Origin of the sequence: Limnothrix sp. PR1529 (genome assembly GCF_002742025.1) — a bacterium.
Classification (GTDB): Bacteria; Cyanobacteriota; Cyanobacteriia; order CACIAM-69d; family CACIAM-69d; genus CACIAM-69d.
Genome location: NZ_LIRO01000036.1, coordinates 56894 through 114564 on the forward strand (window position 1 = coordinate 56894; position 57671 = coordinate 114564).

Genomic DNA, 57671 nt, shown 5'->3' on the forward strand with positions numbered 1-57671 from the left:
TCAGTTTGCACAGGGGCGGAATTCGAAACAACAAGCGCCCAAACAACTTCACGTCCCGAGCGAAGGGGCATTGGCTGGGGATGAGGCGATAGATCAAAAGGGCCATTTCCCGATCGCGGATTTCAATGCGATCGATGCTGTCACGAAGGAATTGGAGAAGTTGGAACATCTGGAAAGTTGAAGAAAGCTAACAAGTGACGCTGAAGCGTCGTGATTGCAGAGGGGGCACACCGAGTTTGGATGCCGCAGCCACCGACCACAATTGATGAATGGGGGTAGCCGTTTTGGAAAAACCGTTCAAGTCAGGTTGAGCAATGCTTCAGAGACTCAGATGATGTCTCAACAGGTACAGCGGACAAGCTGCAAACCAAGATCCTGTTTGGCTGGGCACAAAAACAACCGATTTGTTGCGAAAACCGATGAAGCTTTGGGGTAATTTCGCTTCGTGCGATCGAGATTTGACGTGAGAGCAGGCCATACTTCAAGGCTCATTGCAAGATACACTCCCCTTGCCTCGATTTCAGCTTAAAAAGTCTAAGCCAGACCCAGTTAAAGAAACGTATAAAATTTGCCGTTTTTGCGTAAAGACTTGGTGAAGTGGGGGTCTAAAAGCGTGACTTTTGGGGGGTTGCCCTGGAACTTGTTAAGGGCAACTTCATATTAGCATTATTTCTGAAATGTTTCGTAATAGTCCCGATCATGGCTCAAATGACCATCGGCCGCCCGATCGGGGCTGAGCCGCAAATTCAGGGGATCACGTCGTAGGAGCATCCCCTCGATCGATCATGGCCAAACGCGCAATATTTGGCCGCTTAGGGCTGGCTCCGCAGGCACATTTGGGCAAATCAGCGCCAGACTCTGGGGGAGTTACTGCCAAATTGCCGCTTCATTGAACGCGAATTTGTGCCAAATTTTTCACCGGTTTTGCTAACTCGAACTCGATATGAATTTTAGTGGTGAATGATCATTGTGAATTTTGAGCGTCCGTGACCGCCGTGAATCGTGCCGCTGCGTTAGGTCAATGGGGAATGGCTGCGCGTGATTGCAGTGACGATCGGCAAGGGCGATCGACAGTAACGATCGAGAATCAGCGCCAGTCTAGGGCGCAGAAATGCTGTCGGGAACTGCTTAAAAATTAGGGCTAGTGAGAATGAAAATAAGCAATCTTGGATCAAGCCATTGAATATTTCGATGAACGATCGGTGATTATAACGACCCTTTCAATTGACGAATGGGGTGAATTGTCATTAGATAGATTTCATTACAACTCTTAACAAACCTAAGGGCGAGCCAAGGCAATCAGTTTGCAAATTGATTGCGAAATTCGCTTGTCCATCATCAGGTCACTAGTAGCATATGAGACTGATTACGGATTTCGACGGCCCGATCGCGGATGTTTCAGAACGGTATTACCAGGTCTATCAATACTGTTTGCGGGAAATCGCTCGATCGGGTCAGGAAATCCACCGTTTGTCCAAGCGGGAATTTTGGAACCTGAAACGGGCCCAAGTCAAAGAGGCTGAAATTGGTGTGCGATCGGGCTTGGATGGAACCCAAGCGGATCAATTTGCCCAACTGCGGCGGGACACGGTTCACCGCATGGAATATATGTCGCTGGATCAACCGGTTCCCGGTGCAATCCAAGCACTGGAGCGGGCCCAAGACATGGGCTGGGAGCTGGTGGTAATGACGATGCGCCGAGTGCGGGAATTGGATGAAGCGCTGGAGCGGTGTGGATTGGCTCGGTTCTTCACACCCGATCGCCGCTATTGCCTGCCGAATGACTATGTGAAAACCCGCGACGTGGAAGACAAGCCCAAACTCATGGCCAAAGCCATGGGCGAGTTGCCGCCCGCAGCCCTGACCTGGATGGTGGGAGATACGGAGGCGGATATTGCGGCGGCTCGATCGGCTCAAATCCCGATCGTGGGTGTGCTCAGCGGAATTCGCGATCGGGATCGCCTGGAAGGGTATGAACCCGACGCGATCGCCCCGAATCTGGCCGGAGCGATCGACTACATGATTGCGAAAACGAACCGAGCCACCAAAACAACGCTGCCGCGCGAAGGTAGCCTGCCGAGAACTGGCTCCTAGGGGCTAGGGTCGCGGGTGATGGGACAGGCTAGCCCTAATCCTGCTGGGCGTTTTTGATGGCCCCAAAGAAACTGGCGATCGTGACAGGGATGCTCAAGCCCAGAATGGTTCCTGTGGTGACGGTTCCCAACTCCGGTTCGCCGGACGTGAGTTCAAACACACAACCCACCGCTGCGATCGCGGCAACGCAGGCGATCGCCAAAAATAAGCCACTCTTAGGAGTCAGCATGGGTTTTGATTTGCTCCGAATTTTTGCTGAATTTTTGCTGAAAAATCTGGGCCGGCATTGGCCTGAACTGGCTTGAGATCGCCTTCTTGAAATGGCTTTCTTGAAACTGCTTTCTTGAAATGGCCTGGCTGATATCCTCTCGATCCCGCAGGTTTGGGGATTCCGGCCCTAGCCCAGCAACTTCGGTTCCTGGGCTAGGCCACGGTGTGAAAGCGGTTGGCGCAGCTCCTCCGCATTAGCGCACAGGACGCACATCGCCATAGACAAAGCCTTTTTCCTTGAGGGCTGTGGTCAAGGCCAGCTCGTTTTCGACCCGATCGACAAACATCACCCCATTCAGGTGATCCATTTCGTGCTGAATGGCGCGGGCCAAAAGTCCATCGGCCTTGAGGGTGCGCGGGCGGCCCGTTTCGTCTTTGTAGGCCACTTCAATTTGGGTGGGGCGCTCCACATCCAAATAGACTCCCGGGATGCTGAGGCAACCTTCTTGGTCGCATTCCAGGGGGCCGCCTGCGGACTTCACCACGGGGTTGATCAAAATTAGGGGTTCCACATCGGCCTTGTCTGGCTCGATGTCAATCACAATAATTTGCTTGTCGATCGCCACTTGGGGAGCTGCGAGGCCAATGCCGTCAGCGCTGTACATGGTTTTCAGCATGTCTTCAGCGATTTTGCGCACTTCAGCATCCACTTTGGCCACGCGCTTGGCCGGACGACGCAGCACCCGATCGCCCAGGGTGTGGATCTCAAGGGGCGGATTCTTTAGCTTTTTCTTCTCAACCAATACTTTCGCGGTCATGGGTGGGGCGGTCTTTGGCGGTTACCTTTCTGCCTTCCCATCCTATCGAAAGATTGGTTTTTTCCGTGGACTGGTGCTCAGGGTTGCGGCTGGCTGGCAGCAACGCCCGAGTCGCAACCCATTCATACCCAAGCAGCCACCTAAGCAGCGGCCGGCGGATCAAAGCGGCCGCGACCACAACAGGGTTCAATGCCCATCCGATCGAGCAGTAGCTCACTCACCGCATTGGCGATCGCAAATTCACTGAAAAAGCTCTTGGAAAAGTCAAACCCCTGCATTTCCGTCAAAATCGCGATCGCAATGCCATCAATATCATCCTCGCCTTCCATGCGTTGACGGATATAGGCATTGGCGGCTACGCGGGCAATTTGGCTGTTCACGGCCTCGGGAATATATTCCGAGTCGAGGAGGTTTGCGAGGGACTGCTCCAGCCATTGGCGTTCGCGGTCTAGATCTTCAACGGGGGCCAAAATGACGGGCGGAACGGGTTGGGCCATGCCGATCGCTCTCCTGGTGAAAGAGTCCAATGCTTCTGTAGGCCACCATCTTAGCCAAATTGCGTTGATGGTCGATCCTGGGGGCAATCCCAGTGGTGGTCACTGCCCGATCGCCCCAGGTCTTGAGGCCGGTTTGAACCTGTGCCATGGGCTAGGAGATGAGGATCTAGGAGCGGCGAGCCGTGAATCGACTGACCAAACTGCCCAGACCTTCCCGCACTTGGTCGATCGCCCCTTGCAGTGGACCAGGCAACACCGATGTGGGTTGAACCGCAAGGGTAATCGGATCGTCCTTGTAGGCCTTAATCCGATAGCCATATTCCAAGTTGCCTTGCTGTTTTTTCAGGCGCGGAAAAAGACGGAACGCCCCTTGGCGCAGGTCATTTTCATTGGCAAAGATGGCCTGGTTAATTTGATTACTGCGGTTCACCGCCAAGGCCCCAACCGGGTACCAGGGTTTCTGGTCTTTGACCCGCACGTAAACTTCAAATTCCGGCATTCCCTTCGATCGCATCTCATCAAGCTGACTGGCGGCGGCGGCGCGGCGATCGTTCGATTTTGCTTTGGGTTGGGCTTTGGGCTTGCCGAATCCGGTGGGGGTTGCCAAGGGTGGGGCCTCCAGGGGAAAACTCAGATTTGAAATGTTTTGTTACGAACCTGCCATCGAGTTTACCCTGCGCTGGGGGCGGGCCACACCTCGCCGAGGGGTACGGATTGCCGTGCTCCTGTGGCGGCGGGCAGGTTGCCGGGGCGATCGAGCAGTCGCCAGTAGCCCAAAACCGCAAAGGCGATCGCCTCCTTGCTGCTGGCACAGAGTCCCCATTGATCCGTGGTTTCCAGCGGGATTGATCCCAAATGCTGTTGCAAACGGGCCCAGAGGGTGCGATTGCGGCTGCCGCCCCCACAGACCAAGACCCGATCGGGCAGTTGGGGCAAGTGGTTGCGGTAACTGTCGGCAATGGAACGGGCCGTCAGCTCCGTGAGGCTGGCTAACCAATCGGCATCGGACAGACCCAGGGCGATCGCCGCTTGGCGACTGCGGGCCAACCAGTCCGGGCCAAAGTGCTCGCGTCCCGTGGACTTGGGCGGCTCCTGACTAAAGAAGGGATCCGCCAGCCACTGGGCCACCAGGGGATCTGAAATTTGCCCTTGGGCCGCCCAGGCTCCATCGCGATCGAAGGTTTGGGCCCCGTCCGTCAGGTGTTGCACCGCCAAATCCACCAACACGTTGCCCGGCCCCGTGTCCCAACCCCAAACGGCCCCCTCCCACGCCGTCAAATTGGCAAACCCCCGCCGAGCCGGGAGATAGGTCACATTGCCAATGCCACCAATATTTTGCACACAGCGACATTCCTGCTCATCCCCCAACAGGTAAGCATCCACCCGAGGCACTAACGGCGCACCCTGGCCCCCCATGGCCAAGTCGCCCACCCGAAAGTTGCTGACGGTGGTGATGCCGCTCCAGTGGGCGATCGCGCTGCCGCGACCCAACTGCAAGCTGTAGCCCAAGGGTTGTTCGTCGGCCATTTGGGGTGGGCGATGGAACACCGTTTGTCCGTGGGAACCGATGAAGCGAATGGGTTGTGAGTCCGGTTGGGCCGTTTGGATTGTTTTGGCGGCCGCCGCAAATTCCCGGGCGATCGCGTCGTCCAACTGAGCCATGGCCGCCATGGACAGGGATTCACCGGCACAAACCGCCAAAATTTGCGATCGCAAGGCCGCTGGATAGTCAAAGGTTTCGGAACGGAGCAACTTCACCTCCAAGTCCGTTTCCGTCCCCGACAGTTCCACCAATGCCGCATCGATTCCATCAACGGAGGTGCCGCTCATTAACCCGATCGCTCGCATTCCCATGGCCATTTTGGAGGTCTTAAAATTGAAGCTATGCCTTAAATCTAAGCAAATCTAACCGAAATTAAGCATCGGCTCCCAATTCTTTTTAGTCTATAGATTCTGCGGTAGATCCTGTGATAGATCCTGCGGTCAAAAATTCCCAGTTTTTCTGAAGCCCTCTGAAGCCAAATGTCCTATCGACTCTCACCGGCCAAATTAACCACCTACCAAACCTGTCCCGCTCGATATCAATTTCGCTATGAATATAAAATTCCGACGGCGGGTTTTGGAGGCGCGGCCCTGGGGCGATCGCTCCATGGAGCACTCACGCGAATTTACCGCGATTGGGACTATAGCTATCCCCAAAAACCAGGACTCAGTTGGATTGATGCTTGCTGGACTCAGGAAACCGCTGGCCTCACGGAGCGCCAAATTGCTGAGGGCTACGATATTTTGGTGCGCTATTTCCATCACTGGATTGAACCGAGCGATCGCTTCCTCAAACCCCTGGCCACGGAAGCAAAAATTCAAGGTCGATTACAAATCAATGATTTAGAATTTGCCCTCACGGGTCGGCTCGATCGCCTCGATTGGTTTGATTTAGATTCCCTTGAGCTAATTGAGTACAAAACCTCGCGGCAATTTGTGGAGCCAGATTTCGATCAGCTCACAATGCAAGTGGGCCTCTACGCGATCGCCATTAATCAACAATGGGAACGAGAGTTGAAATACATCAACATCATTTTTTTGCGGCCCGGAGAATCGGTGCGAATTCCCGTCACCGAAGAACGGCTAATTGCAGCCCAGGCGGTGATTGCAGACTTGGCCCAGCGATTACGAACCGATCGCGCCTGGGAACCCAATCCCGGAACCCATTGCGATCAGTGTCATTACAAACAATATTGCCCAGCCCAAACCACCAGCCCCGAGCCAATTCCAACACCGAATCATCCCGCTTCAATTCTGCAACTGTCGCTGAATTTGAAACCTTAATGATGGGAATGTTGATGATGAGCGTGATCATGGGAATGGCCATGATGATGGCTATGGTTGCCACCATGATCATGACTGTGATTGTCTCCATGATCATGACCGTGATCATGACTGTGATCATGGCTATGGCTTTGGTGGTGATGATGCTCGGAATCGAGGCTGGAGCGATCGAACCCAGCGAAATGAATCACAGCGCTGGTTTCTGCCAATAACTCCGTAATTAGAGGATCAACCCAATCCGCTGCCATGGTCAAAAACTCAGGGTGATCATTCACGCAGGGTAATTGTTGATAAACCACCTCAGGATATTGACGCTGGAGCGCTAGGAAAATATGGTCCACATCCAGCAATGTTTCATGGTTTTCGGTGGCAAACCCGATCGGGGCCATCAAAATTGCCTTGGCTCCCAGTTCAATTAAATTGCGAGCAGCCAATTGAGCATTGGGCTGTGTCCAATCGATCATGGGCGTATCGTGATTGAGCCAGCCGATCGAAATCAGGGGATAGCGAGTGATCAGCTCCCGACGCACCGATTCATACAGGGCTTGGCTTTCGGCAATTCCTGACACAAATCCCTTGGCTTCATGGGGACAACCATGATTCAGCAGCACAATCCCAATTTGCGATGGCAAAAAGTGCGATCGCCAGTCCCGATCAATTTTTTCGCTCACCAACTTTGCCAGCAGTTGAATATAGCTAGCCTGGTCATAAAACGATGGGAGATAGCGCATCGATCGCACCCAATGGGTGTCGCCATCGGTTAACTGACTCAAGGCCCGGTTCACCTGCTCAATGGCAATCCCACTGGTGAAAATAGAGTCCACCACCAGTAAGGGATAAATCAGTAACTTGCTAAATCCCCGATCGCGAATTTCTGCCAAAACTTGCTCGGGCAAATGGGGACGACAAAAGTTAAATGCCTTAAACACTGAGACTCGATCGCCCCAACGTTGTTGGAGTGCTTGCTCAATACCCGATCGTTGGCGCTCAAAAATTGCATTGTGGGGAGAAATAAATTGACCATGTTGGTGACTCCACTCATGCAAATCAAAGGCCGCCAATAATTTCGCCAGGGGTGGATAAACCCACTGGGGAACCGGTGCAAACTTGGCAGTCAACAGGTTCAAAGCCTGTTCGTTGTAATTGGCAAAATCCGCATAGGATTCCACTTCGCCATAGCCCATCAGCAAAACGGCTACCCGATCGTCGCCGGGCCCGATTTCGACTTCTGATGGGTCGATCGCGCTGATTTGGGTTGCCATCAGGGGGGATTGACCTTCAGCCTTTTGGGAAGACGCAGCCACAACAAATGCCTCGTGGGGGGATTCATTTCTATTATGAAAGCGGAATCAGATTTCAGTTGGTCAATCGGAACCAGTTGAGGGGAATTCTTGAGAAGAAGACAAGTTTCTTTGGAGATCTTGAACAGATTTCTTGTCTTTTTGTAATGCTTGATCATTAAACGCAAACATTAATGGGAAATGGGATAACAATCTCCATGAAAAATTCAAATAAGTATGCAAATGCTTGGAGCGCTGGCAATTGTTGCAATGGAATCGGCCAAGCCCCTGATTTTCAACTCCATGGCCCTCAAAATGACGCTCCACTGACTTGCGAGGCTCAAGCGTCCAGACCTCAGCCCCAACGCACCCAGGCCGCCATGCCGATTTGTTGCATTTGTCCCGGCTTTGCGGATCGATCGGCGACGGAACAGTTTTTAGCAGCCACCTGGAAATCCGCCTGGCCCCAGCCCTTGGTGATTTGGGAGGCCACCTATCAGGGCGATCGGGTGCTGGAGGCGCTGCGGGCGATCGATCCCCAACGGGCGATCGGGCTAATTGGCTTCAGTGCGGGCGTGGTGGCAGCCTTGGGAGCCGCCCAGGCTTGGCAGCGGCGCGGTGGGCGAGTGCGGGCGGTGTTTGCCTGGGATGGTTGGGGGGTGGCGCTGCCGGGGGGACTGCCAATTTATCGGTTCAGCCACGATCAATGGACGCACCGCAGTTCCGCTTGGTTGGGGCCCGGGCGGGCGCAGTTTTGGGCTGATCCCCCCTTGGCCCATCAGGCTTTTTGGCGATCGCCCGATCGCGCCTGGGGGTGGTGGTCTGTGCCCGATCGGGCCCCCAGCCGCACGACGGCCGCCACCATGCTGCAAACCTATCTCCAAGGTTGGTATGGTCTGGGCGAGGATGGCACAGCTTAAGGGATTAATGTCCTTTAAGGCTTGAAACGACTAAGACAGTCAGCCAATGGTTAGGAGTTGAGGCGCGGACGATTGACCACGTCTCGGATCCGCTCCCGTTGATTGGGGCGATCGAACTGCTTCTGGAGCTGCAGCCAGTTTTCCCAGGCTCGATCGCGCTGTTGTTCCAGCAAGCCAGCCCAAACGGGCGCATCAGTGGCCCACTGAATCCCGATCGTTTTCACCAAAAAGTTTTCCAGCACAGCGATATCTTGCAAATCGCCCAACACGGTTTGGATATCGCCAATGGTGTCGAGCAATTGCTCGTAGTCACTGCCATAGAAATCGGTAAAAAGGGCCATTTGGTAGCGCACCCGCTTGGCTACCTTGCGCAGGTCATGGATCACCGCCCACTCCAACAGCGAAAGATCCGTGACCGATCGCCCTTCGGTTTGCACCAACCAGCCGGGATGCATTAACCAGTGGGACAAAATGGGCAACAGCAGGTCGGGAACCACCACCACGGCGGGCCAATCGGCGGCGGGTCGCAAGCGCGGTTGGGCAATCCAACGCCCCAGCGCTGTGTTGATGGCGGGCCATTCGCGTTTTTGCAGGGTTTTGCTGACGCGACCGAAGGCTTTTTGGCGTTGGCCGGCCAGCTCTTCGCGAACCGTTTGCAAAAGGGGCTGTTCTTCTGGGGGCAGGTTTTGCAGGTAGCGATCGCGCAAGGCTTCGTCCATTACGTCCAAATCGCGCAGTTCTCCCAAAATTCTGGCCACTTGTCCCACGGCCCGCTCGCTGGCTCGTTTGGGCAGGTCAATGGCCACGGCAAAACCCACAATGGCCGATCGCAGCCGTCGCAGGGCCACGCGCATTTGGTGTAGCTCTTCGGGATCCTGGTCTTTGAGGACGGCGGCTTCGTGGCGACCGGCCTTGGCCCAATGCTTTTCGATCGCGGCTTGGGCCGTGGCCCCAAGGCTGCGGGAGTTGGGGTTGGCGGGCGAGTTTAGGGGCTGATCGGGCTGATCGCCGGCCACCCGATCGCGATCGCCAGCAGGGCCGCCAGCAGGGTTTGCAGACCGTTCACGACTTCGTTTGTTAACCACGGTTGCTGCTCCTGCCAAGTCGCGCCCACAATACTTTCCACTGTTGTAGCCAGGAATGCGGCGATCGCGCATCCCAAAATTCCGAAGGGAGAAATTAAGCCCACACCCCAGGCCACAAGGGCTTGGGCGATCGAGGCGGCAAAACCGGCCAGGGTTCCTTCCAAGCTGACGGCTCCTTCGGTTCCCGGCGGCACGGGCTGAAAGGAAATCACCGAAAAGGTGCGCCGGCCATAAGCTTTGCCAATTTCGCTGGCGCAGGTGTCGGAGAGTTTGGCGCTGAAGCTGGCGGCATAGGCCAAACTGAGAAGGGGGATCCAGGTTTGGGCGATCGCCTGGTCAGCGGCTAAGGACAACAGCCCGATCGCCCCGGCACAGAGGGCCCCGCCCAGGGCCGATCCCCAAACGTTTTCCGGGCCCCTTGCGCCCGATCGTTTCTCGGCAATGCCAGCAGCTTCCTTGCGGGCCAAACCCACCCGAGTGACGGCCGACCCCGCCAAAAAGTAGAACCCCACCACGGCATAGCCCGGCCAGCCCATGCAACCCCACACCAACACACCCAAAATCCAAGCATGGACAATGCCGGCCGGCGTGAGCAGTTTTTTGGGGGCGATCGCCACTAGGGTGAGCAGCAGTGTGTTCAGCACCGCGGCCGTGAGCCAAGGGTGTTGGGTCGCTTGCTGGGTAATGGGCGTTGCGATCGCGCTGAAATCCACGGCAGCCTTTTCCTTCAGACTTCTTCTGCCATGCTATCAGGTGGATGGTGGCTCCCTCTGACTTTGGCAATTTCTCTAAACCGTTCTCATCATGATCACTTCAACAGCGATAACTTCAGCAACCGGGGCTTCAGCAACCGGGGCTGTAGCTACTCCCGCAAATCTGGAAGTAACTCCCACGGGTCAACCCTTCGGTTCCGAAAATTCCCGGGCGATCGCCCTGTTTCACTTAGCCTTTCCGGTGGCCGACCTGGCCCAAACCAAAGCCTTTTATATTGACGGGCTGGGTTGCACCGCTGGACGCGAGGGGCCCAACTCGCTGATTTTGAATTGCTATGGCAACCAAATTGTGGCCCACGTGAGTCCTGGGGCCTGCCAACCGCAAAAGGGAATCTATCCGCGCCATTTTGGGTTGGTGTTTGCGGCCTTGGCCGACTGGCAAGCCTTAATCGATCGAGCCGAGGCCAAACAACTCACCTTTGAACAGCCCCCGCGCCGTCGGTTTCCTGGGGAGCAACTGGAGCATTACACGGCATTTTTAGCCGATCCGTTCCACAATTTGCTGGAATTTAAGCACTATGTCCATCCTGAGGCGATTTTTGGGGCCGTTGATGACCAACGGGTGGGCGATCGCTAAAAGCCTGGGGATTGCGAACGCTTGCCCCGATCGAACACTTGCGCCGATCAAAAGCTTGCCCCGATCGAAGATTGCCCCGATCCGCCGATCAAACGCCGATCAGACACCGATCAAACACTGACCCAGAGATCGAACCGGGCTGTGCAAACCGCCAAGGGCCTAGACGGAGCAAGCTAGACTAGAAACAGTCCACACCGCCAGCAGCTTTCAGCATGATGCGCTTTTTTGGAATGGGATCTCCCTCGGAATCATCGCACCACACCGCCAACCGATCGCAGGCCGATCGAACCGGTGGGGGGCATCCCGGTTCATGGATCCTACCCACCCGATCGCGCCATCGTCGGCGACGGGCGATCGCCTCGGCCCTGCTGCTGTTTAACCTGTTGACGGTGACCGCGCCCGCCTTAGCCCAAGGTCAACTGGCCCAAGGCCAACATAACGATCGCTCTTCTTCGGAAGCGACTTCCACGGCTGGCCAATCCGGCAGCTCATCCGCCAGCCAACCTGCCAACCAGCGCCGCGGCCGCACCCTCACCTACGGCGATCTGATGGAAAAGTTGGAGGCGGGTCAGGTCAAGCGGATTGATCTGTTTCCCGCAGAACAACTGGCCCGGGTCTTTTTGGATCAAAATGGTCGCGCCAGCTCGCCCTACGAAGTGACCCTGTTTGAGCGCAACCCGGAATTGATCGAAATTGCCCGGGCGAAGGGGGTGGAACTTTCGGTGCAAGAGTCGGTCGATCGCACCGCAGCCCTCAGTCTCATTGCCAATTTGCTGTTTGTGGGGTTGGTGATTGCCCTACTGGTGAACATTGTGCGCCGCACGGCCAACGCTTCGGGCCAGGCCATGAACTTTGGCAAATCCCGCGCCAAGTTTCAGATGGAGGCCAAAACCGGCGTGACCTTTGATGACGTGGCCGGGGTGGAGGAAGCCAAGGAGGAGCTACAGGAAGTGGTGACTTTCCTGAAGCAGCCGGAACGCTTTACGGCCGTGGGGGCCAAGATTCCGCGCGGGGTGTTGTTGGTGGGGCCGCCGGGAACGGGCAAAACCCTTTTGGCCAAGGCGATCGCCGGGGAAGCGGGCGTGCCCTTTTTCAGCATGTCCGGTTCGGAATTTGTGGAAATGTTCGTAGGGGTGGGTGCGTCTCGGGTGCGGGACTTGTTCCGCAAGGCAAAGGAGAGCGCCCCTTGCATTGTATTTATTGATGAAATTGATGCGGTGGGTCGCCAACGAGGCGCGGGCATTGGCGGCGGCAACGATGAACGGGAACAGACCCTCAACCAACTGCTGACCGAGATGGATGGGTTTGAGGGCAACTCGGGGGTGATTATTATTGCCGCCACGAACCGCCCCGATGTGCTGGACTCGGCCCTGATGCGACCGGGCCGGTTCGATCGCCAAATTACCGTTGATTTGCCCAGTTACACGGGACGGCTGGCGATTTTGCAAGTCCATGCCCGCACCAAAAAGGTTGAAGAAGGGGTTTCGATCGAGGCGATCGCCCGGCGCACTCCCGGTTTTGCGGGGGCCGATTTGGCGAATTTGCTCAACGAGGCGGCGATTTTGACGGCCCGGCGACGGAAGCCGGCCATCAGCCTGGAAGAAATTGACGACGCGATCGACCGGATCACCATTGGCCTGAAGTTGGCTCCCCTGTTGGATAGCAAGAAAAAACGCTTGATTGCCTATCACGAGGTGGGCCACGCCCTGTTGATGACGCTGCTGAAGCATTCTGACCCGTTGAATAAGGTAACGATCGTTCCCCGATCGGGCGGCATTGGTGGGTTTGCCCAACAGGTTTTCAATGAAGAAATGGTGGATAGCGGTCTCTATACCCGTGCTTGGATTCTCGATCGAATTGTGATGACCCTGGGGGGACGGGCGGCCGAGCAGGAAGTGTTTGGCGATTCCGAAATCACCGTCGGAGCCAGCAACGATCTGAAGGTGGTCAGCACCTTGGCCCGCGAAATGGTCACGCGCTATGGCATGTCTGATCTGGGTACGTTGGCCCTGGAAAGCCAATCGGGCGAGGTGTTTTTGGGACGAGGTTGGATGTCGCAGCCGGAATATTCCGAAGAGGTGGCCGCCAAAATCGATCGCGCCGTGCGGGAAATTGCCGTCAACTGCTACGAAAAGGCCTGTCAGATCCTCCGTGAGCATCGAGAACTGGTCGATCGATTGGTTGATCAACTGCTCGACGAAGAAATGATCGAAGGGGATGAATTCCGCAAAATTGTTCGTTCCTACGTCCCAATTCCCGACAAGGATTACCCGGAGGATCGACAAATGCGTCAAGCCAGCAATGTCGGCAACCCGGCTGCGGCCAGGGTTTAGGGCCGCGATCGCCCGATCTCTCTGGATCGATCGCCCTGAATTGATCTGGATTGCTTTGGGTCGATCGCGTTGGCTTGATTGCTCTAAATCGGTTAATCAAAATCGATTGCTTTGGGTCGATCGCGTTGGGTTGATCTCAATTAATCGTCCCGACTTGCTTAGTTTGCTTGGCCTGAATGGATTGATTGAAATCCAATGAGATCGATTGAGATCGCTGCCCAAGCCGATCGCCTCCCATTGCCTCCCAATTCCCCGTTGTCTGGAACCATGACGATCGAACAGCCCGCCCCGTCCTCGCAAACGTCCGTGCAAATTGGCCCCTACCAAGCCATCACCCAGCCGGGAGGGTTTCAACTGCAATCTTTTTCCACCGATCAGGTCTATCGGTTTGCCGGAGCGGGAATGCCCACCAGCAGCATCAGTGAACCGATGGTGGATTTAGTGACCAGCTACATTGCCGAATGGGAACATCTGGTGTCGCCCAACGAGCGATCGGGAGCCATGTCATTTCGGGAAGTGTGGCAAGAGGCCGCAGACTACTTTGAGGCGATCGAGGGCATCGCAGAAGGGCGGCGCGGCTAAAGGCTCACCATTTGAAGCGATCGAGGGCATCGCAGAAGGGCGGCGCGGCTAAAGGCTCACCATTTGTTGAGGGAAACACTCAATGGGTTTCCCCTGAGCGCCGCCGATCAGGGGGCGCAGGCGGTGGCGGAGGAGCGGTGTTTTGCTCCAGTCCCAACAGAATTTCCGCCCATAGCGCGTTTGAGTCTGCCAGATCGGGTGTTTCGGCCGCTGGTTCCATCCCTTGATCCAAGGGGCGATCGGGGTTGCTTGCCTCACCCTGTACCGCCTTGGAATTTTCAGAGCTTGCAGAATTCTCGGAATTTTCGGGATCTTCAGGATTTACGGGAGCCTGGGGGTCTTCGTCCTGTGGGTACTGGCTGCCCATATAGCGCTCAATGTCCTCGATCGCTGCTTCCAAGTCCTCCAGGGTAATTTCCTGGTTGGCGGGAGGTGCGGTTTCGGTTGCGGCCTGGGGGCTGGGGGCTGCTTCGGGTTCCACCGTGTCAAGGGCGGCCGCATCTTCAGGATCGGTCAGATTTTCCCGTAGGCGTTCGAGGGCCTCTAAGAAGGCCTGTTGGGCCGCCTGCCTGGCCCCATGATGCCGCTCCATCATTGTTAATTACGCTCCTAGTGGCTGTGCGATCGCGAATCCCCGCGCCCTGACCCTGGTGATTGAACTGGGCTGCCGCTGAGACGTTCCCGATCGATCGGCTGCCAAAACCAGTACCTCAGCCTTCGCTAGGACTGTCTCGGTTTCAGTTCAACAGGCTGAATACTTCAATCCTATGCAATTCAGGTCTGTGGTTGTTGGATTCATCAACAACTCAGGAAATTCGCCCGTTGATTTATGTATCCCGCGATGTGTCCCGTGATGTGTCCCGCGACTTATCCCGCAATGCGTCCCGCGACTTATCCCGCAATGCGTCCCGAGATCTATCCCGAGATATATCCGGCGATCCATTCCGAGATCGATCGGGGTACTTTACAAGATTGAATACGAACAAAAAATAAGTAGAAGCAATTAGCAAAAGCAATTAGCAAAAGCAATCAGCAAAAGCAATCAGCAAAAGCAATCAGCAAAAGCAATCAGCAAAAGCAATCAACAAAAAAAGAGACCCGGAGACCGCGCCTATCTCAAGCATCCCTTAGTGCTGCTGCCTTCCGGCTCTGACACGGTTCGGGCGTTGGGATTGCGCGGGTCCAGGTCGCAATAACCATACCATGAAGGGCCCCCGTTAACGCAAGGGCGAGAAACTCGGCGGTTTCTGAACCCAATTGATGGATGGAGGGTTAGGGGCGCTTCCAGGTGGCGATGTTCCAGGTGTCGCTGTCCCAAGGGGTGAGATCCACGCCCTGCAATCGATCGCTGACGGCTCCCACTTTGGCCCGGGCAATGAGGGGAATCAGGGCCACATCCTGAATCAGTTGGTCATTGAGGGCAATCATAGCCGCCTGCCGTTTGATCGGATCCAATTCCTGGTCGGCTTTGGCCCAAGCTTGGTCATAGGCTGAGTTGCAATAGCGGGTGTAGTTATTGCGGTTCCAGTCGTTGGCTTTGCTGGCAATTTCGGCGCAAGTCCACCATTTCAGGTGTGCGCTGGGATCCGGGGAGGTGTTGCCGGTGGTGTAGAGCTGCAAATCGGCTTGGAAGCGGTTTACGGTGTCGGCGTTGGCCGGGTCGCCGGAGAAGAAGGCTCCGGCATCCACGGATTTCAGTTCCACGCCAATCCCGATCGACTCCCAAGCTTGCTTCACAATCTCCTGGGTTTTCTGGCGCAGGGGATTCACCGAAGTGACAAACAGCACCCGCATTTCCACGCCGTTTTTGTCGCGAATTTGGTTGCCGTTGGTGTCTTTCCAACCCGCTTGATCCAACAGTTGGGCTGCTTTTTGCAGGTTGAATTCCACTTGGTTGTTGGGTGAGGCAAACTGCTGGGGAGCGATGATCAGATTGGCTGTGGGATTGCCGGTGGGGCCATAGAGCTGCTGGGCGATGGTGGCGCGATCGACCGCGAGGGCAAAGGCCTGGCGCACGGTTTTATCTGTGAAGAAGGGGTGGGGAAACTGCACGCTCGATCGCTCCCCGTCGGCAGTGGCCCGGTTTGGGTCAGTGAAGTTAAAGTGAATCCGCTCCGATTGGGCCCCGGTCACGGCCAGCAGTTTGCCCTTGCCGCCGCTTTCCAGTTGTCTCAAAATCGGCGCTTCCACCTGCGGATTGTAGGCATAGTCGGCATCGCCGGTTTGCAGCACGGCCCGGGCGGCCGAGGTGGCATCGCCGCCGCCTTTGATTTCCACCTGCTCGAAGGCGAGGCTGGCCCGATCGCGGTAGTTGGGGTTCGGTTTGTAGACGATCGAATCACCTGGCTTAAAGGACTCCACTTGATAGGGGCCCGTCCCGATCGGCTTCAGGTTGGCCGGTGCTTCCTTGGCCCTGGCTCCCAAATAGTCCTGAAAAATGTGTTTGGGCAAAATCATGCCGTTGTAGCCAGTGAAGGGCTGAGACCAACTGGCCGTGGGCGCTGTGAATTCAATCCGCACCGTTTGCGGATCGATCGCCCGCACCGACTTCACCATGGCGTAGTCCGTGAGGGTGGCCGCGCCGGTTTTAGGATCGCTCAAAAACTCATAGGTGAAGACCACATCCTCAGCGGTGAAGGGTTTGCCATCGGCCCACTTCACGCCGGATTTCAGTTTCCAAGTGACCGATCGCCCGTCCTTGGCCACACCACCGTTGGCCAGGGTGGGTTCTTCTGCCGCCAAAAACAAAACCAATTTGCCCGTTTTGTCGTAGCTGGCGAGGGGTTCATAGACCACGCGCGCCCCGTCAAAATCCTTATTTCCTGTGGCCAGGTGGGGATTCAAAATGGTGGGGGCTTGCCAATAGAGCAACTTCAGGGTTTTATCCGCCGGGCCGCTGGCGCTGGGACGGTTGGCGGAGTTGGTGGATGCGCCGCCGCCACAGCCCCCCACCAGCAAGCTGGCCACCAGCCCGATCGCCCCCAACGACTGACGCAACTGGGGCGATCGAGCCGGAGCGATCGCCCTTGTCCATTTCCGAGGCCAAAACAGGTTAGGCATGAATCGCCACCAGACACCACAACATCAATCGAAAACCACAATAACAGCCAACAATAATCCGTCTGCCTTGGTCTGTCTCGTGCGATCGATCAACGTTCCCGCAACATTCCCACCACGCTCTCACAATGCTCCCGCAACGCCCCACAATTCTCCTGTAATGCTCCCATCGCTCCCATCGCTCCGTGGCTGGTAGCCGCCGCCGACCCAATCATTTCCTGAAATCACTTCTAGAATGAGATTAGGGAAATAAAATTCAGCAAAAATCAATCCTAATCAACAGCATTTGAATCGGGTGAATCGCGAAATTTTTTAACCAAGCTCTTGATCACCATGGACTGACCCGGAACAATGAAGGATTCGGGATCCACCAGGGATCGACCTTGAACGCTGTTTGTCGTTGCAGGGTGCGGCGGAAAACACCATGAATGCCCAGTCATCCGAGAGGGTGTCTGAAGATTCAACGGCGCTGTTGAATGGTTCTGAATGTTTGGCCGGATGGCAAACCACAAACCAATCAGAGGACGAGTCAGATCCTGAAGCTTGGAGGCTTATGGAAAATCAAGCGAGTCCAGGGTTATTGCCGGTGACCCTGGAGTTGTATGAACGGGCGATGGCTTCGGCCAGTTGTGGCATTGCGATCGCCGATATGAGCCGGCCCGATCGCCCCCTGATCTATTGCAACGAAGCCTTCGAGACCATGACAGGCTACCGCCGGGAAGAGGTGCTGGGGCGTAACTGTCGGTTTATGCAGGGGCCTGACACGGATCCGGTGGCGGTGGAGCAACTCAGCCAGGCCATTCGCCGGGGCGAGGCCTGTGAGGTGGTGTTGCTCAATTACCGTAAGGATGGCCGGCCCTTTTGGAATCGCCTTTCGATCGGCCCCGTGCATGATGCGGCGGGCCATTTGACCCACTACATCGGCGTGCAAACGGATGTGACCGAAGCGGTGGAAGCCCGCAAGCGCCAAAATCGGCAATTGCAAGAGGAACAACTCCTGAGCGGCGTGACCCAACGCATTCGCCAAGACCTGGACTTGACGGCGGTGTTGAGCACGGCGGTGAATGAGGTGCGCCAACTGCTGCAGACCGATCGGGTGGTGGTCTATCGCTTTAACCCCGACTGGAGCGGCATTGTGGTGGCCGAATCCGTGGGCGAGGGTTGGGATGTGTCGCTGGACGTGACGATCGAGGACACCTGTTTTCAGGTCAGCCGCGCCCAGGATTACCAACAGGGACGCATTAGCGCCATCAGCGACATTGAAACGGCTCCCCTGAGCGAGTGCCATCGCAATTTGCTGCGTCGGTTCCAAGTGCGGGCTAATTTGGTGTTGCCCATCTCTGACCATGGCCGGCTCTGGGGTCTGTTAATCGCTCACCACTGCCACAGTCCGCGCCAGTGGCATCCGAACGAAATTCATTTGTTGGAGCGGTTGTCCCATCAGTTGGCCGTGGCCGTGTTGCAGGCGGAACTGTATGAACAGGCCCAAGCGGAAATTCGGCGGCGACAGGCAGCGGAGGACAAGCTCGCGGATAAGGCGGCTCAGTTGGAGGCGGCATTGCAGGCCCTGAAGTGGCAGCAGGCCCAGTTGGTGCAGGCGGAACGGTTGGCAGGGCTGGAACAGTTGGTGGCGGGGGTGGCCCATGAGGTGAACAATCCGGTGGCCTTCATTGCGGGCAATTTGGCCCACGCGGGGCACTATATCCAGGATTTGTTGAATTTGGTGAATGTCTACCAAGCGGAGTGGGCGCGATCGGGGATGGCTCCTGCGGCCGAGGTGGAAGCGTTGGTGGAAGAGGTGGATCCTGCTTACATTGCTGAGGATTGGCCACGAATGTTGCAATCGATGCGATCGGGCGTGGAGCGAATCCAAAAGATTGTTCGATCGCTGCGGGCTTTCTCGCGGTTGGATGAGGCGATTGTCAAGAGCATTAACCTCAACGAGAGTTTGGATAGTGCCTTGGTGTTGTTTCAAGGGCGGCTGAATGCTTTGCGCAGCGGTGATCAACTCCACTCAATTCAGCTCATTCATGAGTGGGGAGCACTGCCGGCCATCACTTGCTATCCGGGCCCGCTGAATCAGGCGTTGGCGGCGCTGATTGAAAATGCGATCGATGCTTTGACGGTGGCGATCGAGTCGCCCTCATGGTTAGCCAAGGAGGAACGCCCCACCATTTGGCTGGTCACGGCCCTGGATCCGGCCAGCGGGCGGGCGGTGATTCGGATTCGAGACAATGCCCTCGGCATTCCGGAAGCGGTGCACGATCGCATTTTGGATCCTTTCTTTAGTACGAAGCCGATCGGGCAGGGGACGGGGTTGGGCCTGTCGATCGCCTACCAAACCATTGTGGAGCAGCATGGGGGGCGGCTTTGGTTTGAGTCGGAACCCAATCAGGGCACGACCTTTGTGGTGGAGTTGCCCCCTGCGCCGCCTGCGTTGGAGGAGGCAGAATCGGCGGCGGATTTGCCCGATCGATTTCTGATTCGGGGCAATTTGGGCGATCGACCCATACCGCCCATGCTGCCCAATGGTGGCGGGCGATCGATGCCGTCTCTGTTGCTGTCTAGCTAGGGGCTGGCTCCTGGACTGACGGGCGTTTCAGTCCAGGAGCCAGACTTGAGGCTGACTTTTGAACCCGCTAAGCACCAGTGATCAGCGCGCAAATTTGGTCGGGATCCGTGGGCAAATCGGCCGTGAGCACCTCCGGCCCCGTCGCCGTGACCAACACGTCATCCTCAATCCGAATACCGCGCACATCGGCAAATTGGGCCAACCGTTCCCAATCAACACAGTCGTCATAGCGATCGCGCCGAGCGGGGTCTTGCAGCAGGCCCGGCACTTGATAAAAACCGGGTTCGATCGTCACCACCATGCCCACCTCCAAGGGGCGATCGAGCCGCAGGAAACACCAGCCAAACCGCTCACTGCGTTGGCGATCGGGTGCATAACCCGCGCGATCGCCCAGATCCTCCATGTCATGCACATCCAGCCCCAACAGGTGACCCACACCATGGGGAAAAAACAGCGTATGGGCATTCCGATCGACCAACTGCGCCGGTTGTCCTCGCAAAATGCCCAAGTCCACCAGGCCTTCCACCAACACCCAAGCCGCCTTGTGGTGGATGTCGCGGTATTCCACCCCCGGCCGCACCGCCGCCACCGCCGCATCATGGGCCGCCAGCACCACCTCATAAATTGCCCGCTGCGTGGCGGAAAACTGCCCCGATACGGGCCAGGTGCGGGTAATGTCGGAAGCCCAGCCGCTGGCCACCTCAGCCCCCGCATCCACCAACAACAAATCTCCCGGCGTGAGGGGGTGGTGGTAGCGCTCATTGTGGAGCACTTCTCCCCGGGTAGTGACAATGCTGTTGTAGGCGGGGCAAGCCTCCTGGGCGATCAAAGTGGCTTCGATCGCCGCCCGCACGGCCGCTTCCGTGGGGGCTTGGCGAGTGGCCGCGAGGCCGGCCCGGTGGGCAGCCACCGCGATCGCCGCCGATCGCCGCAACTCCCCTAGGGCCACCGGATCCTGAGTCGATCGCACCGCCACGATCGCATCCACCAGGGCCCCATCGGGGCCGTTCGCCTGGGCCGGTTGGGGGAGCGATCGCCCCAGCAATGTTTCCTGATCGGCCCGAGCCGCAGGCGACTGCACCGCAATGGTGGCTACCTCCGCCACCCGATCACCCAAATAGCTCGCCAGCTCCGCCAGGGGATAGGCATCCTCCACCCCCATTTGGGCCGCCAATTCCGCCCGCGAGGGTTCCGGCCCGTGCCACAACGCATCATCAACCGTGGGCTGATCCCAAAACAGAATGGAGCGCCCGTCCAGGATCAGCAGCACGGCCCGCTCAAGGGACAGACCCGCAAAATATAGAAAATGACTACTGGCCCGAAAAGGATAGCGATTGGCGGGAAAATTTCGCGCCGCCCCTTGCCCAGACCACAGGGCCACCGGAAACGACACCTGATTGCTTAACCGGCGACGGCGATCGCGCAACCCATCAACAAAACTGTAATCACTCATGTTCTGATCTCTGTTGCTGATCTCTGTTTCTGATTTTTGCTCGCTGATCGGCATTGAATTTCAGGCTATGGGGCCTAGGTTATTAATTTCGGATTATTGGTTCCAGGTTATTGGTTCTAGGCTATTAGCTCTAGGTTATTAATTTCAGGCAGTCTGTGATCGAAATCTCCAACCGTTCCGCAAGCTGCTCAAGATCCGTGAATGGGCAAACTCATCAGAAACTGCGACCCCTGGCCCAACTCCGATCGCACCATTAAGCTACCGCCATGTTTTTCCACCACAATTTGGCGAGCGATCGCCAAGCCCAACCCTGTGCCTTTGCCAACGGCCTTGGTAGTGAAAGTGGGATCAAAAATCTTGGCTTGTAATTCCTCGTTCATGCCCTTGCCATTGTCTTGAATGGTCACTTGCACGTGATCATCCACCCGTCGAGTGCCAATCGTAATGGTTTGTGGATGGGCCGCTAGCGCCTCGAATGATTGCCCTTGCGCTAGCTCATCGAACATGTCGATCGCGTTGGCCAAAAGATTCATAAACACTTGATTAAGCTGTCCCGGAAAGCAATCGATTGCCGGAATGTCCCCATAGTCTTGAATGACTTCAATGGCGGGGCGATGCTCATTGGCTTTTAGTCGATATTTCAGAATTAATAATGTGCTGTCGATTCCTTCATGTAAATTGGCCTGAATTTTATATTCAGTATCTGCCCGTGAAAAGGTTCGCAGACTATTGCTAATACCTTTGATGCGATCGGTTGCCAATTGCATCGATTTCAACAAGGTTGGCAAATCTTCACTCAGGAAGTCTAAATCAATCTCTTCTGCATTTTCTGTGATGCTGGGTTCAGGGTTGGGATAATGTTGTTGATAGAGTTTTAAATGACCAATGAGATCCTGAAAAGAATCTTGTAAATTTTGAATGCTGCCATTTAAAAAGCCGATCGGGTTATTGATTTCATGGGCAACTCCCGCCACCAAGTTTCCCAAAGATGCCATTTTTTCGCTTTGAACAATTTGTAGTTGAGATTGTTCAAGCTGTTGAGCATAGGTGCGTGCTTGCTGATAGAGCCGAGCATTTTCCAGTGAAATCGCTGCTTGGGCACAAAGAAAATTCAGAACCAAGAGCCGATCGCTTGTAAATACATTTTTCGCAGCTTGGTTACTGAGATACAAAATGCCTACCAATTGCGCTTGGTTGAGGATTGGTAAGCACAACACGCTTTGGGGCATCGGGCGATCAAGAAAAGCGTCCCCGATCGGCAAATGGGTTTGACCTTCATTGATCACCACCGATTCTCTGGTATTTTTCACCCATTGAATTAGGGGTAAAGGCAGGGAGTTTTCATGCTGAAGGGGAATGGTGCAAAGCCTGGTCGTTTCCGTGGAGGCGATCGCCCGCACTAACCATTCACCATCATGATCAGGAACCATCAAAATGCATTGGTCACCGCCGGAATATTGCAAAATAATTTGCGTTAATTGTTGCAGTAGCTCCTCTAGTTGAATGGTGCTAGCGATACTTTGAGATGCTCGAATGATAGTTGCCAAATCGAGCATGACATTGAGATTATTACTGCTGGAATTTTGTGTGGCAGTGGAGCTATAGGTTGCTGTCGCAATAGAAACAAATGTTTCCAGAGGATTCAATTTCTCGGAAGTTGACTCAAGAATAGGAGCCAGCAATTTGGGATAACGCTGTTCGATTTCACTGACCTTCGCCTTTGCACCCCATCGGGCATAGCAGTAATAGGCTTCTTGCATATAGCTGGCAGCGAATTTTTCCTTGTTCCAATCTAAATAGAACTTGGCAGCCAGTTCATTCGCTAAAGCTTCTTCCTGTAAAAATCCCTGTGCCTTGGCTCCATCAATGGCGCGATCGTACAAAATACCGGCTTCGTAAAACTTTTCCAGCACGCGGCACTTTTCTGCTTCTAACAAATCCACCTTATGTTGATGATTAATTGGCGATTGATTGGCCCAAGTGGCTAAGGTAGCTTGCTGCTGTTCTCCAAGAGATAAGGCCCGCGATCGCCCTAAGCTGGACTGAGTAGTGGCAACCCGAAAGTAAGTTAACCCTGCATAGAAATAGAAAACTGAAATATGAATATGTCCCGTGATGATATACATGCAAGGGGAGCCTGCATTGATGTAATCAATGGCTCGCTCATAATGATCAAAAAGGTAAGCCAAAATCAATTTATAAATATAAGCAAATGCCAAGCCGGACGATTCATTTTTTTGTACATACTGGGGGAACATCACAGTTTCATCATAGCTCTCACCAATTAACCGATCGGGGTAATCAGTATTGGTCACAAAGCCTTGAAAAGCCTGCTGCTGCATGCGCAGATAACTTACAGGGTTTTCTCGCTTCATTTGGCTCAAAATGATGCAATATTGCTCCATCTCCGGTTCTATGTCAGTTAGACAAAAGCCAGAGAAAAATTGATTAAAAAAGTAATTATTAATGCTATAGACTGCGTAGAGTAAATTGCCGGTTTCCATTCCCAACAGATAGCTTTCCTTGAGCATGGGAATGGTTGATCGCAAAGAATTATGGCGATGCTGAATAAAAATACTAAATAGAAAAAGGGTCATGGCCCGATATTCAGGAGCACTGAAGCGATCGAGCAACTCTAAGGACACCTTGCCAAACTGATATCCCTTTTCAAACTCATTGTAAGAATTGGTCAAAATTAGGCCATAGCCACTGTAGCCAATCATGGAAACAGAGCTGTTGCCAAATTCCAAAGATAAGCTCACCATCCGCGCACAAACCAATGGAAAGAGTTCTATCTTCACCATGTAGATCGGTGCAAAAAGTGCCGCCATTAACTTCATAGCTGCCATGATCCGAGGATTGGTCATGGGAGCAAGATGCCCCAGATCCTCAATGACATAATCTTTAAGTTGCTGAGCTAATGCTTCAAGCACTTGATGACTCATGGTTGAGTCGGCTTGGGTGGGCAAGGCCACACCCAGCTCCGAAAGTGCATTGGCCCCGACTGCGATCGCCTCTAACATTTGGTTGCGAGTGGCGAGAGCATTAATTTGAATTTTGTAGATTTCTACTTTGTCTAATGGATTTTGGGCTGCCGTTAAAACCTGTTGACAATGATTGTCCATCTCGGCAATGTCGCCCATGAGGCATGCCACCTCGGCCGCTAAGATATGTAGCTCCAAACTCAGGTGGTATTGTTTCTGCCAACGATCATTGGATAGGAGCGATAACCCCGTGTTAACAAAGTTGCTGGCAGCCGCATAGGCCGTTGCCATTTTGGCTTTTTGGGCAGCTTCCAAATTACTTTGAGCCAAGGAAAACCGTTCTGCATCGGTGGTGAGTAAGTCTTGGCCTAAATTTAGGTGGTTAATAATATCAAATCGTCGATTTTCTAACTCTGAACCAGAGAGCTGAGTCTGCAAAAGTTGACCAATCATCAGATGGGTCATGGGTTTCTGAGCCGGATCAATCAGGGAATAGGCGGCCTGTTGGACGCGATCGTGTAAAAAACGATAGGTTGGATTAACCTGCGGTTCCTGCACCTCCCGATCGGCTGGGGTTAGTACCTCCGGCTGGAAAAATTTATAGACCTGACTGTTGGGTAAAACCAAGCCCTCTTGCAACGACTTCCAAAGGGCATTGGCTGTTTCTGCGGCAGATTGTTGAGCAATAATCGAGAGGGTTGTTAAGTCAAATTGGTTACCCAAACAAGCCGCTAGCTTTAAGACCGATCGCGTGGATTCAGGCAGCTTTTGAAGCCGCGCCGCCATAAACTCCACCACATCATCAGTCGTGGTTAGGGTGTAGATGCTGGAAATATCACATTCCCAATAGCAGGCTTCTCGGTTGAATGTAATCCAGCCTTCCTCGTGGAGCGACTTTAGAAATTGTGTTGTGAAAAAAGGGTTTCCCTGGGTTTTCCGATTAATTGATTCAGTTAGGGGTAAGGCTCGATCGGGCGGGCAACGCAACGTATCAGCCACTAAATCATTGGTATGTTCTAGACTCAGTGGATCTAGGGTAATGGTGTTAACAATCGCTTTTTCTTTGATCAATTCCTCCAGGGTAACCATGAGGGGGTGAATGGGCGAAACCTCATTATCGCGATAGGCTCCCAACATGAGTAAGTGGGCACTATCCCCCATCAAAACCTTCAAAAGTTGCAAAGAAGCTAAATCTGCCCACTGTAAGTCATCTAAAAAAATGACCAAGGGATGATCGGGCCTTGTGAAAACCTGAATAAATTTCTGAAACAGAAAATTAAATCGATTTTGGGCGGCTGTTCCTGATAGTTCGGGCACGGCTGGTTGAGACCCAATGATGGTCTCCAGCTCGGGAATGACTTCAACCAAAACTTGTCCACTTTCTCCCAAGGCTTGCAAAATTTTGGTTCGCCATTGGTTTAATTGACTATCTGGCTCAGAAAGCAAATAGCTCATTAAATCGCGAAAAGCTTGCACAAAAGCCGAGAGAGGAACATTGCGATTGAATTGATCAAATTTCCCCTTAATGAAATAGCCTTTTTGGCGAGTGATAGGCTTGTGAATTTCATGAATGACGGCGGTTTTGCCAATTCCGGAAAATCCCGCCACCAGCATCAATTCTGTACTTCCTTGGGCAACGCGTTCAAAGGCTGCCAATAAACAAGTAACTTCCCGATCGCGCCCGTAGAGTTTGTCAGAAATCAGGAATCGATCGCTTAAATCTCGAGTTCCCAACTCAAAAGGCTGAATTTGTTGAGTGGCCTCCCACTGTGTCCAACATTCCTCCAGGTCATGCTTTAACCCTTTCGCGGTTTGATAGCGATGTTCTGCATTTTTTGCCATTAATTTAGAGACAATGGCTGCCACCATGGAAGGAATCACGGGATTCACCTGGTCAAGCGCTGTGGGTGTTTTGGCAATGTGACAGTGAATGAGTTTGAGGGGATCCGCTGCTTCAAAGGGGAGCCGACCACTCAGTAATTGATAAAAGGTGACTCCAAGGGCATAAAAGTCCGTGCGATAATCGATGCCGCGATTCATGCGGCCGGTTTGTTCAGGGGCTAAATAGGCAATGGTTCCCTCAAGAAGATTAGGGTTCTGAATTTCCTGAGTTTCCTTGGGCAGCACGGAAGCAATACTAAAGTCAATAATCTTGATTGCTTTGGTGCTGGGTTGAATCAAAATATTGGCGGGCTTGATATCTCGATGAATAACGCGGCTTTGGTGTAAGTCGTGGAGAATTTCGGATACCTGTAAGGCAATCAACAGAAAATCAGTTAATGAAATTGAATATTGTTTTCGGTAATTTTCTAGGGAGATAGCACTGAAATCTTCCATCACTAGGGCATAACTGTTGCCATAGGCTTCTAAACTATAGGGATGTACAATACCCGTAATGTTCAAAGACTTAGCGATGCTATATTGATTGCGAAATTGTGTCAGCTCGTTAAAGCTGGGATACTCATGGCAAAGAATTTTGATGACGACCGATCGCCCTGTATCCGTCTGAATTGCCCGGTAAACGGCTGTGCGAGATCCTGAGTAAAGTTGCTCAGTAATTTCGTAACCATCAAGGTTGGGCCACAAAGTGGGCGAAGTTTGTTGCAGTGGGCTAGTCATGGGCCACGGTCATGCAGTTGAGGGGTGGATTCAGCGCCTTAGTCCTGACCCAAGCCTTGATCGAGGCTGATTGGGCCACGGTCTTGATTGTGGTTTGAAGAGTTTTGGGGCTTAACTTGACGACTACTTGAGATCACGTTAGCTCGGCTCTGATCATAGCAATTGCAATCACAAGTTGCTAGATTAATGGGCAAAAAATTGAGTTAAGTTCAGCAATAATCAAGCAGAGCTATGTTAGAAGAATGCTCTAGAGTGAATCATTGAATATTTTATAACTAAATAGTTATTTTGAGAATTATTGAATATTGTGCTTTGGAATTGACTTAAAAACGCGATTAAAAATTTATTGAGAAATTAATTTCAAAAAGTCTCAGCAGAAATTATACTGAAAATCCATAATAAGAATAGCATTTTCAAGAAATTTTGTTCCGAAACCATAACCAAAGAGTGATTGTAGTGATTACAAAAATTCATCAATCGCCTAAGCTAAAAATTAAGGCCCATTTGGTGTGTTGGTTGATGAAACAAGTTGAACATTGACCTTGATGCTGAAAATACTCCCTGAATCAATATCGAGAATCAAATGAATAGACAGATGGACATAGAATCAGTTGTTGAAATTTTGAAAGCAGACTATCAAAAATTTCCTAAGGATCAAACATTTGAAATTTACGATCGGGAGGTTTATTTCAAAGATCCAACGAGCGAATTTCGAGGAGTTGATCGCTACCGAAAAACGATCACCTTTATTGATCAATGGTTTCAGGATCCTTGCCTCAGGCTGCATGAAATTGCCGTGACAGCCGATCGCACGATCCGCACAGACTGGACTCTAACTTGGACGACACCAATCCCCTGGAAACCACGAATTTCGATCACCGGTTGGAGCGAGCTGGGGCTGAATTCCCAGGGTTTAATCAACTCCCACATTGACTATTGGCAATGTTCCATCTGGGATGTGTTGAAACAGCATTTTGCTCGCGCAAACGGTTGACAGATCGTGCAACCTACCTGAGACAGGCTTCAAAAAGCTTTACAAAAAACGCCATAATGGAGGCGCACTGGGCGATCGTCTCCTCCGAAACAAAGGCAATTCCATCATGCGCGTAATTTTGATGACCGGCAAAGGCGGAGTCGGTAAAACCTCCGTCGCCGCAGCCACCGGCCTGCGCTGTGCCGAGCTGGGCTACAAAACCCTCGTCCTCAGTACCGATCCGGCCCATTCCCTAGCCGATAGCCTGGATTTAGAGTTGGGTCACGACCCGATCGCGGTGCGACCGAACCTGTGGGCGGCGGAGTTGGATGCCCTGGCAGAATTAGAAGGAAATTGGGGCGCAGTGAAGCGCTACATCACGCAAGTTCTGCAAGCGCGTGGCCTAGAAGGTGTGCAAGCGGAAGAATTGGCGATTTTGCCGGGAATGGACGAAATTTTCGCCCTGGTGCGCATGAAGCGACACTACGACGAGGGTGAATACGAAGTCTTGATCATTGACTCAGCCCCCACGGGCACGGCCTTGCGGCTTTTGAGCCTGCCGGAGGTGGGCGGTTGGTACATGCGCCGCTTCTATAAGCCGCTGCAAAGCATGTCTGTCGCCCTGCGGCCATTGGTGGAACCGATCTTCCGCCCGATCGCTGGTTTTTCATTGCCGGATAAGGAAGTGATGGACGCGCCCTACGAGTTCTATGAACAAATTGAGGCGTTGGAAAAGGTCTTAACCGACAGTTCCCAAACTTCGGTGCGGCTGGTGACCAATCCAGAAAAAATGGTGATCAAGGAATCGCTGCGGGCCCATGCTTACCTGAGTTTATATAACGTGGCAACCGATATGGTGGTGGCCAATCGGGTGATTCCGGCGGAGGTGAGCGATCCCTTTTTCGATCGCTGGAAAGCCGATCAGCAGAAATATAAGGATGAAATTCATGAGAATTTCCGCCCCTTGCCGGTGAAAGAAGTACCGCTTTTTTCTGAAGAATTGTGCGGATTGGCAGCGCTCGATCGCCTGAAGGAAACCCTTTACCCCAACAACGAAGATCCTGCTCAGGTTTATTACAAAGAAACGACCTTGCGTGTGGTGCAGGTGGACAACACCTACAGCCTGGAAATGTACTTGCCGGGCATTCCTAAGAGCCAGATTGAACTGAGCAAAACCGGTGATGAACTGAATGTTCGGATCGGTAACCATCGCCGTAACTTGGTGTTGCCCCAAGCCCTGGCGGCTCTGCAACCAACGGGCGCTAAAATGGAAGAAGATTACCTGAAAATCCGCTTTTCAGAACCCGCGAAGGTCTAGCGTTGATTATCTGGTTTCCGTCACCTCAAATCCTGAAGGCTAAAAAGTCACGAACCTGGAAAATAATTTCCCTGGAAGATCGTAACCCTGAAAGATCGTGATCTTGGCAGATTGTGATTGTGCGGAAGTGCGGGGGCAAGGGGCTTAAGCCCCTTGTCTTTTGGGGAACTAGGTTAAGATAATTTGGGCTAAGTAGGTGCTGAGTTAAGATCAAATCGGCGTGCTCGGCATGGGCGACAGCAGCATCAGTGCTGGCCAGAACTGAGTAGTAGCATGACAGGCTTAATACATTGGGCCAAAGTTGCGGAGCTAGTCGTGGTAACAAGGGGCTTGAGCATCTTGCTGCTTAACGATCAGGTGACGGTAACACCCATGTAATTTAACCCAGTAAGGCAGCTACGCTAGTAGGTAATAATTTGGTTTTATAAAACTTCCTTGGTTCACAAGAATCATGAAAAAAACAATATTTTCGGTAGCGCTCTTTGGTAGCGCTTTTTTACTATTTTGGGTGCAATTTATTGTTGCAAAAAGCCTGCTGCCTCTGTTGGGGGGAACACCGGCCGTTTGGAATGTTTGCCAGGCTTTCTTTCAAATGATGCTGTTGGCCGGCTATGGCTATGCGGCTTGGTTGAGCGATCGCCCGTCGTTACGCTCTCAGTTTTGGATCCATGGAGCTGTGGCGATCGGGGGTGGGTTGGCGCTTTGGAGTCAGTTCAACCAAGTCTTGAGTCAATCAACCATTACTGTCGATCGCCCCTTAATCACTCTGCTCCAAATTTTGTTTTTAGGAGTGGCTTTGCCGTTTTTTGCCCTTTCAGCAACGGCTCCCTTGTTGCAACGGTGGGTATCGCAAACTCGCTTAGATTTAGGTAAGGATCCCTATGTCCTTTATGCTGCGAGTAATGCGGGCAGCTTGTTAGGCGTTTTGGGATATCCAGGGGCCATTGAGCCGCTCTTTTCCCTGCTGGAACAGCGACAATTTTGGCAATTGGGCTATGGGGTTGAGCTGCTTCTCATTGGGGCCTGTGTGCTAATTACTTGGCGCGATCGCTCTGGGAGGTCTTCCAGTGATTCAAATGATTCAGAACAAGTTTTGCAATCAAAACAACAACCAAGATCAGAAATTTTTGGAGCACTAGGAGACTTTAAAAAGCTGGAGAATCTTGAAAACCTAGACGAATTAACAACATTACAAGAACAATTAACTACCCTTGACAATACCCCAGCTAGTTCAAAAAATGGCGCAGTGGTTAATCGCCTGACGTTTGCTTCTGAGCCGGACAGCTTGCCAAACAAACCCTTGCAACCCACTTGGCGCGATCGACTCCAATGGGCCCTATTTGCCTTCTTGCCAGCCAGCTTATCGCTGGGTGTCACCACCTATGTCACTACGGATTTGGCAGCAATTCCCCTCTTTTGGGCAATTCCCCTCAGCCTTTATCTATTAACTTATATTGTCGCTTTTTCCAATTGGCGATGGAGCGCGATCGCCTATCCACTGTCGATCGCCAGCTTGCCATTATTGGTGACTCCGTTGGTGTTTTGGTCGCGCTTGGATGGGGCCCAAAATTTGTGGGTGATGTTGCCATTTCACTGGCTGGGATTTGCGATCGCGGCCTTTGTTTGCCATCAAACTCTGGCGCTAATTAAGCCATCCGTAACTTACCTAACGCAGTTTTATTTCTGGATTGCTTTGGGGGGAGCTTTGGGCGGATCGTTTAACGCGATCGCTGTGCCCTACCTGTTTCCCACAACCCAGGAATATCCCCTGATTCTGATTTTGACGCTGCTGTCGGTGATTAACTCCCACCGCTTGCCCAAGTGGAGTTGGATCGCGATCGGGCTGGGGTTTGGTGCGCTGCTAGCAGGAATTAATTTCAATCATCTGGCAGACTATTGGGCTGCCTATGGCGTTGCTTTTGGCTTGCTGGCCTTGATTGGCTGGGCGCTGCAATTGCGCAAAACCAAGATTATTTCTGCGGGACTGGCCATTATTTTAATGATGCAATTTTCCGTGGGCTTACGGGGCGAGGTGCTGTTAATTGATCGCAGCTTTTTTGGAGTGAATCGGGTGGTGCGCGATCGCTCAAGACAGGTCATGTCCTTGCTCCATGGCTCCACACTCCATGGCCAACAAAGCCTGCTGCCCCAACGGCGCGATCGACCGCTCACCTACTTCACAGAAACGGGCCCGATCGGGGAATTTTTTGCGGGGTTTAATCAATCTCGGCGCGATCGGGTGGCGGTTTTGGGCCTGGGCATTGGCACGTTAGCCAGCTATGCCCAACCGGATCAGCAATGGACATTTTATGAAATTGATCCCACGGTGAAGTTAATTGCTCAAAATCCCACTTATTTCAGTTTCTTGGAACTGTCGAAGGGCAAGGTTGTGGTGGAAATTGGGGATGGCCGTTTAAAAATGCAAACGGTGGGCGATCGCTCCCTAGATTTGGTGATTATGGATGCCTTTAGCTCCGACTCCATTCCTGTGCATTTAATTACCCGTGAAGCCATTGCCAGCTATCTCAACAAGCTGACTGATCGGGGCTTGATTTTGGTTAACATTACGAATCGCTATCTTGATCTGTTGCCTGTCTTGGGAGCCATTAGCCAAGATTTGCGTTTAACGGCGATTCATCGCTGGGATTTACGGGTTTTGGAAGCGGAAAAAGCAATCGGTAAAACCCCTTCCCATTGGGTGGCAATCGCCCGATCGCCCCAGGATCTGAACTGGTTAATTGATCGCCCCCAAACCCAATGGCAACCGGTTCCACCCCAACCCCCTAGCCAACTTTGGACAGACGATCGCTCCAGTTTGCTATCGGTGATTCGATCGCGCTAAATCCGTTCCCAAGTGGTCAGAAAATTGAGCGAACTTGATCTCTGAAAACCTATTGGGGCGGTAATCCATCGAGCGTAATAATCGATTCCAAAATTGGCTTAGCCGCCGGAGCCGCCACCACCCCGCCAGAACCACCCGGAGGTTCATCAAAAATGGTCATCACCACATATCGAGGATTTTCAACGGGAAAAATGCTGACAAAACTGGCAATGACAGCCCCGCGCCGATAGCCGCCCCGTTCATCTTGTTTTTGGGAAGTACCGGTTTTGCCTGCAATCCGATAACCCGGAATTTGGGCCCGTTTGCCCGTGCCCTGAGACACCACGGTTTCCATCATTTTCAGCACCTCGCGGGTGGTGGCGGCGGAAAAGACGGGCATCGGTTCCGGGTGGGCCGGTTGCCAATAGGGTTGCCCTTCAACGGTGCTGAGGCTGTCCACAATGTGCGGCGTGACGAGTTTTCCCCCATTGGCCAGGGCCGCGATCGCCCGCACCAGTTGTAGCGGTGTGATGGCAACCCCTTGACCAAAAGAGGTGGTGGCGCGGTCAATTTTGGAGGCTAAAAAAGTCTGACGATCTTTAATTTGACCAGGGGTTTCAAAGGGTAAATCAACCCCGCTAGCTTGATTAAAACCCAGGCGCTGTAAGTATTGATAAAACACCCCTGGATCTAATCGCAAACCAATCCGAACTGTGGCAACATTGCTCGAAGTTTGGATGACTTTGCTCAGATTCAATTTCCCTAGCCTGGCAAAGTTGAAATTGCGAATAATTCGATCGCCCACTTGCACCGAACCATTGTCATCAAAGGTGTCATCCAAACTCAACACCCTCGAATCCAGCCCCATAGCCATCACCAGCGGCTTGAAGGTTGACCCCGGTTCGTACAAATCCGAAACCACCCAATTCCGGAAACGAGCAACATCCGCCTCTGAGTAGCGATTGGGATTGTAGTTGGGTTCACAAACCAGGGCCCGAATGGCTCCCGTTTGCACATCCAGGACGATCGCGGCTCCTTTTTTGGCGCGGCTGGCGGTCATTTGAGCCTGCACGGCGGCCCGGGCGGCCCGTTGCAATCGCAAATCAAGGGTTAATTTGAGCTGTAAATCGTCTAAATAGGTCAACTGGTTCAGCCGATCGTTTTCCAGGCTGCCCAAGCGTGGCAGGGCATAGCCACCCGGGGCCCGTTCCAGGGTCACAGGACTGACCGATCGCGCCAACAGTCGCCCCATGGAATATTCCAAGCCGGTCTTACCTTGGCCGTCAAATAGGTTCACATAACCCACAACCTCCGCCGCCATCTCATCCTGGGGATAGACCCGACCGGGCCGCTCATGCAACTCCAGCCCATCCAAGGCCGTGCGCCGAATCCGTTGGGCCTGGTCTTCCGTCAGGGACTCGTGGAGCCGAATGCCGCTGCGGCCCCGCTCCAGTTTTTGGGCCACCTCCGTCACTGGTTCCTGCAAAATCGAAGCCACAAGGGCCGCCACCACGGATTTGGGCTTGTTGAATAGCTTGGGGTGGGCGTAGAGGGTGTAGGTGACCCGATCGAGTGCCAGCGCCACCCCGCGTCGATCGACAATTGAGCGGCGAGGCGCAAAGGGTTTGACCGTTACTCGCTGTTGGGCGCGGGCCCGGTTGGTGAGGGTTTCGCCCTGAACGCCTTGTAGCCACACCAACCGCAACACCAACCCCGCCACGGCCGCCAGCAAAACGCCGCCCACAACCGTCACCCGTTGGCGGGACGGGTTCACCTGGCGTGGGTCGGGCAACTGGGCGCGAATTTGCCGCCAGGTTTGCTCCCATTTTTGGGCCCGTGAGTCATCCCGATCGGGCGTTGGCCCCAACCAAGATCGAGGGCGCGATCGAGGGCGCGATCGGGTGCTGGGGCCCGGCTCACCGGAGCGATCGCCCCGTTTGCGAAATGCTTTGACGTTGAACGCTTCCAAGGGCCAATCGTCTCCTGCTCCTTGCCAATCGGCCGCTGATCCAAAGCTGCGGCGCGATCGCGCATCCCGATCGCCCGAGGCAGCATCTTCAGCGGGGTCAAACCGACTCATGGGCAGGCACAATCAATCGCAAGCGGTAACAGATCAAATCTTAAGGGGCGGTGGAGCGTTTGTGTGGGGAATAAATCGATAAAATAGCCTCGTCGCTGTGGTCTCAAAGCTTTCGGGCTATTTCTTTCCCCAATTTCGTTTTCCAAGCGATCAATACTCCATTTTTTGAAAGGTGCAAGGGATTTATGCGTGTTTTAGTGATGGGTGGAACGCGGTTTATTGGCGTTTATCTGACCCGATTACTGGTGGAAAAAGGTCATGAAGTCACCCTGTTGAATCGTGGTCGCAAGCCCTCGCCCGTTGAAGGTTTGGAAGTCATTCAGTGCGATCGCACCCAAGGCGATGAATTGAAATCAAAGCTAGCCCATCGCCACTTTGAATGGGTGTTTGATAATAACGGTCGCGAACTCAGCGACACTCAACCGCTGGTGGAAGTGTTGCGCGGCAAAACCGAGCATTTTCTCTACATGAGTTCGGCCGGTGTTTACCTAAAAACCGACCAATTGCCCCACTGCGAAGCAGACCCCGTTGATCCCAAAAGTCGTCACAAGGGCAAACATGAAACGGAAAGTTATTTAGCCCACCATGATGAACCCTTCACATCGTTTCGACCAACCTATATCTACGGGCCCCTGAATTACAATCCGCTGGAATCTTGGTTTTTTGATCGGATTGTGCGCGATCGCCCAATTCCCATTCCCGGCAACGGATTACACATCACCCAACTGGGCCATGTGGCTGACTTGGCTAGTGCAATGGTGGCGGCGGCTGGTAACCCCAAAACCATTGGCAAAATCTACAACATTTCGGGCGATCGCTACGTCACGTTCGATGGCTTGGCGCGGGCCTGTGCATTGGCTGCCGGTAAAGATCCGGAGCAATTGCAACTGATTCATTACGATCCCAAGCAATTTGATTTTGGCAAGCGAAAGGCTTTTCCAATGCGCGTGCAGCATTTTTTTGCCAGCAATCAACAAGCAAAACAGGATTTGGGATGGCAACCTGCCTACGATTTGGTTTCTGGGTTGCGAGATGCGTTTGAAAATGATTACTTACCGTCGGGAGCCGATCGCGCGGAAGTGGACTTTTCGACTGATGAAGAAATCGTGAAAGCCTTGGCTTAAGTCTGCTGAAAATTCTCGCGAAATCGTGAGGGACAAGGGGCTTCAGCCCCTTGTCTGGTTGTGTTGAGAATGGCCATGGATTTTGATTAGGGTCGAGAGCGACCTGTGAGCAGAAATCCGAGGCGAATGATGCAGGTGATGATGACGCAAACCAGCCCGATCGCCCCGGCCAGCACGATCAATTCCAACAGGGCTAACCCGTTTCGCAACAGAGGAATCAGGCTGACTACCCCGATCGTAATCACCGGCAACAGCAACAAATCCCACCGCTCAATTGTCCGCGACTGTTGCAGCGCCACCAAAATAATCAGCAACCACAGGCCCGGCACGGCTGCCTCAATGCCGAACAATTGCCCCAAACTTTGCCCAAAGTTCCAAATTAATGTGCCCTGAACACCAGTAAACAGGCTGTGGCTGATCCACTCGCGCGTGCTAAAGGGTGTGCCCGATCGCGCCTTGCCCTTGCTGGGTTTTGGAGAGGTGGCGGGTTGCGGTTGGGTTGGCGCTGGAGGATGGGGCGCAAGGGGGGCGGGGCCGGCGGCCACTGGCTGAGAGGTGCTGAGTTTGGGTGGCACGCTCAAAATTTGCAAACTGGGCTGGCCCGCGCCGGGATTCACCAACGGCAAAATGGTCACCTGATCAAGCCGCGCCAGCACCTCTTGGGCCGAGCTGAACCGTTGATTGGGCGTGAGCTGCACCAGCCGATCGAGCACCACGGCCAACTCATCGCTGACCGTCACCCCCGATCGCCAGCGCCATTGGCCCTGAAACGAGTCATAAAGGGTTTCAGGCGCTTGCCCCGTTAACAACACCAGGCAAGTCACCCCCAAGCTATAGAGATCCGTGGATGGGAAAACCATCCCGCCGGTTACCTGCTCCGGCGGCGCAAATCCGGTGGAATAGATGCTGGTGGACTGGTTATTCGAGCCTTGGGCCGCCAACCGCACGGAACCAAAATCCAACAAAAACAGCCGCCCATCCCGCCGCCGCATCAGATTTGAGGGTTTGATGTCTCGGTGAATGGCTCCCCGATCGTGAATGAAGTGCAGCACCTTCAGCACTTCTCGCAACACGATCCGCGTTTCTGCCTCTGAGAAAGGGCCCTGATCCGCTAGCTCTTCTTCCAGATTTTGCCCATCAATGAATTCCTGAACAATGTAGAAGTAGTCCTGCGTGCGATCGCCCGTTGGGGTGGGAACCGTGAGCGGAAAAAAGGCGAACAGATCCGGAATTTGGGGATGCTCATGACCCAAAGATTCCAGCACCGCCGCTTCCTTCACAAACAAAGATTGGGCCAGGGCTAGGCGATCGCCCTGAAGGTCGGCCGGCGGCAAAAACTGTTTCACCACGCATTTACGGGTTGCGGGGGTGTAGCGATCGATGGCTAAATAAGCCGCTCCGAAGCCGCCCTGCCCCAACAGGCGAATCGGCAAATAGCGACCGCCCAAAATTTGCGGCATTCCGCAGCGCGAACAAAACTTTTGCCCCACAGACACCAGGGTCTGAGGGTGATCCAGATCGGGAAACTCGTTCCGGGGGCGATCGCACCCCGGCCGCGTGCAGTAAACCTCCATGGGGATTGCCTTCGGTCGCTGCCTCCAGTCTAAGCCAGGGGCCGCAACGGCCGGCAATTATTCCCCAGAAGGTCGATGGTTCAGGTTTCTGATCAACTTTCTGATCAACCGGTTTCTGATCAAAATTTTAAAATTGGTTTCCGATTTGGTTGCCTATTGTTTTTTGATCACTTGTTTTCTAAAAATCGGTTAATCCAAGATTGATTAGTTTGAAATTGATTAGTTCGAGATTGATTAATCCAAGATTAATTAACCCAAGATTAATTAGCTTGAGAGGGATTAATGCCAAATTGACTAATCCAAACTAATCAGCATTTCCGGTTCCGGAGAGCTAGGGACGCTCGGGGGCGGTGGATATAAATCGGCTGAAGCAAAATGGGGCAAAATGTCGCGAGTGAAGGCTTCTGCGGCCTTGGAGCGATAGCGGTTGGGGTTGGTAATCACCTTGAGGATTCGTTCAACCCGGAAGTTTTCGATTTGGCTGCGGTGAAGGTGGCCTAATTGCAGTTCTTTTTCGATCGCCGCTACGGAGACAAAGGCCGCGCCGAGACCTGCTTGAACTGCGTTTTTAATGGCTTCGATCGAGTTCAATTCCATATCCACCTTGAGGCGGCGGGTGTCAATTCCCGACTGACTCAAAACCGTATCAATCACTTTGCGGATGGTGGATTGGGAGTCAAGGGCAATGAAAGACAACCCATAGAGATGTTCCCGATCGATGGGATCAAGCTGGGCCAAGGGGTGCTGAGGTGGCAAAATCAGCGCCAGCTCATCGCGGGCATAGGCCAACACTTCCAAGGACTCTTGCAGCTCGGCCGGCACTTCGCCGCCAATGATGGCCAGGTCGATTTGGCCATTCGACACGCTCCAAGAGGTACGGCGGGTGGAATGCACATGCAACTGCACCCCCACCTCGGGATATTTGTCGTGGAACATGCCAATCATCCGAGGCAGCAAATAAGTCCCGGTGGTTTGGCTGGCCCCCACGATCAGGGTTCCGCCTTGGAGGTTTTGCAAATCTTTGATTGCCCGGCAGGTTTCCTGGCAAAGGGTCAGAATCTTTTCGCCGTAACTCAGCAGCATGTGGCCTGCTTCGGTTAGTTGGGCCCGGCGACCGCCGCGATCGAACAGGGGCACATCCAATTGGCGCTCTAGGTTTTGTACCTGCAAGCTCACCGCAGGTTGCGAAACATAGAGGCTGTCGGCGGCCCGCTTAAAGCTCCCTTCAGCGGCGATCGCCTTGAGGATGCGGAGTTGGTCAAGCGTGAATGGCAAATCGGACATAGACAGTACTACAGCCTGGAGAAAGCCATCGAGTGGAATGGGATGGAAATCGATCGGGAGTTGGCGAAGAAAGCCGTTGCTGCAAGATGTTGCGGCGCGATCGGGTGAGACGGCACAGGGCGAAACAGCACAGGGCGCAACAACACGAGGCGAAACAACATGAGGCGAAACAACACAGGGCGAAACAGCCTTTTGGCGGAAGGTTGCACTGGGAAGAGTCCCCAACGCCAACCATCAGGGCCCGGGCCAAATTCACAGGCCCACCATTCTGGAGAAAGGGGGCGTGAATCGAGAGGTTACGGGGCGACTGAACCGTAGACAGTGAACCTTAGGCGATCGAACGGTGACAAATAATCATCAACCTAGGATCTCATCTCGACCTAGCCGCACGATCGCCCGTTCTTCATTATTCTGAAGCAGACCCCCACCATTTGATTAAAAACATTTATGAGAAAATTTCGGTTCCCTGATAGACCCAGGATTAAACACAGCACCAATCCCTGCGGCGCACCGACCAAAAACCGGTAAATTCCTATCCTGGAGCGCTGAGGCCGGTTGCTGCCGTCTTCCAGCCACCTTTGGGGATCTCCAACTCTCTCTGGGGTTGTTTCCAGCTATCTTGGGTTGCCTCTGGTGATTTCCAGCAATTTTCGGGGCGATTTCTGGCGCTCTCGGGTCACCTGTGGCGATTTCCAGTCACCTTTGGTCATTTTCGATTATTTCGGGTTTTGCCCGACTGGATCAACGATCCTCCCTCTGCCCTCACTGCCGATTGCGTGATTGATTGCATCATGATTTCCATTTTCTCCCTCGGATTTACTGGATCGATCGGCTCGATCGGGGCAATGAGTTCCCTCCTGGGTTTGGCCCCTTGGCTCACTCCCGCCTGGTTTCCCGCCAGCCATTGGATCATGCTGGGTTTGTTGGTGGGGTTTGCGGTTTTGCACAGCGGCCTAGCAGCCCTGCGGATCAAAGGCGAAGCCCTGATCGGCGCGCGGGCCTACCGGGTGTTGTTCGCCTTGGTCAGTTTGCCGGCCGCGGGATTGTTGATTACCTACTTTTTCAACCATCGCTACGACGGGATCCAACTTTGGCAACTGCAAGGGGAAGCCTGGGTGCAGCCGGTGGTTTGGATCTTGTCGGCCATTTCATTTCTGTTCCTTTATCCGGCCACCTTTAACCTGTTGGAAGTGGCCGCCGTCGCCAAGCCCCAAGTTCACCTGTACGAAACGGGAATTATTCGGATCACTCGCCATCCCCAGGCGATCGGGCAAATTATTTGGTGCGTGGGCCATGCCCTTTGGTTGGGAACCAGTTTCATGATGGTGACCTGTGCCGGTTTGATTGCCCATCACCTGTTTGCAATTTGGCACGGGGATCGGCGCTTGTATGGCCGCTATGGCGATGCATTCTTAAAAGTCAAGGAACGCACATCAATCATTCCTTTTCGGGCAATTTTTGACGGCCGCCAAACCCTTCAGCTTGCGGAATTTTTGCGTCCGGCCTATGTGGGGGTCACGGCCTTTGTGTTGGGATTTTGGTGGGCCCATCCGGCGCTCATTCGGCTAACGGCTAGCGTAAACTGGTAGGTATCGATCGCCGGGGACAGAGGACATTTCTAGATTGGTTTGCGTGACTAGCCTTCCTGAAATGTGCCAAATTCCCGGCGATTTTTGATTATTTTCGTTTATTTCTCGTCCAGCGTTTTTTAATATTTCTTTGCCGGTTCATAATGCTAGATACCATGGATGACTCCAGCTTCGATCGGGAAGTGCTACAAACGCCCGGTTTGGTGTTGGTGAACTTTTGGGCCCCTTGGTGTGGATTGTGTCGTTTGATTGATCCCCTCCTGAATAAGCTGCGATCGGACTGGGGTGAGTCGATCAAGTTGGTTAATGTCAATGCGGACAGCAATCTGAGATTAGCCAATTCCTATCGCCTCACCACCCTGCCGACGGTGATTTTGTTTCAGGATGGAAAACCAATTTTTCGGCTCGATCGCTTTGAAGGCAAAGAAGAGTTTTTGCGCCACCTAAACCGTGCTGTGAATCAAGTGGAATTGTCTCGATCGCTTACGTCCTAAGCAGTTTTCAAGCCGCCGTCGGTTCAAAGCCCCCTAAAACCGCCGATTGCGTCCTTGGCGACTTGATTGGCGACTTGCGCGATCGGGGTGGGTCTGCTCTGCTGTTGGCGAACTCAAGCCCGCATCAGCCTCTTGTTGCCGTCTCTTGTTGCCGTTTTATGGATTGGTATCGCGTCCTTCGTCCGTTGGTGTTTTCGCCCCTGGCTCCTAGCCCCGAACGGGCCCACGACCAGGCCATGGAGTTATTGCAAGGGTTGGCTCAGTTGCGGCGATCGGCCACGGGGCGATCGATGCTCGCCAACCTGCGCCATTGGTTCACTGCCCAAACACCGGAACTGAGTCAAACCCTCTGGGGCTTGAAGTTTGAGAACCCCGTGGGCCTGGCGGCTGGTTTTGACAAAGATGGGGTAGCCGCCGGGGCTTGGGAGCAACTGGGGTTTGGGTTTGCGGAGTTGGGCACGGTGACGCTCCATTCCCAGCCGGGCAACCCGCAACCTCGGCTCTTTCGCCTGCTGCCCGATCGCGCCGTCCTGAACCGAATGGGATTCAACAACCAAGGGGCTGCGGCGCTGGCTGAACGGCTGGCCGCCCTTCGCCCTTCCCCCTGGGAAAATCCCAACATCCCGATCGGGGTCAACCTGGGCAAGTCCAAAATCACTGAATTGGAAGGAGCCGCCGCCGACTATTTGGGCAGCTTCCGGCTGCTGAAGAATTGGGGCGATTATTTCGTGGTGAATGTGTCTTCGCCCAACACACCCGGCCTGCGATCGCTCCAAGATGCCGATCGACTCGGGGAAATTTTGGACCGCCTTCAGCAAGACAACCAAGGCCAGAAGCCCCTGTTGGTGAAAATTGCGCCGGATTTGGAATGGAGCGCGATCGATGACGTAGTGGGCCTTGCCCAGCGCTTTGGTCTAGCGGGGGTGATTGCCACCAACACCACCATCCGCCGCGACCAACTGCAAACCAAAACCCTGAAGCAAACGGGCAATCCAATCACCGCCGAAGCCGGGGGCATTAGTGGCCAACCCCTGCGCGATCGGGCCACGGAAGTCATTCACCATATCTATCGCCAAACCGCTGGCCAACTGCCCATTATTGGCGTGGGTGGTATTTTCAGCGCCGAGGATGCCTGGGACAAAATTGCCGCCGGGGCCAGCTTGGTTCAGGTCTACACCGGCTTTGTCTACGAGGGGCCGGGACTGCCCCGCCGCATTGCTGAGGGTTTGGCGGCCAAGCTGGCGGAGCGTGGCTGGTCATCCATTACCCAGGCGATCGGCTGTGGTCACGGTTCCTTGGAGCAATAAGCTCGATCAAGCTGATCTAATCCAATCGATCTGACCCAATCGATCAAACCCAATCGATCTGACCTAATCGGTCAACTCGAATCGGTCAAAGGAAATTGGTCAAAACCAGCACCGTTGCTACGGGAGAGCGATAGAATTCAACCTGTAAAACCCCTTTCATGAGTTTTTGACCAATGAAAGCTTGGATGAAATCGATCGCCCGTCGCGCTAGCCTGCTGGTGGCTGCCGTCGTTCTGTTTGCTGGTGTGTTGTTCGCCGTGGCTCCCAGCGCCCTGGCCGAAACCCACAGCGTGCAAATGACCAACCTGCTGAAGTTCTCCCCTGAAACCGTGACCGCCAAGGCTGGCGACACGATCGTTTGGTCGAACCCCGCTGGTTTGCCCCACAACGTGGTGTTGGAAGATGCCTCGAAGTTTGACGCGGCTGAAGTGAAGAAACTGGGCCAACTGTTGGGCAAAGGCGAAGCTGGCTTCACCCTGCCGAGCGACCTGCCTGCTGGCACCTACAGCTACTACTGCGCACCTCACCGTGGCGCTGGCATGGCCGGCAAGATTGTGGTTCAGTAACCACCGGCTAATTTATTAGGCTAATGACATTGGCTAACTACACCTTGTGGCAAGCCAGATAGCCCCAAGAATGTGATCGAGCGATCGTGGAAAATGCAACCATGGGCCTAGTGCCTAAGGGGCTAAAGCCACGCTCAAAATCGCTAAAACTGACAGGATGATTGGGATCTAGGCTGATGGACTAGGAGCGACCTGGCTCCATCACTTGACAGGCTTTCGGTTGACAAGTTCTTGATTGATCGGTTTTTAATTCACGAGGTTTCGATTTTTTAGATCAGCTTCAGTTGGCTTCAGTCGGCTTTAGGTTGGCTTTAAGCTGGCTTTAGGTCAGCTTTAAATCAGCATTGTTTTCCCTTGCTTGAGACCAGTATTAATGCATTTGAAGATCGGCGCGCAACTCAAATGGCGAACGGAACGCTAACGGTATTAACAGGCCCCAGCGGCGTGGGTAAGGGCACATTGGTGAAGCTGTTACGCGAACGCCATCCCGATTTGTATTTATCCGTTTCTGCCACCACGCGATCGCCCCGTGACGGCGAAGTGGACGGGCAGGATTATTTCTTTGTGTCGCGCGATCGGTTCATGGCCATGGCTGAAGCGGGTGACCTGCTGGAGTGGGCTGAGTTTGCCGGTAATTGTTATGGAACCCCGCGCCAACCGATTGTGGAGCGTCTGGCGCGGGGCGAGCAGGTGTTGTTGGAAATTGAGTTAGAGGGAGCGCGTCAGGTCAAAACCACGTTTCCCGAGGCGTTTCGGGTGTTTGTGTTGCCGCCGTCGTTGGATGAGTTGGAACGACGGTTGCGATCGCGTGGCCAAGATGCCGAAGCAGCGATCGAGCGGCGTTTGGCCCGAGCCCGCGAGGAAGTGGCCGCCGCCGATGAATTTGATCAGCAGGTGGTGAACGACGACCTAGACAAGGCGCTGATTCAACTGGAATCGATTATGTTCTCCCCGATCGCAACCCCTGTGGCTGGCGAAAGCTGATCAACCCTTTCGTTGCCAGTTCCCAAAGCCAGTTCCCAGACTTTTCGCGAGTCGAAATCATGGGTCTTTGGGGCCTGTTTTCATTGCCCCAATCGTCGTAGCAAGGGGCTTAAGCCCCTTGTTCCTCACGATCTGCCAACGGTGGAATCAGGGTTTCAGGCGATTTGACGACGGGCCCTAATCCTCCGGGAGGTCATCCCGTTCCAGGTCATAGAGCACCTTTTCCAAATACCAATCCTCATCCATGTTGGGGTAATGGTCTCGGGCCCGATCGAGCAAGGTTTGTGCGATCGCTTCCTGGCCGCCAACCCGCCCCAACAGCCGCTGCCAAAGGGGATTTTGGGATTTTTGGGGCGACCCCGGAGACAGGTTCACCGGCTGTTGCAACATCTTGAGTTGTTCCAAGGTGGCGCGATAGCGTTCCCAGTCGTTGCGATCGCAAAACAAGCTGGCGGCGGTTTGGTAGTCCTCGATCGCCTGCTTCAGGTTTTCTTGGCGAACGGCCGCTTGGGCCCGCAACAGCAAAATGGCGGGCCGATCGCCCCCCAACTCCAATGCTTGGTTATAGTCCCCGATCGCGGCGCTGTAGTTTCCCAGTGCCTGTTGGGCATCGCCCCGCGCCAACCACAGCAGCGGGTTTTGGTCATCTTGGGCTAAGGCTTGATCTAAATCCGTCAACGCCCCCGCCCGATCGCCCATTTCCAGCCTGGCCCTGGCCCGGTAACGGTAAAGCGTGGCATCAGCCCCACCCCCTTGAATCGCCCGGTTGCAATCCGCGATCGCCCCTTGCCAGTTGCCTTGCTTAATGCGCACCGCTGCCCGACAGGCCAGCGCCTTTGGATCCTGTGGATCCAACTTCAGGGCCCAATCTAACTCCGCGATCGCCCCCTGCACATCTCCCGACTCCGCTCGGTTCAGAGCCTGGGCATAAAAGGCTTCTGGGCGCATCATTGCTCCCACGGGTGCGCCCGAATTGGGTGTACCTGTATTGGATGTGCCCGTGCTGGACGCACCTGTACTGGATGTGCCCGTGGCGGTGGCCTGCAAACTGGCCAACGTGGGCGGCGCATTAAACGGGGGCAACGGTTCCGTCAGCACGGGCGGACTGGCGTTGGGTTGTAGCTGCTTCAGTAAATCCAAACATTGCCGGGCCCCCACGGGATCGCGGCGATCGAGATAAAGCTCCGTCGCCTTGCGCAGGCTGACGATCGCGGCGGCCAGATCTCCTCGCTTGCGCAGGGCCGTTGCCTTCAGTTGGTGGGCCGCTGGATTTTGGGGATTGAGCTGAAGCAGGCTGGCTAAATCATCCAACGCTCCATCAAAGTGATCCAAAACCACACGAACCAAGGCTCGGCCATAGAGAGCCGGTTGATAATCATTGGCCAGTTCGATCGCCCGTGAATAGTCAAAGGCAGCCTGTTGCAACCGGCCCATATCAAAATAGGCCAAACCCCGCCGGTAATAGGCTTCAGACCAATGGGGATCCGCCGCAATGGCTTGGTCAAAGCAAGCGATCGCCGCTGCTTGGTCGCCTTGTTTTGCCTGCTCGATGCCCTCCCAAAAGGCCGCATTATCAGTCATCACGCCGCCTCGCTGATCACATTACCGACCGCCATCATTAGGGCAATCCTAGCAATTGGTAGAGAGCTTGCGGTGATTTGTATCAATCCATACGGATTTTGAGGCGAACTTTCTTGGGTTGCCGCCCCCAATTCCTCAACAACAGGGCTGATCATCAACAACCCTTGGTGAAGACCGGGCCAACCCACTCATAATAAATGCGGAGCTGTTGATTGCTGGTTAGTCCCGCCGTGTGGTGACTGGCCACTCGGCTTGGTGGTTGCTGCAAGCTGTCCACCGCTCGATTCATCCAACAATTGATCCAGCAGTCCATCTGGTAATCCAGTCGGTGATTCAATTCGGCGATTCCATGGGGATTCAATAACGAGCATCTCAGTTCGTGCATCTAGTCGGAGATCTGGAGATCTAGTACATCGGGAAATGCATCAGGCAATCCATCAGGGTCTTGGGATGAATGGGTTAGGATCAGGTGATCGCGCGGCTCTGTGCGGCGATAAACAGCCCTAGCACTGTTTGAGTACTGATTTTGGATATTAATTTGGATATTAGTCGTGATCAATTAGCCCCAAGCCGCCCGCTTACCCCTTAGCGATTGCTGGGGACGTTGCTCATGGTCAGCCGGCCCCATCGGCCCAAACACTGCATCACGGCTGCCAAAAACGATTCAAACGATTTCACTGATTCAGGCGTTTGCTTTTTCCTATCCTGTGCTTGATTCTCACCAAATTATTCCCGCTGTCCGTTCCCTGTCCCTGGGCGAAGCTGGCTACCTTGCGGCAACGCAAGCGCTGGTGATTTCAGCGGACAAAACTATCGCAGACATGGTGCAGCATCTTCAGGGAATTCACCCATCGCAGATTGCTGAATCACAATTAATTGTGCTGGTGTTGCCGACGGCCCAGGGCGAGAAGCCGATCGGGGTGCTGACGGTGAGCGAGCTGGCCTGGGCCGTGGCGACCCAGCGGGAATTGGCCACCTCTGCCCTCATGAGCCTGGCCAGACCGCCCGTGACCTTGCCCGCTCAGACCAATTTGCAAACCGCTTGGGACACGTTTCAGGCTCAAAAATGCGCCTGGTTAGTGTTGCTAGAGGAGCAGGGAGTTTTTGCGGGGGTCATTTCTCGTACGGCTTTGCTGGAAGCGGTGGTGGAACGGGGCGGTCTGGCTGGTCAGTTGTCAGAACCAGCCCCAGACTCAGACTATTCCCCGCTAATTTGTTCGCAGCCGGTGCATGGCTACTGGTCCGCCGGTTTGACCCATTTCCTGGGACAAGTGGGCGATGGGGTTGCCCAAGTGGTGAACGATGGGGTTTGGGAATGGAACCTAACGACCGATCGCCTGGTGTTGTCCCCTCGGTGGAAGGCCCTGTTGGGCTATGGCCCCTCGGAGTTGGCCGATGAGTGGGCCACTTGGGAACAGCGGCTCATTGAGGAAGATCGATCGACCCTGAACAATCTGCGGCAGGCGGTGCAGGTGAACCAGGCCAACTGCATTCAACTGATTCAGCGGTTTGAGCACCGCAATCAAAACATTGTTCATGGCCTGGTGCGGGCGGTGCGCCACAGCGCGGTCAACGGGGAAGATATCCTTTGGGGAGTCCTGACGGACATTAGCGAATTGGCCCGCACCCAACAGGAACTGGCGGATATTCTCGACAGTTCGATCGATGGAATTGCTGCCCTGCGCACGATCCGCAACGGGGCCGGGCAGATTGTGGATTTTTTGTGGACGGCGGTGAACGCTTCGGCCGAAATGGTGCTGGGGCGATCGCGCAATCAACTGCTGAATCGACAACTGCTTGATCAAGTGCCCCTTGTGCGCCAAGACGGCCTCTTTGAAGCCTATGTGCGGGTGGTGGAAACTGGCCAAGCCTTCAGTCGATCGCTCCGAATCACCCAAGTTGACGGCCGCGATGCTTGGTTGCAACTCACGGCGGTGAAATTAGGCGACGGCCTGACCCTGACTTTTCGGGATGTGACCCAAACCAAGCAGGCCGAACAGGTGCTTCAGGAAACCAATCAACAACTGGAGCGACGCATTGAGGAGCTGAAGTTTCGCAACCGCGAAATGGCGCTGCTGAGTGAAATGATTGATTTCCTGCAGGTTTGCGTGACCGTGGAGGAAGCCTACACCGCCGTGGCCGACCTGGTGCAAGCTCTGTTTCCCGGCTGTTCCGGGGCCCTGTTTACCCTGGAATCGACTCGCGTGGCCCTGGAGGCGGTGGCCACTTGGGGCCCTGACCCGATCGGGGAAACCCTGTTCTATCCCGATGATTGCTGGGCCCTGCGTCGTGGCCGCATCCATTGGGCCGAGCACAAACACACGGGGTTGCTCTGTCGCCATGCCCACCCCCTGGGATCCCAAGCGGAATCCCTTTGCTTGCCAATGATGGCCCAAAGTGAAACCCTAGGACTGCTGTATCTTTGCACCCCGCAGCACGATTCCCTTTCGGCTCCAAAACAGCAGCTCGCCCGCACCGTGGCGGAGCAGGTGGCCCTGGCCATTTCCAACCTGCGATTGCGGGAAACCCTGCAACAACAAAGCATCCGCGACCCGCTCACCGGTCTCTATAACCGACGCTATTTAGAGGAAGCCCTGGAGCAAGCGGTTTGTCGGGCCCGGCGCGATCGCTCCCCGATCGGGGCAATCATTTTGGACATTGACCATTTCAAACAATTCAACGACACCTTTGGCCACGATGCCGGAGACTTGGTGTTGCAGGAAGTGGCGCAATTTCTGCAAAGTCGCATCCGAGGCTCCGATATCGCCTGTCGCTATGGTGGCGAGGAAATGACACTGATTTTGCCCGGAGCCACCCTCGAAGAAACGGTGCAACGGGCGGAGGTGATGTGCCAAGAGCTGAAGTATTTGTCCTTGCGTCACGGCGGGCAAACCCTGGGGGCAATTACTGCCTCCTTTGGGGTGGCCAGCTTTCCGCAACATGCGGTTACCGTAGCCACCCTTTTGCAAGCGGCCGATGCCGCTCTCTATCAAGCGAAATGGGCCGGACGCGATCGAGTTGTTGTGGCCCAAAGTTAAAAGAACCCAAGATTAAAAGAACCCAAGGTTAAAAGTCGTTTTTGAAATCAATCTTGAAAGCAACATTTCGGGGCTAATCAAGCCTCAAAAACGATAATTCATCCCCTCTCATCAGAGCGCAAATTTCAATAAAAAATTGCCAGCCAAATGGTTTCCACATCCGGGTCTGTCCAAGCAACCCGATGTTTTTGGTGAGCAGGAATATTGAAATAGTCGCCAGGCTTTAGCTCAACCCTGCCTTCCGGTAGTTCCAAATGGGCACGACCTTGAAGCACCAAAACCCATTCGGATTGCGCCTGGTCGTACCAAAACTCAGGTTCCGATCGATGTCCCTTTGATAAAATTCGCTCAATTTTGATCTCGGGAGTTTGCAAAATCGTTTCAAAGATCTCTTCGGGTAACTCGATCGGGAGATTTTGAAAGAGATTATTGATAGAAGCAGCAATTTTAGAATCTGTCATAAAGGCTATATTTCAATCTGTTTAAAGTCGTTGTTCACCACTAAATCAAATACTTGGCTAGAGTGCTTATATGATCACTAGCTGCCGATACTGTAGTCGGTAATCGATATCCTCCACCATGACAAGATAGCACCGGACAATTAAAATGGTGGGCAACTTGTAAGGTGATCTCAGTCAATTGCACAAAGTCTTCATTAGTCCAGTTGGTTGTATCTTCTCCACAGTCTTCTCGATGAGAGTCATATCCTGAGAAAATAGTGATCAAATCAGGTTTCCATGGTAAATGACTTAACCGTTCTTGAAATACCTTGATACTTTCCTTACCCTCATAAAATTCACCACCTAAACCGTCTTCTGCAAGCGCAGTGCGCGGAAAATTCTTGGGAATAGTTGGAATATTGCAATGACCCACGCGATCGGCTTGTTCCGTAGTTCCCCACTGAAGACCAGAAGCCTTGGCCATGTAAATATCTACAGTGCTATGAATACTAATACAATAAACAGATGAATCATGGCTGAAAATTTCTTGAGTGCCATCACCATGATGAATGTCCCAATCAATGACAATGACCTTGGCGAAACCATTCAGTTGGGCATAACGTACTGCTGCCGCTAAAGGATTAAGTAAACAATATCCATGACCCCATTCACGATGGGCATGATGACCAACCATACTGAAGCAATAAGCTCGCTGAAGAATGCCCTGTTTCATCCGATCAATGGCCTCTAGCATACCGCCCAAGCCATATAGATAGCCTGGAATCGCATACTCAAGTCCTTGACAGTCAGAACCAATAGCTGGGAGTGCAAGGCTGGCCTGATCCAATGGGCGATCGAGCGCTTTCAGAATTAGCTTTTTCAGATAGGCTTGACTATGGACACTGGCATAGTCTGCTAACTGAGCTTTTCTAAGGGGCAAGGACTGATATTGTGAACAGCTTTGAGCAAGGGTTTGGCAAACTTGCTGATAATAGGGCAATGAGTATCTGCCGAATGTAATATCGTCGAGTGGCTTGGAAAGGTTAAACGATTGAAGATGAAGATAGGTTGCAAAGCTCATCTTTGTTTATGATTGATGGATATGGTCATCGAATGATGTAAGCTAATAGAATGGCTTGAATAGATTTTAGATTTGAAATTCAATTTGAAATTAAAAATAAAATTAATCTAAATTTTTTAAGAATCAATAACTTTTTAAGAGCCGATTTTTAAGAGCCGACATTGAATATTAGTTGATTTTTACTAAATCAAAAAAGCAAAATCATGATCCTAGTAAATTACTTGATCTCACCTGATTACCCCTGTGATTTAACACCAGACTATAGAGATTATAGCCTACTTGTTTTGAGTTTTGGGCAAATATTATAGACTTCTAGGGATTAAACGCAGTCATTTCTCGATGGTTATGTTAAAAATAACTACGGCGAGTCTGGGATGAGCCAATAATTTTTGTGCCCAAGACCATCAATAATTTGTCAGGCTGGCTCAAATCGTTCAATTTGTCAGCAATTTTTCGCTAGTCCATCATCGTTAGGGGCAATCCACCATGTCGCGGAATCGGTTTTTGGAAGCATTTTGGGGTTTGAGTGCAGATGAAGCGCGATCGTTTCAACTTCCCGGAGCCAAGCCCCACTATCTCCCCGATCGCCCGGTGCGCACGCAACATGTGGCCCTTGATCTGGTGTTGGATATTCCCAATTGCCAGGTCACGGGAACTTGCTCGATCGACCTGTTGCCCGTACAAGATGGAGTCGATCGCCTGGAATTAGATGCGGTGGCGATGCAAATTCAAGGGGTGCGAGTGGGCAAAACCGCCCAGAAATTTGAGTATGACGGCGAAAAATTAGCCATTACCCTTGCGGAACCAACCCAGCGCGATCACCTCTTTAAATTAGTCATTGACTATCAATTAGATCGTCCCCAACGAGGCATTTATTTTGTGCAGCCCACGGCGGACTATCCCAATAAAAATGTGCAGGTTTGGACTCAAGGCGAGGACGAAGATTCTCGGTTTTGGTTTCCCTGCTTTGATTTTCCAGGGCAACTCTGCACCTCCGAAATGCAAGTGCAAGTGCCCAGTGGTTTGCTGGTGCTTTCAAATGGAGAGCTGATTAATCAGACCACTAAGGGCAAAACCACCACTTACCATTGGCATCAAAAACAGCCTCATCCGGTTTATCTGTTTACCCTGGCTGTGGGAGATTTCGCAGAGATTAAGGATGAGTGGCGCGGCCGACCTGTGAGCTATTACACCGCTCAGAATCGGGCTTCGGAAGCCCAGCGCACCATGGGCAAAACGCCCGCGATGATGGATTTTCTCAGCGAAAAATTTGACTATGACTATCCCTATAGCAAGTATGGACAAGCTTGCATGGAGGATTTCATTTTCGGGGGTATGGAAAACACCTCCATGACCCTGTTAACCGATCGCTGTTTGTTAGATGAACGAGCGGCGATCGATAATCACAATTCTGAAGCTTTGGTGGTTCATGAGCTGGCTCACCAGTGGTTTGGCGATTTGCTGGTCATTAAGCATTGGTCTCATGCTTGGCTGAAAGAAGGTATGGCTACCTATTCCGAAACCCTCTGGACTGAGCATGAATATGGATCGGAGGAAGCGGCCTATTATCGCCTGGGTGATCAACGGGCCTATTTAGGGGAAGATCGGCGGCGCTATCGGCGGCCCATGGTGACCCATGTTTATCGCGAGCCGATCGAACTCTATGATTGCCATACCTATGAAAAGGGCGGCTGTGTTTATCACATGCTGCATCAGGAATTGGGCGATGATTTGTTTTGGAAATCAATTCAAACATTTGTCAAAAATCACGCCTTTGGTGCCATCGAAACGATCGACCTCTTGCGGGCGATCGAACAGACAACGGGTCGCAATTTGTTGTTTCTGTTTGATCAGTATGTGTTTCGAGGAGGCCATCCTGATTTCAAAGTTGCCTATAGCTGGGATGGGGAAAATAACATTGCAAAATTGACTGTGATCCAAACCCAAGCCAAGGAAGGGGATTTGGAGACGCTGTTTAATTTAAAAATTCCGGTGGCCTTTGCAACCCTCAGCGATGAAGCAGCCAGCCCCGCTCCGAAATCGAAAAAGTCAAAAAAAGCGGCAGCTCCCGCCCCCAAGGTCACGTTCAAAACCGTGAAGCTGGCCATTCACGATCGGGAACAGACCTTCTATTTCCCCTTGGAGCAAAAACCAGATTTCGTCAGTTTTGATCCGGGGAATCATTGGCTCAAAACGGTGGAGCTAGATTATCCGCTGCCGGAATTGAAAGCCCAATTGCAGTTTGATCCTGACCCGATCGCCCGGGTGTTTGCGGCTAAGGCGATCGCCCAAAAAGGCACGCTGGAGGCCTTGAATGCTTTGGCCCAATCCCTGACCCGCGATCGCTTCTGGGGGGTGCGTGCCGAGGTGGCCGATCACCTGGCCACCATTGGGCTGGATGGGGTGTTGGCGGCCCTGAAGCCGGGGTTGAAGGATTCGGATCCCCGCGTGCGCCGATCGGTGATTCAGGCCATTGCTTCCCTCAAAACCGAGGCGGCTTATTCAGTGCTGGAGCCGATCGCCAAAAAGGGTGATGCCAGCTATTCCACCGAGTCGGCGGCCTTGGCGGCCATCGGGTCGATCGCGTCTGCCCAACCGGCCTTGGCCGATCGGGCGATTACGCTGCTCAAATCTGCCCTGAAGAAGCGATCGGGCTGGAATGAAGTGGTGCGATCAGGGGCCATCAGTGGCCTGAGCGCCCTCAAAACCTCCGCCGCCGCCCTGGAACTGATTTTGGAAACCAGCCAACCGGGCATTCCCCAGGCCCTGCGCTTGGCGGCCATTCGGGCCCTGGGCGCAGTGGCCAACGGTCAAGAAGCCCCAGCGATCGATCGGGTCTTGAATGGGCTGCAAACCTACGCCCGCGAGAGCTTTTTCCTAACCCAAGTGGCGGTGGTAGCTGCCCTGGGACAAATGGAAACCACCAAGGCGATCGGGATTTTGCAAGGGTTGGCCAACCAGTCGCCCGATGGCCGCGTGCGTCGGATGGCAGAAGAAGCCGTGAAGCGAGTGCAGCACAATGCGGGTTCTGATCGCGCCTTGGATCAGGTACGCCAAGAGTTAGATCAACTGAAAAAAGACAACCAAACCCTGCGATCGCGCCTGGAAGATTTGGAAGCAAAATCGAAACCGCAACCCGCGAGCTAAGGGCCATGGCGCTCGATCGCGCTCAACGGGATGCTCTCAACGGGACTGAGAACGCTCTGAATCAGGGTCTCAGTCCCGTTGCCGGGCTTGCGGACTTCCCGCCTAGCGAGCCGCCACCACAAAATCATCCGTGAGGGTCAGGTTCAGATTCGTTTCCGGTTGCACCACCAGCACATCGATGCTGTTGCGACCCAAGAACCGCTCGATTAGGCTCAAGAGCGCACCGCCACCCGCACCGATCAGCAACTCTTCCGTGGCGATCGCCCGATCGCCCGTCACCGCCGAGATGGCCGCCGCCGCCGCCGTCCCGATCGCCGTATTCTTCAGCAACCGACCCAAATCAGCCCCCTTGCGCACCGTTTCCGTCGTTGTAATCACACTGGACGTGGCCTTCAGGGAGCGCGTTGAACCATCGGGCATCACAATTTCCTGCGCCACAAACTGCGTCGCCTTGTCGCCGGCCGGCCGCAGATTGCCCTTCACTTGGCTACCCGCCGGAATCAACACCTGGCCCGTGGTGGTGGTGATGTTGTTGCGCACATTAAAAGTCACCGGCAAGGTTTCATCCGGCATCAACAGGATTTTTTCCTTCATGTAGCTCACAGGCAGGGATGTGCCCGCCGCAATCCGATAGTTGGTGGCCACGGTTTGAGCATTGGCAATATAAGGCGAACTCAGAGCCGCCACTCGCCCTTCACTGGTCAAGGCTTGGTAGAGAAAAGCCGCCACTTCCGCTCGGGTGGCATTGCGCCCAGGGTTCAAATAGCTGACGTTCGGATAGTTCACCACCATCCGTTTTTCAGTGGCTGCCGCGATCGGGCCGCGGGCAAAATTGGAAATGGCCCCACTATCCGCAAAATTGCCTAAAACCTGTTCCGTGGGAGCCGCTGCTTGATAGTTCAAACCATTTGCCAACGCCACCAAAACCTGCTCGCGCGGAATGTTTTGTTCCGGCAAAAAGATGCCATCGGGATAACCAGAAACAAAGCCCATTTCATAGGCGCGGCGAATGGCATCATAGGCCCAATGGCTGCTGGGCACATCCACAAAATTGATCGCGCTGCGGATGCTGCTTCGTTGATAAACCTTGCGTAACATGGCTGAAAATTCTGCCCGCGTGACCGGTGCATCGGGGCGAAAAGTGCCATCGGGAAAACCCGCCAAAATATTTTGAGAAACCAGCGCGCGGATGTAATCACTGGCCCAATGATTGGCAGGTACATCAGGGAATGAAATGGTTTGGGCCACGGCCGGAGCAGGGGCAGCCAGAGGGGCAACCAGCATCGGGGTGATGGTGGTGACGTTCATTCCAAAGGTCATCAACAGAGCGGCGGCGGCTTTCCAGCGATTGCGATTCAGCATGGTTTTAAATCCTGAGGAGCGAGGGGGAACCCGATCAAGAATCCCCTGAAAAATTCTGAGAGAAGCATTCTGTGCGCTTCTTTGCATACTTCTGAAAAGGGGTTTGAAATCCGGAGATCGGAGGGATGGACAGTTGAAAAACTGGCAGATCTTGACGGAGCCGAGTATTTCAAAATTCCCAAACCCGATTGAATTCCGAGGTTTTCCTTCTCAGTTGCTTTATCAGACAACTGTGGTTCTCGGTTGGTTTCCTGGGGTGGGCCAGTTATCCATCTGTCAGGTTTGCAACTACTTGAAGCAACGAATCAGGGTGTTGAATTTCCTGATTTTGAAAGCTTGTGACAATTGAGAATTTGGATGTAAATCACTGAAAATTGGAATGTTGACGAATAAAGAATCAAGCGATTCTTGAATCAGAAACCGAAAGTGCAAAATTGAAAATAATGAATCCAACGGCTTGAATAGCGGTTAAGGAAGGGGCTGAATTACTCACCCGAAAATTAAGGCCCTAGCCCCGATCACAGTACTGGCGTTTGGGATTGACGATCGGGATTCGCCAACGGTTACCCCACCTGGGAATCAAAACCGCTACAGTAGGAGCAACCTGCCATGTGGGAGCGGCTGCGCGATGCCTGCTTTTTTGCCTCAAAATGCCGATCTTGTCCTGCGAGGGGCCCAATATCGCGATTTGGATGCGATCGCCCAGCTTGCGGCGGACTCAGCGGACTTTGACGGGCTAGGAAGCCCCCTGGAAACGGCAGGGGTGGATTGGTCGCGGCTGCGCACTTGGTATGGCTTATCGGCACTGATGGATATGATGGCCCCCAGCCAGCGACGGTTACGGGCCAGCGTGGCCGAGCGCGATCGGCGGGTTTGCGGGGCGATCGCAGTGATGCCCGTGAATCGATCGCGCAGCACTTGGCGCGTGAAGCAGGTGGCTGTGATGCCGGAATGTCGCAGCCAGGGCATCGGTTCCGAGCTGCTGCGCTACTGCTTTGAAACCATTTGGGAAGCACGCACCTGGATGCTGGAGGTGAATGTGCATGGCAAAGATGCCCTGGCGCTCTATCGCCAAAACGGATTCCAGCCGATCGCCCAGTTAACCTATTGGTCTATTCCGCCGGCCGCCCTCACAGCCCTGGCGGAGCGAGAACCGGACTTGCCCAACCTGATGCCGGTGGGGAATGCCGATGCGCCCTTGTTGTATCAATTGGATACGGCGGCTATGCCCCCCCATGTGCGCCAGGCCTTTGATTTGCGCGTGGATGACTTCAAGGCGGATTGGTTGGCGGCCCTGGCGGACACCCGGCAGCGGATGGATGGGCTGGAAACCACGATGGGTTATGTGTTTGAACCCCAACGGAAGGCCGCGATCGGCTATTTCCAAGTGCGATCGCACCGATATGCAGCGCTGCCCCACCGGGCGGAGTTAACCGTGCATCCGGCCTATACCTGGCTCTATCCCGAGTTGATGGCCCAAATGGCGCGGATTACCCGATCGCTCAATCCCGATTTGCCCCTCTTGCTGGCTTCTGCGGACTACCAGCCGGAGCGGGAAGCCTATCTGGAAAGCATTGGGGCCGAGCGATTTGAGCATTCCTTGCTGCTGTCGCGATCGGTTTGGCACAAGCTGCGGGAGACTCGATCGATCTCTTTGGATGCCCTGCAAGAGATGCTGAATGGCTGGCAACCGGCCAAACCAATGACCGGCGGCGGCCGGGTCTATTGGTCGAGTGCTTGGGATGGGCCCACCTTTGACCCGCCGGAAGATCCCCCGGAGAATCCCGAACCGCCGGAGCCACCCGCCCAACCTTGAGCTAGCCCCCTTAGCCCATGTCGGGATAGGCGGCCCAAAGATCGGTGGTCTCGCGCAGGCTGCGAAATTCCCCATAGCCCACCACCAAATGATCCAACAGCGGCAGTTCCAGAAAATGGGCCCCTGCCAAAAGCTGCTCCGTGAGGGTCAAATCCTCAGGACTGGGGGTTAGGTCGCCCGAGGGGTGATTGTGAGCCACAATGCAGGCGGCTGCGCCCTGCCGAATCAGCTCCCGAAAAATATCGCGAGGATGGGCCAGGGTTTGGGTTTCCGTCCCGATCGTCAGGACTTGGGTGGCTAGGAGTCGATTTTTGGAATCTAACAACAACAGGGCAAACCGTTCCTGCGGTTGCCACATCAAATCCTGACTGAGGGCAGCGGCGGCGGCGGCTGGGGTGTCAATCACGGCCCGATCGAGCGGTCGGGTTTGCAAAATCCGCTTGCCCAACTCCACCGCCGCCAAAATTGCCGTCGCCTTGGCATCCCCCACCCCGTGAATTTGGGTCAGTTCCGCCAAGGATGCATCGCGCAGAACGGCTAGCGGATCCTGGCGATCGCCCCCCAAGGTTTGCAAAATCAGTTGCCCCAACCCCACGGCCGAGAGTTTGCCCGGCCCTTGGCCCGTGCCCAACAAAATGGCCAACAGTTCCGCATTCGAGAGGCTGCGGGGGCCAAAGGCTGCCAACCGCTCCCGGGGGCGTTCTGTGGCGGGTAGATCCTGAATCCGAGGGTTGTAGGTCATAGGGCTGACATTTTGACCGCCCTTTATGATACTGAAAACTGCCACCACAAAAGCAGGGTAGATCTCTGATATCTCCGATACCTCCAAGATTTTTGCGATCCGGGTTAGGAGATACGGCGGCCCGACGGGATTAGCCTTGGGGCGATCGCCTCGGATTGCCCCTGATCGATTCAGATTGCTGCCAATTGGCTCAAGATGATCGGGGGCGATCGATCAGCAAATTACTGTAGGGGCCCGGTCGCAGCCGCACGGCCAGGGCCTGCCCCAAATCCCCCAAACAGCCCAACCACCGATCATCCAAGGGCGCGGCGGCCATGGAACCCTGCCACCAGAAAAAGAGCCGTTCCTGCACCAAATCCAGATCTAAGGTGAGTTGAAGCGATCGGCTGAGGCTGGTGAGGCGCTCGATCGCATCCACAGCCACCCGGAACCCGCCCAGGGACTGTTCTGGGTCAGCGGCAGGATGCCCGTTCAGTTCCGTTTCCACCAAGCCCAATGCCCGTTCCAGCAACCGCCCGATCGCCCGCGTAATCCAAGGGGCAATTTCCAACCCATCCAATTGACAGTGGAGGCGCTGGGCTTCGGCGGCCACTGCTTCCAACTCCGTTAGCGTTCCCGGCCCGGCCTCGATCGCTGCCAAGGGCCAAGTTTTCAACTCGCCGGCCAACCGCTGCACCAAGGCCAACACCCGCTGACCCAAGGCCAACTCCGCCGCCACCTGTAATTCGCGGGGAACCGGCAGCGCATCTCGATAAAACCGGGTCATGATCCCGCAGTTGTCGCGATAGGCGCGATCGTACAGCGTATCCAGCCTTGCCGTCGTTTCCTGTACCAGCACCCGCATTAGTCGATCGCGATCCTCCGCACAGAGATCCGCCAAGGCAAATCCCCGGGACTGGCCGCCCATGGTGGCACTCAGGGCCAAGACCACCTGGGCCGCACTGGCAGACTCCAACGCCGCAAACAGCCGCTCCTTCAGCTTGCTGTAGGCTAATCGGCCTTGGAACGGCTGCACACAACAGTGAAAATCCCAACCGCCCAAGTGCAAGGCTCCAAAGACAAAATGGGCAGACTCGCCCGCAATATCCGAAGTCACCACCAACTCGCCCACGGCCAAAGCCAGGGATCCCAGCCGTTGCAGTTGGTAATCCTGCTGTTCGATCGTGTAGCAATAGGCTCGGCTTTGGCGTGGTTGGTTGGGAATCAAAGAGCCGATCGCGTGGGCCGCCACCACCTGCTCAAAACTGACATGATCATCCAAAACCAACTGTCGATAAACCTCCGCCCCGTCGCCAAATTCCGGCACGTTGCTAGGGGCCGCTGCCAGTTGGGCCACAAAGTCCGGCTCCAAATTCACGCCGGCCACTTCGGCCGCCAGCTCGATCGCTCGGCTGGCATAGCGCAAAATCTGCACCCCTTCCGGGCGAGAGATTTCCTCAAAAAACCAGCCGCAACTGGTGAACATCAACAGGGCATGGCGCTGCATTTCCAGCAGCCGCAGGGCATCGATTCGCTCCTGGGCTGACAGGGGGCGGGCCCGATGACGTTCCAAAAACGCTGTCATCCGATCGGGCGATCGATCCAAAACCAACTCAATATATTCATCGCGGGCCTGCCAAGGATCCCGCAGCAGTGGTGTGGCATAGCGCTCAAACACCGCCACCAGTCGA

General features: G+C 54.0%; 43 protein-coding genes and 1 other RNA gene (2 of these 44 running past the window's edge). 19 read left to right on the forward strand and 25 right to left on the reverse strand.

Annotation, left to right across the window (positions count from 1 at the left end; translation table 11 throughout):
• Positions 1–169, reverse strand: the 5' portion of a protein-coding gene (locus AMR42_RS05890; RefSeq protein WP_099532533.1) for a Mo-dependent nitrogenase C-terminal domain-containing protein. 92 nt of this gene lie to the left of the window's left edge; the window shows 169 of its 261 coding nt (coding positions 1–169); the start codon lies at positions 167–169; its stop codon lies beyond the left edge, outside the window.
• A 1187-nt stretch (positions 170–1356) separates the two neighbouring features.
• Between AMR42_RS05890 and AMR42_RS05895 the strand changes: the two genes are divergently transcribed.
• Positions 1357–2094: an HAD family hydrolase gene (locus tag AMR42_RS05895; protein ID WP_099532534.1), complete on the forward strand. Its 738-nt coding sequence runs from the start codon at positions 1357–1359 to the stop codon at positions 2092–2094.
• A 34-nt stretch (positions 2095–2128) separates the two neighbouring features.
• On the opposite strand, the gene AMR42_RS05900 is transcribed toward AMR42_RS05895, so the two are convergent.
• The 6 genes from AMR42_RS05900 to AMR42_RS05920 all read right to left on the reverse strand — a co-directional run bounded on the left by AMR42_RS05900 (position 2129) and on the right by AMR42_RS05920 (position 5479).
• Positions 2129–2323 carry a hypothetical protein gene (locus AMR42_RS05900; RefSeq protein WP_099532535.1) on the reverse strand — a complete coding sequence of 65 codons (195 nt, stop codon included), beginning with the start codon at positions 2321–2323 and terminating at the stop codon, positions 2129–2131.
• Positions 2324–2558: 235 nt separating this feature from the next.
• Complete coding sequence (gene def / locus AMR42_RS05905) at positions 2559–3122, reverse strand: peptide deformylase (protein WP_099532536.1); 564 nt, start codon at positions 3120–3122, stop codon at positions 2559–2561.
• Positions 3123–3262: 140 nt separating this feature from the next.
• Positions 3263–3619, reverse strand: a complete 357-nt coding sequence (locus AMR42_RS05910; protein WP_099532537.1) for a hypothetical protein — start codon at positions 3617–3619, stop codon at positions 3263–3265.
• Positions 3579–3767, reverse strand: a complete 189-nt coding sequence (locus AMR42_RS21060) for a hypothetical protein (protein ID WP_234406672.1) — start codon at positions 3765–3767, stop codon at positions 3579–3581. The genes AMR42_RS05910 and AMR42_RS21060 overlap by 41 nt, the downstream gene beginning before the upstream one ends.
• Positions 3768–3785: 18 nt before the next feature.
• Positions 3786–4226 carry an HHL1-like protein gene (locus tag AMR42_RS05915; protein WP_099532538.1) on the reverse strand — a complete coding sequence of 147 codons (441 nt, stop codon included), beginning with the start codon at positions 4224–4226 and terminating at the stop codon, positions 3786–3788.
• A 62-nt stretch (positions 4227–4288) separates the two neighbouring features.
• Positions 4289–5479, reverse strand: a complete 1191-nt coding sequence (locus AMR42_RS05920; RefSeq protein WP_099532539.1) for an anhydro-N-acetylmuramic acid kinase — start codon at positions 5477–5479, stop codon at positions 4289–4291.
• A 162-nt stretch (positions 5480–5641) separates the two neighbouring features.
• Here AMR42_RS05920 and AMR42_RS05925 point away from each other — a divergent pair, with 162 nt between their 5' ends.
• Complete coding sequence (locus AMR42_RS05925) at positions 5642–6445, forward strand: PD-(D/E)XK nuclease family protein (RefSeq protein ID WP_099532540.1); 804 nt, start codon at positions 5642–5644, stop codon at positions 6443–6445.
• Here the strand turns inward: AMR42_RS05925 and AMR42_RS05930 are convergent.
• A complete protein-coding gene (locus AMR42_RS05930; RefSeq protein ID WP_368670722.1) occupies positions 6442–7707 on the reverse strand; it encodes a ferrochelatase in 1266 nt (421 codons plus the stop codon). The two genes, AMR42_RS05925 and AMR42_RS05930, sit on opposite strands and share 4 nt — an antisense overlap.
• A gap of 398 nt (positions 7708–8105) precedes the next feature.
• Between AMR42_RS05930 and AMR42_RS05940 the strand changes: the two genes are divergently transcribed.
• Positions 8106–8645, forward strand: a complete 540-nt coding sequence (locus AMR42_RS05940) for a hypothetical protein (RefSeq protein ID WP_099532542.1) — start codon at positions 8106–8108, stop codon at positions 8643–8645.
• Positions 8646–8695: 50 nt separating this feature from the next.
• On the opposite strand, the gene AMR42_RS05945 is transcribed toward AMR42_RS05940, so the two are convergent.
• Both AMR42_RS05945 and AMR42_RS05950 read right to left on the reverse strand, forming a co-directional pair.
• Complete coding sequence (locus tag AMR42_RS05945) at positions 8696–9730, reverse strand: CHAD domain-containing protein (protein ID WP_158234378.1); 1035 nt, start codon at positions 9728–9730, stop codon at positions 8696–8698.
• Positions 9631–10443 carry a TIGR00297 family protein gene (locus AMR42_RS05950; protein WP_199858100.1) on the reverse strand — a complete coding sequence of 271 codons (813 nt, stop codon included), beginning with the start codon at positions 10441–10443 and terminating at the stop codon, positions 9631–9633. Before AMR42_RS05950 ends, AMR42_RS05945 begins: the two co-directional genes overlap by 100 nt.
• A 214-nt stretch (positions 10444–10657) precedes the next feature.
• On the opposite strand from AMR42_RS05950, the gene AMR42_RS05955 reads away from it, so the two are divergent.
• From AMR42_RS05955 to AMR42_RS05970, 3 genes are all read left to right on the forward strand, one after another.
• Positions 10658–11080, forward strand: coding sequence for a VOC family protein (locus tag AMR42_RS05955; protein WP_234406681.1), 423 nt, complete (start codon positions 10658–10660; stop codon positions 11078–11080).
• Between the two features lie 212 nt (positions 11081–11292).
• Complete coding sequence (gene ftsH, locus AMR42_RS05960; protein ID WP_277924579.1) at positions 11293–13413, forward strand: ATP-dependent zinc metalloprotease FtsH; 2121 nt, start codon at positions 11293–11295, stop codon at positions 13411–13413.
• A 195-nt stretch (positions 13414–13608) separates the two neighbouring features.
• Positions 13609–13995 (forward strand): hypothetical protein, encoded by a 387-nt coding sequence (locus AMR42_RS05970; RefSeq protein ID WP_099532546.1) that lies wholly within the window; start codon positions 13609–13611, stop codon positions 13993–13995.
• A gap of 79 nt (positions 13996–14074) precedes the next feature.
• Here AMR42_RS05970 and AMR42_RS05975 read toward each other — a convergent pair whose 3' ends face one another.
• The 3 genes from AMR42_RS05975 to AMR42_RS05985 all read right to left on the reverse strand — a co-directional run bounded on the left by AMR42_RS05975 (position 14075) and on the right by AMR42_RS05985 (position 17055).
• The gene (locus AMR42_RS05975) at positions 14075–14590 is read right to left on the reverse strand and encodes a hypothetical protein (protein WP_099532547.1); all 516 of its coding nucleotides are present in this window, start codon (positions 14588–14590) and stop codon (positions 14075–14077) included.
• Positions 14591–15087: 497 nt separating this feature from the next.
• Positions 15088–15184: signal recognition particle sRNA small type (gene ffs, locus AMR42_RS05980), an RNA gene on the reverse strand.
• A gap of 83 nt (positions 15185–15267) precedes the next feature.
• Positions 15268–17055: a peptide ABC transporter substrate-binding protein gene (locus AMR42_RS05985; RefSeq protein WP_099532548.1), complete on the reverse strand. Its 1788-nt coding sequence runs from the start codon at positions 17053–17055 to the stop codon at positions 15268–15270.
• Positions 17056–17605: 550 nt separating this feature from the next.
• On the opposite strand from AMR42_RS05985, the gene AMR42_RS05990 reads away from it, so the two are divergent.
• A complete protein-coding gene (locus tag AMR42_RS05990; protein ID WP_199858101.1) occupies positions 17606–19624 on the forward strand; it encodes a GAF domain-containing protein in 2019 nt (672 codons plus the stop codon).
• 67 nt (positions 19625–19691) lie between these two features.
• Here the strand turns inward: AMR42_RS05990 and AMR42_RS05995 are convergent, their stop codons facing one another.
• Together AMR42_RS05995 and AMR42_RS06000 are read right to left on the reverse strand one after the other, a co-directional pair.
• Positions 19692–21077 (reverse strand): aminopeptidase P family protein, encoded by a 1386-nt coding sequence (locus tag AMR42_RS05995; protein ID WP_099532582.1) that lies wholly within the window; start codon positions 21075–21077, stop codon positions 19692–19694.
• 188 nt (positions 21078–21265) lie between these two features.
• Positions 21266–26680, reverse strand: coding sequence for an ATP-binding sensor histidine kinase (locus AMR42_RS06000; RefSeq protein ID WP_099532549.1), 5415 nt, complete (start codon positions 26678–26680; stop codon positions 21266–21268).
• A gap of 595 nt (positions 26681–27275) precedes the next feature.
• Here AMR42_RS06000 and AMR42_RS06005 point away from each other — a divergent pair.
• From AMR42_RS06005 to AMR42_RS06015, 3 genes are all read left to right on the forward strand, one after another.
• Positions 27276–27674, forward strand: coding sequence for a DUF2358 domain-containing protein (locus AMR42_RS06005; RefSeq protein WP_099532550.1), 399 nt, complete (start codon positions 27276–27278; stop codon positions 27672–27674).
• A 106-nt stretch (positions 27675–27780) separates the two neighbouring features.
• Complete coding sequence (locus tag AMR42_RS06010) at positions 27781–28971, forward strand: TRC40/GET3/ArsA family transport-energizing ATPase (protein ID WP_099532551.1); 1191 nt, start codon at positions 27781–27783, stop codon at positions 28969–28971.
• Between the two features lie 508 nt (positions 28972–29479).
• Positions 29480–31813 (forward strand): fused MFS/spermidine synthase, encoded by a 2334-nt coding sequence (locus AMR42_RS06015; protein ID WP_143472959.1) that lies wholly within the window; start codon positions 29480–29482, stop codon positions 31811–31813.
• Between the two features lie 49 nt (positions 31814–31862).
• On the opposite strand, the gene AMR42_RS06020 is transcribed toward AMR42_RS06015, so the two are convergent.
• Positions 31863–33872: a penicillin-binding protein 2 gene (locus tag AMR42_RS06020; protein WP_199858102.1), complete on the reverse strand. Its 2010-nt coding sequence runs from the start codon at positions 33870–33872 to the stop codon at positions 31863–31865.
• A gap of 185 nt (positions 33873–34057) precedes the next feature.
• Between AMR42_RS06020 and AMR42_RS06025 the strand changes: the two genes are divergently transcribed.
• Positions 34058–34996 (forward strand): NAD-dependent epimerase/dehydratase family protein, encoded by a 939-nt coding sequence (locus AMR42_RS06025; protein WP_099532553.1) that lies wholly within the window; start codon positions 34058–34060, stop codon positions 34994–34996.
• A gap of 86 nt (positions 34997–35082) precedes the next feature.
• On the opposite strand, the gene AMR42_RS06030 is transcribed toward AMR42_RS06025, so the two are convergent.
• The 3 genes from AMR42_RS06030 to AMR42_RS20270 form a co-directional block, all read right to left on the reverse strand.
• Complete coding sequence (locus AMR42_RS06030) at positions 35083–36570, reverse strand: serine/threonine-protein kinase (protein ID WP_099532554.1); 1488 nt, start codon at positions 36568–36570, stop codon at positions 35083–35085.
• A gap of 294 nt (positions 36571–36864) precedes the next feature.
• Positions 36865–37854 carry a LysR family transcriptional regulator gene (locus AMR42_RS06040; protein WP_099532556.1) on the reverse strand — a complete coding sequence of 330 codons (990 nt, stop codon included), beginning with the start codon at positions 37852–37854 and terminating at the stop codon, positions 36865–36867.
• 8 nt (positions 37855–37862) lie between these two features.
• Positions 37863–38015, reverse strand: a complete 153-nt coding sequence (locus AMR42_RS20270) for a hypothetical protein (RefSeq protein ID WP_158234379.1) — start codon at positions 38013–38015, stop codon at positions 37863–37865.
• A gap of 684 nt (positions 38016–38699) precedes the next feature.
• On the opposite strand from AMR42_RS20270, the gene AMR42_RS06050 reads away from it, so the two are divergent.
• The 5 genes from AMR42_RS06050 (at position 38700) to gmk (ending at position 42794) form a co-directional block, all read left to right on the forward strand.
• Positions 38700–39443 carry an NnrU family protein gene (locus AMR42_RS06050; RefSeq protein ID WP_099532584.1) on the forward strand — a complete coding sequence of 248 codons (744 nt, stop codon included), beginning with the start codon at positions 38700–38702 and terminating at the stop codon, positions 39441–39443.
• Positions 39444–39598: 155 nt separating this feature from the next.
• The gene (locus tag AMR42_RS06055; protein ID WP_234406677.1) at positions 39599–39937 is read left to right on the forward strand and encodes a co-chaperone YbbN; all 339 of its coding nucleotides are present in this window, start codon (positions 39599–39601) and stop codon (positions 39935–39937) included.
• A gap of 158 nt (positions 39938–40095) precedes the next feature.
• Complete coding sequence (locus AMR42_RS06060) at positions 40096–41244, forward strand: quinone-dependent dihydroorotate dehydrogenase (RefSeq protein ID WP_099532559.1); 1149 nt, start codon at positions 40096–40098, stop codon at positions 41242–41244.
• A 173-nt stretch (positions 41245–41417) separates the two neighbouring features.
• Positions 41418–41810, forward strand: a complete 393-nt coding sequence (locus AMR42_RS06065) for a plastocyanin/azurin family copper-binding protein (protein WP_199309177.1) — start codon at positions 41418–41420, stop codon at positions 41808–41810.
• A gap of 402 nt (positions 41811–42212) precedes the next feature.
• Positions 42213–42794, forward strand: coding sequence for a guanylate kinase (gmk, locus tag AMR42_RS06070; RefSeq protein ID WP_099532560.1), 582 nt, complete (start codon positions 42213–42215; stop codon positions 42792–42794).
• 177 nt (positions 42795–42971) lie between these two features.
• Here the strand turns inward: gmk and AMR42_RS06075 are convergent, their stop codons facing one another.
• Entirely contained in the window at positions 42972–44375 is a 1404-nt protein-coding gene (locus AMR42_RS06075; RefSeq protein WP_099532561.1) for a tetratricopeptide repeat protein, read from the reverse strand.
• A gap of 707 nt (positions 44376–45082) precedes the next feature.
• On the opposite strand from AMR42_RS06075, the gene AMR42_RS06085 reads away from it, so the two are divergent.
• Positions 45083–47413 (forward strand): diguanylate cyclase, encoded by a 2331-nt coding sequence (locus tag AMR42_RS06085; protein WP_099532563.1) that lies wholly within the window; start codon positions 45083–45085, stop codon positions 47411–47413.
• A 125-nt stretch (positions 47414–47538) separates the two neighbouring features.
• Here the strand turns inward: AMR42_RS06085 and AMR42_RS06090 are convergent, their stop codons facing one another.
• Entirely contained in the window at positions 47539–47874 is a 336-nt protein-coding gene (locus AMR42_RS06090) for a cupin domain-containing protein (RefSeq protein WP_099532564.1), read from the reverse strand.
• Positions 47875–47914: 40 nt separating this feature from the next.
• Positions 47915–48934, reverse strand: coding sequence for a histone deacetylase (locus AMR42_RS06095; protein ID WP_099532565.1), 1020 nt, complete (start codon positions 48932–48934; stop codon positions 47915–47917).
• A gap of 486 nt (positions 48935–49420) precedes the next feature.
• On the opposite strand from AMR42_RS06095, the gene AMR42_RS06100 reads away from it, so the two are divergent.
• A complete protein-coding gene (locus AMR42_RS06100) occupies positions 49421–52081 on the forward strand; it encodes a M1 family metallopeptidase (RefSeq protein ID WP_099532566.1) in 2661 nt (886 codons plus the stop codon).
• A 102-nt stretch (positions 52082–52183) separates the two neighbouring features.
• Here AMR42_RS06100 and AMR42_RS06105 read toward each other — a convergent pair whose 3' ends face one another.
• The gene (locus tag AMR42_RS06105) at positions 52184–53443 is read right to left on the reverse strand and encodes an S-layer homology domain-containing protein (protein WP_099532567.1); all 1260 of its coding nucleotides are present in this window, start codon (positions 53441–53443) and stop codon (positions 52184–52186) included.
• Between the two features lie 628 nt (positions 53444–54071).
• Between AMR42_RS06105 and AMR42_RS06115 the strand changes: the two genes are divergently transcribed.
• The gene (locus AMR42_RS06115; protein ID WP_099532569.1) at positions 54072–55259 is read left to right on the forward strand and encodes a GNAT family N-acetyltransferase; all 1188 of its coding nucleotides are present in this window, start codon (positions 54072–54074) and stop codon (positions 55257–55259) included.
• Between the two features lie 10 nt (positions 55260–55269).
• Here the strand turns inward: AMR42_RS06115 and radC are convergent, their stop codons facing one another.
• Together radC and AMR42_RS06125 are read right to left on the reverse strand one after the other, a co-directional pair.
• Positions 55270–56001 (reverse strand): DNA repair protein RadC, encoded by a 732-nt coding sequence (gene radC / locus AMR42_RS06120; RefSeq protein ID WP_099532570.1) that lies wholly within the window; start codon positions 55999–56001, stop codon positions 55270–55272.
• 190 nt (positions 56002–56191) lie between these two features.
• On the reverse strand, positions 56192–57671 hold the 3' portion of the coding sequence (locus AMR42_RS06125; protein WP_368670724.1) for a DUF3536 domain-containing protein. It continues 1157 nt past the right edge of the window; the window shows 1480 of its 2637 coding nt (coding positions 1158–2637); its start codon lies beyond the right edge, outside the window — the gene reads right to left on this strand; its stop codon occupies positions 56192–56194.

What these genes read in the sequence shown, in the direction of transcription:
- AMR42_RS06060 (WP_099532559.1), top strand. Translation starts at nt 40,096, where the DNA reads ATGGATTGGTATCGCGTCCTTCGTCCGTTGGTGTTTTCGCCCCTGGCT.
- AMR42_RS06105 (WP_099532567.1), bottom strand. Translation starts at nt 53,443, where the DNA reads ATGCTGAATCGCAATCGCTGGAAAGCCGCCGCCGCTCTGTTGATGACC.
- def (WP_099532536.1), bottom strand. Translation starts at nt 3,122, where the DNA reads ATGACCGCGAAAGTATTGGTTGAGAAGAAAAAGCTAAAGAATCCGCCC.
- ftsH (WP_277924579.1), top strand. Translation starts at nt 11,293, where the DNA reads ATGATGCGCTTTTTTGGAATGGGATCTCCCTCGGAATCATCGCACCAC.
- AMR42_RS05925 (WP_099532540.1), top strand. Translation starts at nt 5,642, where the DNA reads ATGTCCTATCGACTCTCACCGGCCAAATTAACCACCTACCAAACCTGT.
- AMR42_RS06095 (WP_099532565.1), bottom strand. Translation starts at nt 48,934, where the DNA reads ATGAGCTTTGCAACCTATCTTCATCTTCAATCGTTTAACCTTTCCAAG.
- AMR42_RS05895 (WP_099532534.1), top strand. Translation starts at nt 1,357, where the DNA reads ATGAGACTGATTACGGATTTCGACGGCCCGATCGCGGATGTTTCAGAA.
- AMR42_RS06065 (WP_199309177.1), top strand. Translation starts at nt 41,418, where the DNA reads ATGAAAGCTTGGATGAAATCGATCGCCCGTCGCGCTAGCCTGCTGGTG.
- gmk (WP_099532560.1), top strand. Translation starts at nt 42,213, where the DNA reads ATGGCGAACGGAACGCTAACGGTATTAACAGGCCCCAGCGGCGTGGGT.
- AMR42_RS05940 (WP_099532542.1), top strand. Translation starts at nt 8,106, where the DNA reads ATGCCGATTTGTTGCATTTGTCCCGGCTTTGCGGATCGATCGGCGACG.
- AMR42_RS06100 (WP_099532566.1), top strand. Translation starts at nt 49,421, where the DNA reads ATGTCGCGGAATCGGTTTTTGGAAGCATTTTGGGGTTTGAGTGCAGAT.
- AMR42_RS05975 (WP_099532547.1), bottom strand. Translation starts at nt 14,590, where the DNA reads ATGATGGAGCGGCATCATGGGGCCAGGCAGGCGGCCCAACAGGCCTTC.
- AMR42_RS05970 (WP_099532546.1), top strand. Translation starts at nt 13,609, where the DNA reads ATGAGATCGATTGAGATCGCTGCCCAAGCCGATCGCCTCCCATTGCCT.
- AMR42_RS06020 (WP_199858102.1), bottom strand. Translation starts at nt 33,872, where the DNA reads ATGAGTCGGTTTGACCCCGCTGAAGATGCTGCCTCGGGCGATCGGGAT.
- AMR42_RS06040 (WP_099532556.1), bottom strand. Translation starts at nt 37,854, where the DNA reads ATGTCCGATTTGCCATTCACGCTTGACCAACTCCGCATCCTCAAGGCG.
- AMR42_RS05920 (WP_099532539.1), bottom strand. Translation starts at nt 5,479, where the DNA reads ATGGCCATGGGAATGCGAGCGATCGGGTTAATGAGCGGCACCTCCGTT.
- AMR42_RS06025 (WP_099532553.1), top strand. Translation starts at nt 34,058, where the DNA reads ATGCGTGTTTTAGTGATGGGTGGAACGCGGTTTATTGGCGTTTATCTG.
- AMR42_RS06050 (WP_099532584.1), top strand. Translation starts at nt 38,700, where the DNA reads ATGAGTTCCCTCCTGGGTTTGGCCCCTTGGCTCACTCCCGCCTGGTTT.
- AMR42_RS06010 (WP_099532551.1), top strand. Translation starts at nt 27,781, where the DNA reads ATGCGCGTAATTTTGATGACCGGCAAAGGCGGAGTCGGTAAAACCTCC.
- AMR42_RS21060 (WP_234406672.1), bottom strand. Translation starts at nt 3,767, where the DNA reads ATGGCACAGGTTCAAACCGGCCTCAAGACCTGGGGCGATCGGGCAGTG.
- AMR42_RS05995 (WP_099532582.1), bottom strand. Translation starts at nt 21,077, where the DNA reads ATGAGTGATTACAGTTTTGTTGATGGGTTGCGCGATCGCCGTCGCCGG.
- AMR42_RS06030 (WP_099532554.1), bottom strand. Translation starts at nt 36,570, where the DNA reads ATGGAGGTTTACTGCACGCGGCCGGGGTGCGATCGCCCCCGGAACGAG.
- AMR42_RS06005 (WP_099532550.1), top strand. Translation starts at nt 27,276, where the DNA reads ATGGACATAGAATCAGTTGTTGAAATTTTGAAAGCAGACTATCAAAAA.
- AMR42_RS06075 (WP_099532561.1), bottom strand. Translation starts at nt 44,375, where the DNA reads ATGACTGATAATGCGGCCTTTTGGGAGGGCATCGAGCAGGCAAAACAA.
- AMR42_RS06090 (WP_099532564.1), bottom strand. Translation starts at nt 47,874, where the DNA reads ATGACAGATTCTAAAATTGCTGCTTCTATCAATAATCTCTTTCAAAAT.
- AMR42_RS05900 (WP_099532535.1), bottom strand. Translation starts at nt 2,323, where the DNA reads ATGCTGACTCCTAAGAGTGGCTTATTTTTGGCGATCGCCTGCGTTGCC.
- AMR42_RS05985 (WP_099532548.1), bottom strand. Translation starts at nt 17,055, where the DNA reads ATGCCTAACCTGTTTTGGCCTCGGAAATGGACAAGGGCGATCGCTCCG.
- AMR42_RS20270 (WP_158234379.1), bottom strand. Translation starts at nt 38,015, where the DNA reads ATGTTGTTTCGCCTCGTGTTGTTGCGCCCTGTGCTGTTTCGCCCTGTG.
- AMR42_RS05990 (WP_199858101.1), top strand. Translation starts at nt 17,606, where the DNA reads ATGGAAAATCAAGCGAGTCCAGGGTTATTGCCGGTGACCCTGGAGTTG.
- AMR42_RS06115 (WP_099532569.1), top strand. Translation starts at nt 54,072, where the DNA reads ATGCCTGCTTTTTTGCCTCAAAATGCCGATCTTGTCCTGCGAGGGGCC.
- radC (WP_099532570.1), bottom strand. Translation starts at nt 56,001, where the DNA reads ATGACCTACAACCCTCGGATTCAGGATCTACCCGCCACAGAACGCCCC.
- AMR42_RS05930 (WP_368670722.1), bottom strand. Translation starts at nt 7,707, where the DNA reads ATGGCAACCCAAATCAGCGCGATCGACCCATCAGAAGTCGAAATCGGG.
- AMR42_RS06000 (WP_099532549.1), bottom strand. Translation starts at nt 26,680, where the DNA reads ATGACTAGCCCACTGCAACAAACTTCGCCCACTTTGTGGCCCAACCTT.
- AMR42_RS05910 (WP_099532537.1), bottom strand. Translation starts at nt 3,619, where the DNA reads ATGGCCCAACCCGTTCCGCCCGTCATTTTGGCCCCCGTTGAAGATCTA.
- AMR42_RS06055 (WP_234406677.1), top strand. Translation starts at nt 39,599, where the DNA reads ATGGATGACTCCAGCTTCGATCGGGAAGTGCTACAAACGCCCGGTTTG.